Origin of the sequence: Novosphingobium sp. ST904, from assembly GCF_001298105.1 — a bacterium.
GTDB lineage: Bacteria > Pseudomonadota > Alphaproteobacteria > Sphingomonadales > Sphingomonadaceae > Novosphingobium.
This window is the reverse complement of the sequence record NZ_LGJH01000135.1, coordinates 1-57,671: the sequence shown is the minus strand read 5'-3', so window position 1 is coordinate 57,671 and position 57,671 is coordinate 1. Positions and strand designations below refer to the sequence as shown.

Annotated in this window: 41 protein-coding genes and 7 pseudogenes (1 of these 48 running past the window's edge); 12 read left to right on the top strand and 36 right to left on the bottom strand. The window is 65.2% G+C overall.

Features of this window, described 5'->3' with window-relative positions; translation table 11 throughout:
• The 11 genes and pseudogenes from ADT71_RS09665 to cpaB all read right to left on the bottom strand — a co-directional run.
• On the bottom strand, positions 1-4 hold the 5' portion of the coding sequence (locus ADT71_RS09665; RefSeq protein WP_231635774.1) for a hypothetical protein. 419 nt of this gene lie to the left of the window's left edge; the window shows 4 of its 423 coding nt (coding positions 1-4); the start codon lies at positions 2-4; the stop codon falls past the left edge of the window.
• A 39-nt stretch (positions 5-43) separates the two neighbouring features.
• The gene (locus ADT71_RS09660; RefSeq protein ID WP_054436441.1) at positions 44-481 is read right to left on the bottom strand and encodes a TadE/TadG family type IV pilus assembly protein; all 438 of its coding nucleotides are present in this window, start codon (positions 479-481) and stop codon (positions 44-46) included.
• Between the two features lie 8 nt (positions 482-489).
• A complete protein-coding gene (locus ADT71_RS09655) occupies positions 490-663 on the bottom strand; it encodes a Flp family type IVb pilin (RefSeq protein ID WP_054436420.1) in 174 nt (57 codons plus the stop codon).
• 74 nt (positions 664-737) lie between these two features.
• A complete protein-coding gene (locus ADT71_RS09650) occupies positions 738-2,555 on the bottom strand; it encodes a TadG family pilus assembly protein (RefSeq protein ID WP_054436419.1) in 1,818 nt (605 codons plus the stop codon).
• 82 nt (positions 2,556-2,637) lie between these two features.
• Positions 2,638-3,279, bottom strand: a pseudogene (locus ADT71_RS30230) (tetratricopeptide repeat protein); the annotation flags it as partial.
• Positions 3,276-4,172, bottom strand: coding sequence for a type II secretion system F family protein (locus ADT71_RS09640; protein WP_054436417.1), 897 nt, complete (start codon positions 4,170-4,172; stop codon positions 3,276-3,278). The pseudogene ADT71_RS30230 and the gene ADT71_RS09640, both read right to left, overlap by 4 nt.
• On the bottom strand, positions 4,172-5,074 hold the full coding sequence (locus tag ADT71_RS09635) for a type II secretion system F family protein (protein ID WP_054436416.1): 903 nt from the start codon (positions 5,072-5,074) through the stop codon (positions 4,172-4,174). Before ADT71_RS09635 ends, ADT71_RS09640 begins: the two co-directional genes overlap by 1 nt.
• Complete coding sequence (locus tag ADT71_RS09630; RefSeq protein WP_054436415.1) at positions 5,068-6,435, bottom strand: CpaF family protein; 1,368 nt, start codon at positions 6,433-6,435, stop codon at positions 5,068-5,070. Before ADT71_RS09630 ends, ADT71_RS09635 begins: the two co-directional genes overlap by 7 nt.
• Complete coding sequence (locus ADT71_RS09625; RefSeq protein ID WP_054436414.1) at positions 6,432-7,598, bottom strand: histidine kinase; 1,167 nt, start codon at positions 7,596-7,598, stop codon at positions 6,432-6,434. The genes ADT71_RS09630 and ADT71_RS09625 overlap by 4 nt, the downstream gene beginning before the upstream one ends.
• Before the next feature lies 1 nt (position 7,599).
• A complete protein-coding gene (locus tag ADT71_RS09620) occupies positions 7,600-8,778 on the bottom strand; it encodes a type II and III secretion system protein family protein (protein ID WP_082370258.1) in 1,179 nt (392 codons plus the stop codon).
• Between the two features lie 5 nt (positions 8,779-8,783).
• On the bottom strand, positions 8,784-9,728 hold the full coding sequence (gene cpaB, locus ADT71_RS09615) for a Flp pilus assembly protein CpaB (RefSeq protein WP_054436413.1): 945 nt from the start codon (positions 9,726-9,728) through the stop codon (positions 8,784-8,786).
• A 652-nt stretch (positions 9,729-10,380) separates the two neighbouring features.
• Between cpaB and ADT71_RS09610 the strand changes: the two genes are divergently transcribed.
• The gene (locus ADT71_RS09610; protein WP_231635773.1) at positions 10,381-11,685 is read left to right on the top strand and encodes a hypothetical protein; all 1,305 of its coding nucleotides are present in this window, start codon (positions 10,381-10,383) and stop codon (positions 11,683-11,685) included.
• Here the strand turns inward: ADT71_RS09610 and ADT71_RS09605 are convergent.
• The 14 genes and pseudogenes from ADT71_RS09605 to ADT71_RS09545 form a co-directional block, all read right to left on the bottom strand.
• Positions 11,665-12,810 (bottom strand): sensor histidine kinase, encoded by a 1,146-nt coding sequence (locus ADT71_RS09605; RefSeq protein WP_054436412.1) that lies wholly within the window; start codon positions 12,808-12,810, stop codon positions 11,665-11,667. The two genes, ADT71_RS09610 and ADT71_RS09605, sit on opposite strands and share 21 nt — an antisense overlap.
• Positions 12,807-13,199, bottom strand: a complete 393-nt coding sequence (locus tag ADT71_RS09600; protein WP_054436411.1) for a response regulator — start codon at positions 13,197-13,199, stop codon at positions 12,807-12,809. The genes ADT71_RS09605 and ADT71_RS09600 overlap by 4 nt, the downstream gene beginning before the upstream one ends.
• 162 nt (positions 13,200-13,361) lie before the next feature.
• Positions 13,362-13,652: a helix-turn-helix domain-containing protein gene (locus tag ADT71_RS33435; RefSeq protein WP_231635772.1), complete on the bottom strand. Its 291-nt coding sequence runs from the start codon at positions 13,650-13,652 to the stop codon at positions 13,362-13,364.
• A 125-nt stretch (positions 13,653-13,777) separates the two neighbouring features.
• A pseudogene (locus ADT71_RS35585) lies at positions 13,778-14,056 on the bottom strand (PilZ domain-containing protein); the annotation flags it as partial.
• The gene (locus tag ADT71_RS09590; RefSeq protein ID WP_132469603.1) at positions 14,053-14,265 is read right to left on the bottom strand and encodes a hypothetical protein; all 213 of its coding nucleotides are present in this window, start codon (positions 14,263-14,265) and stop codon (positions 14,053-14,055) included. The pseudogene ADT71_RS35585 and the gene ADT71_RS09590, both read right to left, overlap by 4 nt.
• Positions 14,266-14,284: 19 nt before the next feature.
• Complete coding sequence (locus tag ADT71_RS09585; RefSeq protein ID WP_156336541.1) at positions 14,285-15,679, bottom strand: EAL domain-containing protein; 1,395 nt, start codon at positions 15,677-15,679, stop codon at positions 14,285-14,287.
• A gap of 68 nt (positions 15,680-15,747) precedes the next feature.
• On the bottom strand, positions 15,748-17,136 hold the full coding sequence (locus tag ADT71_RS09580) for a hypothetical protein (protein WP_054436407.1): 1,389 nt from the start codon (positions 17,134-17,136) through the stop codon (positions 15,748-15,750).
• Positions 17,137-17,834: 698 nt separating this feature from the next.
• Positions 17,835-18,863 carry a ParB/RepB/Spo0J family partition protein gene (locus ADT71_RS09575; RefSeq protein ID WP_054436438.1) on the bottom strand — a complete coding sequence of 343 codons (1,029 nt, stop codon included), beginning with the start codon at positions 18,861-18,863 and terminating at the stop codon, positions 17,835-17,837.
• Positions 18,864-19,001: 138 nt separating this feature from the next.
• Positions 19,002-21,077 (bottom strand): autotransporter domain-containing protein, encoded by a 2,076-nt coding sequence (locus tag ADT71_RS33430; protein WP_231635771.1) that lies wholly within the window; start codon positions 21,075-21,077, stop codon positions 19,002-19,004.
• Positions 21,078-21,101: 24 nt separating this feature from the next.
• Entirely contained in the window at positions 21,102-21,719 is a 618-nt protein-coding gene (locus tag ADT71_RS09565) for a 2OG-Fe(II) oxygenase (protein WP_231635770.1), read from the bottom strand.
• A gap of 36 nt (positions 21,720-21,755) precedes the next feature.
• Entirely contained in the window at positions 21,756-23,489 is a 1,734-nt protein-coding gene (locus ADT71_RS09560) for a ShlB/FhaC/HecB family hemolysin secretion/activation protein (RefSeq protein WP_082370257.1), read from the bottom strand.
• 496 nt (positions 23,490-23,985) lie between these two features.
• Positions 23,986-24,987 carry a dipeptide epimerase gene (locus ADT71_RS09555; protein WP_347812942.1) on the bottom strand — a complete coding sequence of 334 codons (1,002 nt, stop codon included), beginning with the start codon at positions 24,985-24,987 and terminating at the stop codon, positions 23,986-23,988.
• Positions 24,987-25,997, bottom strand: coding sequence for a DUF1611 domain-containing protein (locus ADT71_RS09550; protein ID WP_054436434.1), 1,011 nt, complete (start codon positions 25,995-25,997; stop codon positions 24,987-24,989). Before ADT71_RS09550 ends, ADT71_RS09555 begins: the two co-directional genes overlap by 1 nt.
• Before the next feature lie 122 nt (positions 25,998-26,119).
• On the bottom strand, positions 26,120-27,007 hold the full coding sequence (locus ADT71_RS09545) for a LysR family transcriptional regulator (RefSeq protein WP_054436405.1): 888 nt from the start codon (positions 27,005-27,007) through the stop codon (positions 26,120-26,122).
• A gap of 134 nt (positions 27,008-27,141) precedes the next feature.
• Between ADT71_RS09545 and ADT71_RS09540 the strand changes: the two genes are divergently transcribed.
• The 5 genes from ADT71_RS09540 (at position 27,142) to ADT71_RS09520 (ending at position 33,638) form a co-directional block, all read left to right on the top strand.
• A complete protein-coding gene (locus ADT71_RS09540) occupies positions 27,142-28,287 on the top strand; it encodes a diguanylate cyclase (RefSeq protein ID WP_082370256.1) in 1,146 nt (381 codons plus the stop codon).
• Between the two features lie 62 nt (positions 28,288-28,349).
• The gene (locus tag ADT71_RS09535; protein ID WP_054436404.1) at positions 28,350-29,351 is read left to right on the top strand and encodes a GSU2403 family nucleotidyltransferase fold protein; all 1,002 of its coding nucleotides are present in this window, start codon (positions 28,350-28,352) and stop codon (positions 29,349-29,351) included.
• A gap of 196 nt (positions 29,352-29,547) precedes the next feature.
• Positions 29,548-30,741, top strand: coding sequence for an AAA family ATPase (locus tag ADT71_RS09530; protein WP_054436403.1), 1,194 nt, complete (start codon positions 29,548-29,550; stop codon positions 30,739-30,741).
• 94 nt (positions 30,742-30,835) lie between these two features.
• Positions 30,836-31,930 (top strand): ParB/RepB/Spo0J family partition protein, encoded by a 1,095-nt coding sequence (locus ADT71_RS09525; protein ID WP_054436402.1) that lies wholly within the window; start codon positions 30,836-30,838, stop codon positions 31,928-31,930.
• Positions 31,931-32,402: 472 nt separating this feature from the next.
• Positions 32,403-33,638 carry a replication initiator protein A gene (locus tag ADT71_RS09520; protein WP_054436432.1) on the top strand — a complete coding sequence of 412 codons (1,236 nt, stop codon included), beginning with the start codon at positions 32,403-32,405 and terminating at the stop codon, positions 33,636-33,638.
• A 1,428-nt stretch (positions 33,639-35,066) separates the two neighbouring features.
• Here ADT71_RS09520 and ADT71_RS09515 read toward each other — a convergent pair.
• The 6 genes and pseudogenes from ADT71_RS09515 to ADT71_RS09495 all read right to left on the bottom strand — a co-directional run bounded on the left by ADT71_RS09515 (position 35,067) and on the right by ADT71_RS09495 (position 45,364).
• Positions 35,067-36,203, bottom strand: a complete 1,137-nt coding sequence (locus ADT71_RS09515; RefSeq protein WP_054436401.1) for a helix-turn-helix domain-containing protein — start codon at positions 36,201-36,203, stop codon at positions 35,067-35,069.
• Positions 36,204-36,533: 330 nt separating this feature from the next.
• Positions 36,534-39,008: a glycoside hydrolase family 3 protein gene (locus ADT71_RS09510; protein WP_054436400.1), complete on the bottom strand. Its 2,475-nt coding sequence runs from the start codon at positions 39,006-39,008 to the stop codon at positions 36,534-36,536.
• A 41-nt stretch (positions 39,009-39,049) separates the two neighbouring features.
• A complete protein-coding gene (locus tag ADT71_RS09505; protein ID WP_054436399.1) occupies positions 39,050-41,335 on the bottom strand; it encodes a beta-glucosidase in 2,286 nt (761 codons plus the stop codon).
• Positions 41,332-42,642, bottom strand: a complete 1,311-nt coding sequence (locus ADT71_RS09500; protein WP_369818215.1) for a tryptophan halogenase family protein — start codon at positions 42,640-42,642, stop codon at positions 41,332-41,334. Before ADT71_RS09500 ends, ADT71_RS09505 begins: the two co-directional genes overlap by 4 nt.
• Positions 42,643-42,767: 125 nt before the next feature.
• Positions 42,768-42,887, bottom strand: a pseudogene (locus ADT71_RS35580) (tryptophan 7-halogenase); the annotation flags it as partial.
• A 23-nt stretch (positions 42,888-42,910) separates the two neighbouring features.
• Positions 42,911-45,364, bottom strand: a complete 2,454-nt coding sequence (locus ADT71_RS09495) for a TonB-dependent receptor (protein ID WP_054436398.1) — start codon at positions 45,362-45,364, stop codon at positions 42,911-42,913.
• A gap of 172 nt (positions 45,365-45,536) precedes the next feature.
• Here ADT71_RS09495 and ADT71_RS35575 point away from each other — a divergent pair.
• The 3 genes and pseudogenes from ADT71_RS35575 to ADT71_RS09480 all read left to right on the top strand — a co-directional run bounded on the left by ADT71_RS35575 (position 45,537) and on the right by ADT71_RS09480 (position 49,232).
• A pseudogene (locus ADT71_RS35575) lies at positions 45,537-46,791 on the top strand (MFS transporter).
• Positions 46,788-47,804 (top strand): LacI family DNA-binding transcriptional regulator, encoded by a 1,017-nt coding sequence (locus tag ADT71_RS09485; RefSeq protein ID WP_054436431.1) that lies wholly within the window; start codon positions 46,788-46,790, stop codon positions 47,802-47,804. The pseudogene ADT71_RS35575 and the gene ADT71_RS09485 overlap by 4 nt, the downstream one beginning before the upstream one ends.
• 102 nt (positions 47,805-47,906) lie before the next feature.
• Positions 47,907-49,232: an amidohydrolase family protein gene (locus ADT71_RS09480; RefSeq protein ID WP_054436397.1), complete on the top strand. Its 1,326-nt coding sequence runs from the start codon at positions 47,907-47,909 to the stop codon at positions 49,230-49,232.
• On the opposite strand, the gene ADT71_RS09475 is transcribed toward ADT71_RS09480, so the two are convergent.
• Positions 49,204-50,541 (bottom strand): sugar MFS transporter, encoded by a 1,338-nt coding sequence (locus ADT71_RS09475; RefSeq protein ID WP_054436396.1) that lies wholly within the window; start codon positions 50,539-50,541, stop codon positions 49,204-49,206. The two genes, ADT71_RS09480 and ADT71_RS09475, sit on opposite strands and share 29 nt — an antisense overlap.
• 401 nt (positions 50,542-50,942) lie before the next feature.
• Between ADT71_RS09475 and ADT71_RS09470 the strand changes: the two are divergent.
• A pseudogene (locus ADT71_RS09470) lies at positions 50,943-51,936 on the top strand (LacI family DNA-binding transcriptional regulator).
• Between the two features lie 4 nt (positions 51,937-51,940).
• On the opposite strand, the gene ADT71_RS09465 reads toward ADT71_RS09470, so the two are convergent.
• Together ADT71_RS09465 and ADT71_RS09460 are read right to left on the bottom strand one after the other, a co-directional pair.
• Complete coding sequence (locus ADT71_RS09465; RefSeq protein ID WP_054436395.1) at positions 51,941-53,257, bottom strand: NAD(P)/FAD-dependent oxidoreductase; 1,317 nt, start codon at positions 53,255-53,257, stop codon at positions 51,941-51,943.
• An 84-nt stretch (positions 53,258-53,341) separates the two neighbouring features.
• Positions 53,342-54,028 carry a glutathione S-transferase family protein gene (locus tag ADT71_RS09460; protein WP_054436430.1) on the bottom strand — a complete coding sequence of 229 codons (687 nt, stop codon included), beginning with the start codon at positions 54,026-54,028 and terminating at the stop codon, positions 53,342-53,344.
• Between the two features lie 231 nt (positions 54,029-54,259).
• Here ADT71_RS09460 and ADT71_RS09455 point away from each other — a divergent pair, with 231 nt between their 5' ends.
• Together ADT71_RS09455 and ADT71_RS09450 are read left to right on the top strand one after the other, a co-directional pair.
• Complete coding sequence (locus tag ADT71_RS09455; protein ID WP_054436394.1) at positions 54,260-55,039, top strand: IclR family transcriptional regulator; 780 nt, start codon at positions 54,260-54,262, stop codon at positions 55,037-55,039.
• Between the two features lie 112 nt (positions 55,040-55,151).
• Positions 55,152-55,556 carry a hypothetical protein gene (locus ADT71_RS09450; protein ID WP_054436393.1) on the top strand — a complete coding sequence of 135 codons (405 nt, stop codon included), beginning with the start codon at positions 55,152-55,154 and terminating at the stop codon, positions 55,554-55,556.
• A 12-nt stretch (positions 55,557-55,568) separates the two neighbouring features.
• Here the strand turns inward: ADT71_RS09450 and ADT71_RS09445 are convergent.
• Positions 55,569-57,121 (bottom strand): annotated as a pseudogene (locus tag ADT71_RS09445) (MFS transporter).
• A gap of 69 nt (positions 57,122-57,190) precedes the next feature.
• Positions 57,191-57,671, bottom strand: a pseudogene (locus ADT71_RS32055) (hypothetical protein); the annotation flags it as partial.

Genomic DNA, 57,671 nt, shown 5'->3' with positions numbered 1-57,671 from the left:
GCAATATCAATACTGCTATATTGAAGTATCCCATCCCGCCCATTCAGTATCCCCCGTTCGTCACGATCACGCTTGCCTCCAGATTGGATGATGGCAATGGGATGAAATTCCCATACTTCATGATGGGACTGGCAGCCATGTCATAGCTGACCTTTACCTTGAACACGCCGGTACCATCCGATGCCGCCGTGATCACCGGCGACGAACCTCCGCCAAGAATTTTCCCGTAGCCGTCGATCACTTCTTTGGCCCGTGTCTCTGCAATCGATACACGTTCCTGAGTCGACAATCCCGCAACCGCGGCGCGGGCGCCTTCGGCTGCGGCATGACGCACCCCGATGAGAGCACTGAAGTAGATCGAATAGACGAATATCCCGAAAACCAGGGCGAGCAGCGCCGGAGCGAGGAAAACGAACTCCAGCGCTGCCATGCCCCTGTCGCATTTCAGCAGTCGACGGATCGGATCAGCTGACATGCGCATCATCCTTGTCAGGAGAAATTGTCGATCATCGTCTGGAAGGCGCCGGTAAGGCCGCTTCCGAATGCAGTTCCGATAGAACTGATGGCCCCCACCACAATTGCTCCCAACACTGCATATTCAACAGCCGTAAGGCCGCGTTCATCAGCGATCAGACGCGCAAAAAGCTTACGAATGGTTTTCATGGCTCAATACTCCCCATTTCCTCCGATTAAAATTCCGTAACCGGTGGAGGTATCCGGCTCCGGTCTTAAGAAATCTAGATCAATACGGGCACGCCGCAGCGCGCACCTGTTACCCATACTGTTGCGTGACCGAGCTGGATCCCCAGCGCCGCCAACAGATTGTCGAGCAGCGGATCGACCGTCCCGCCGACCAGTGCGCTGACCGGGGTCACGATGGCGCTGAGAAGCGCGGACCGCACCGCCGCGGTGTTCGCCTCGCAAACAAGCGGAATGCAAAGGCCCAGAAGGTTGACCTGCAGGCCGTCCGGTGCCGAAATGCTGCTGACGAGCGAAGTCAGGAGCGGGCCGACCTGCGATCCGTTGCCGATCGACGCGGAGCGCCCCGGTGCTGCCGGCGTGCCGATAGTGCCTTGCCCGCCGGGTCCGAACACCAGCGCGGCGCTGTTGCCGAGCACCGGCTGCGCGATCGCGCGCGCCTTTACATCGATGATCGGGATGCCCAGCAACGATGAGCTGATGATACTGGCCTGCTTGATGTCGGCCGCGGTCAGCGACGGGATAGGCTTCGTCATCGCATTGGTCGGCGCAGTGCCGATATAGGCATTGACCAGACCGCTCGTCGCATTGACCGTCACCCGGGTGTCGACCTTCTGCTCCGTACTGCCCGCGCAGTTGATCGACGCGACTTCGGCCCGCGCCGCCGCCACATCCAGAATGACGGGAATCTCCGCCGAGAGCAGGTCCTTGACCACGGGCAGCTTCAGGTTGACCAGTTCGATCAGCACCTGCAGCCGCAGCATCGAGGTTCCGGCAACGGTCTCTCCGGCAGGTCCGAAGGAAAAACGGGGGCGGTCCATCGGTCCGGACGCCACCGCCCCGACCCTGACCGTGCTGCCCGGCACCAGCAGGCTCACGGTATCGGAAAGATCGATGGCCCCGGGGCCTGCCTGCGCGGCGAACGAGATGAGCTGGTAGGCATTCATCCCGGCACGCAGCGCCGGCTTCACGTCGGCCTCGCCCACCGGCATGTTCTTCCACACGCCGAGACCGAACAACCCTGCCATCGGAACCTGGTAGCCATTGGTCACTTGCGAGGCGAAGGCTGTCAGCCCGGCCTTGGTCGCGGGATTGGTCGTAGCGCTGGCGGCGGCATTGGCCACGTCCTTCAGTCCGTAGCTGCCTTGCACGAGCTGACCGTAAGTGCCGGTGAAATTGGCGTTCCGGGCGAGGGCATCGAAGAACAGCCCGGCATCGACATCGCCGTTCATCATGCCTTCGATATCGGCGGTCGAAAGGCGAAGCTTGATGCCGAGCAACGCGCCGAGCAGGTCGTTGACGAGATTGACCAGGGAATTGGTGACGGTGAGAAGACCTGAGGTGATCCCGACGCCCGCCTCGTCCACCCGTGCCGCCGAAGCGGTAGCTCCCAGGTCGGGTATGGGGCTGGCATCGCCCAGAACCCCGGTGAGATAGCGGCGGGCGGATTTTCCGGTGGTCACACGAACGGCATTGGCAAGACCGTTTCCGGGGCAGCGGGCCATCGTGGCATCGAAACGCTGCTCGCTCGACAGGCCGGAATCCGCGCAATAACGGCCCAGTTGCACGGACTTGAGAACCGACGCATCGTAACCGTTGCGAACGAGATAGTCCCGCGCACGGCTTTCGGCCTGAAGCGGGTTCATCGCAGCCGCCAGCGCTGCCGCCTCGGTAGCGGCGCGTAGGTCCCGGTTGCCGAGATAATAGAGCCCCACATCCAGCGCGAGCCCCGCCGCGCCAACCAGCGACACGCCCAGAACCGCCACCATAGGCCCGATCACGCCGCCTTGATCGCCGCGCAGTTCCCGCAAAGGGCGCAGGCGGCGCGATCGCAGCGATGCAGCAAGGCGGCCCATCGTCACGGCTCCCGCGAAGCGTGGCAGGAGGCGCCAGCATCAGCGCCGCCTGTTCGGCAATCTGCTGACGCAGCCTGGCCTTTTCCGTGGCATCGCGAACCTTCGACAACAGCGCGTCGGCTTCGCCCCGCCGACCGGCGACCGTCAGCGCGAGAGCAAGGTTGTTACGGACCACCTCGTTCCGGGGCGCCAGGTCATAAGCGCCCTTGAGGGCCTCAATCGCTTCGCCGGGCTGCCCCTGCCGCAACAGCGCATAGCCCAGCGCATTGCTGGTGAGCGGATTAGCGGGGCTCGCCCTCAACGCCGCGCGATACTCGGCGATGGCTTCCGGCCAGCGTTCCTGCGCAGCCAGGACATGCCCCCGGATCTCGATCGCCTCGGCGCTGCGATCCGTCGCAGGGATCAGCGCGAGGGCAGTTTGCGCTTGCCCCATCTGGCCAAGGTCAAGGAGGCAGTTGACCCGCAGGATGCGCGCTTCGCGGTCTCCGGGATACTGGCGATCGAAATCGTCGAGGAATGCGAGGGCGGCGCGCTGCCGGCCATCCTTGCGGGCCTGCTGGATAAGCACGAGGTAAAGCGACCGGGTTGATCCGCCCTGATCGAGATCGAGCGCCTCCGCCGCCTTCGCAGGCGCGATCGGCGAATGCGCGGGCAAGCCTCCCACGGCGAGCACCGTCAGGCCGCCTGTCGCGGCGAGATACCTGTAAATGTGTCGGATCGTCATGAGGAAGCCCCCCCAAGAGTATCGAGAATGGCGGCAACCGGCGGTCCCGCCAGCACGATGAACAGCGCCGGCATGAAGAACACGAGCATCAGGATTACCATGCGCACCGTGATCGAGCCGATGGCTTCGCGGGCGCGAGCGACCCGGCGCTGCGAGAATTCGCGGATGAATTCGCGCAGCGAAGGCACCAGCTCCATGCCGTGGAACAGCGATTGGCGGAACACCGTGGCCAGTTCGCGTGCGCCGTTTACCGCCACGCGCGAGGCCCAGCGATCGAACGCCAGCTGGTAATCCTGACCGCGATCGAGATCCTCGACCAGCATGGCCACCAGCCGGGCGTGATTGGGAACCGCAACCCGTTCCTCGCGGGCTATGCCGCGGAAGCACTGGTCCAGCGAGACGCCGCTTTCCAGCATCATCAACATCAGGTCGAGCAGGAAGGGGAATTCAGCCGTCAGTATCCGCTCACGCGTAGCCGCGCGCATCTGCAGCACGTACTTGGCGCCGATGTAGGTCAGTCCCGCGAGGGCCAGCGTCGGAAACAGCGGACGGAGCGGGTTGCCGTTGATGACGAAGCAAGTTGCCATGCTGGCAAGGGCAACGCCGCCCGCCGCGGAAAGCCGCAGCCAGGCAAAGGTCTCCAGCGCATTGGCTTCGAAGTAGCCGGCCTTGCGCAGCTTCTGTTCGATTTCGCTGCGGTCGCGCCCGCGCACGGTGAACATGCGCGGCAAGGGAAACGGCAACTTGCCCGTCATGCCCGTGGCAGCGCCCGAGGCACCGTCGATGCGGGCGCGCAGGCGGTTGTCTGCGTTCAGCAGGCGCACTCCGGCCAGCACCATCAGCAGACTGCCAAGGGCCAGGCCGAAAAGCAGGAAGGAGGCCAGCGACTGCATCAGAATTCGAGCCTCAGCATGCGGCGGATAATCAGCACGCCCACCGCTTCCAGCCCCAGCGCGACGAGCGAAAGCGATTGCCCGCGCGGGTCCTTGATGAAGAACTCGAGATAGGAGGGGTTCATCAGCACCAACCCCACCGTTGCCAGAAGCGGCATGGCGATCAGCACGCGCGAGCTGACTTTCGCCTCCGAGGTTGCCGCGACGAGCTCGCGCCGGATGCGCAGCCTTTCGCGCAGGATATGCGAAAGGTTGCCGAACACCGCGCCGATCGAACCGCCGTAGCGCAGGTTCGTGCGGATGGCGGCCGCAATCATCGAGACTTCCGGCACCTGGATGCGGTCGGCAAGCTGCTGCATCGTCTCGGCTACCGGCGCGCCCATTTCCAGCCGCCGCGCAGCCGTGTCGAAATAGGAGCGGACGACCGGAGATGCATCCGCCAGGGCGCGTGCCAGTGCCTGTGACAGCGAATTGCCCACCGCCTGAAGCTGACGCACACCGTCGAGATAGAGCGGCAGGGCTTCGGTAAGCGCCTCCACGCGCTTGCGGGCGCGCTCGCGAAGCCATGACAGGCCCGCCATCGGCAGTCCAAGCAGCAGGGCCAGTGCAGCGACCGGTCCGGCCAGCACCAGCACGAGGAAGACCAGCGCGAGGCCGATGACGGCGAGCAGTCGTACCGTCTGCACCGTGATTTCGAGCTGGGCCTGCGCCATGAGCGGAGCGATCCGCTCTGGCACCGATATGGCGGTGACAGAACGCACCGGCGCGGCTTCGGGACCGGCCATCGCGGCAAGACGGCGATCGATGGCGGACAGGCCCTTGGCGCGTTCGCCGGTAAGGTAGAACGCGATCAGGCCCACGATCAGGAAGGCAAGGATAAGATAGGCCCCGCCGCTCACCATGCCGCGGCCACTCCATTGGCGACGCGGGCCTTGGTCAGGCTCGGCATCGGATAGTCCTTGAGCCGCGCGGCATGATAGGGCCGGGGCGACAGCGTCTGGAACGTCCCTTCCCCGGACATCGGCGGCTGCTCATCGAAACGGAAGAGTTCGTTGAGCGTGAAGGCATCACCTTCCACGCCGGTCACCTCGGTCACCGAAGTCACACGGCGGACGCCGCTGCTCAGGCGCTGGATATTGACGATCACATGGACGCTGTTGGCCACGAAACGGCGCACTGCCCGGATGTCGCTTTGCTGCCCCGCGAAGCCCAGCAGCATTTCAAGTCGCGAAAGCGCGTCGCGCGGGGAATTGCCGTGCAGGGTCGCCATCGAACCGTCATGCCCGGTCGACATGGCCTGAAGCATCTCCACGGCTTCCACGCCGCGCACCTCGCCAAGGATGATCCGGTCGGGCCTCATGCGCAGCGCGTTGCGGACGAGATCGCGGGAACTGACCTCGCGGCTGCCATCGACATTGGGAGGACGGGTTTCCAGCCGGACGACGTGGTCCTGGCAGAGCTGCAGCTCGGCCGCGTCCTCGATCGTGACGAGCCGCTCATGATTGCCGATGCAACTGGAGAGCACGTTGAGCAGCGTGGACTTGCCGGCACCGGTGCCCCCGCAGATCAAGACATTGAGGCGCGAGCGCACCGCGCTGGTGAGGTAAGTCGCCATCGGCGCGCTCATCACTCCGCTGGCGACGCAATCGTCGAGGGTCAGCGCCTGAAGGCGGAACTTGCGGATCGATACCAGCGGCCCGTCGAGCGCGATGGGCGGAATGACGATGTTGACGCGAGAACCGTCAGCCAGGCGCGCGTCGCAGAACGGTGTCGCCTCGTCCACGCGCCGCCCGATCGGACCGACAATGCGCTGGATGATGTTCATTAGATGCGCGTCGTCGCGAAAACGCGTTTCCACCCGCGACAAGAGACCGCCGCGCTCGGCGTAGATGGTATTGGCGCCGTTGACTATGATGTCGTCGATCGTGTTGTCCCGCAGCAACGGTGCAAGCGGACCCAGGCCGACGACTTCGTCTTCCACGTCCTCGATCAGCAGCAGCCGCTCGGCGCTGTTGAGCGCAAGCTGCCCGCGCCGGCTGCGGCTGTTGATGACCTGTTCGATCTCGTGCCTAAGGGTGCGCTGGTCGAGCGATTCCGCGGTGACGCCCTGGGTTTCCAGCTGTTCGATCACCTGCTGGCAAGTGAGCGCCTTGACCGCCTGGTAACTGTCGCTCATCCGCTGCGCGGACGGCTGTGTCACCGCAGACTTGCGGCGGCCGGCCGAAAGCCCTTCGTGCAGTTCCTCATTGGTGAGAAGGCTCATGCGGTGCGCTCCACCGAGCGCAGGATCGCGCGGCGCATCCGGTCGATGCTGCCCTTGCCGCTCTTCACGGGCGCGGCGATGTTGCAGGCCCGGCGAACCGCCTGGATGTACGGTCCGCTTTCCCGGTCGAACATCAGGGGACGCCCGGCATTGAGCGCGTTCGCAGTCCGGATCCGGTCGGTCGGCACGCCCATGAGCGCCTCGATACCCAGCGCGTCGGCCATCCGGCGACCATCGAGCAGGATGCGCGGTTCATAGTCCCATACCATAAGCCGCGTGCGCGATCCGCTGGCAGTGTCGAGCGACACCTTGTCCATGAGGCGACGGCACGCTTCCAGTTCACGGATCGACTGGCTGCAGACGATCTCGATCGCCTGAGCCTGCGACGCCAGTTCGCGCAGCAATCCGCCATGGCGCAGGCTTCCGGCACAGACCACCACCTGAACGAAATTCGCGCGAAGCAGCTGGATCAGGCCGACGACATCATTGGGACCGATGCCCACCGGCTCGCTGCCGGTGCCACCATCGAAGGTGATGAGCGAAAGCCCGCTCGCCTCATGGCGCGCCAGTGCGTCGGCCAGCAGGCTGGTGTCCATCCGGTCGAGATCGGCGACGGCGGAGGCAAGGCCATAATCGACCTTGAGATCGAGATAGGCTTCGGCCGTACTGGAAGGCAGGGTAAAATCGACAAGCAGGGTCGGGGTTTGGTTGAGGCTGAACGCCAGGGCCATGTCGGTGGCCAGCATCGCGGTTGCCTCGCGATCGTTACCCAGAACCATGGTCAGGCGGCCCAGCCGGCCCTGCGTGGCCAGCGCACTGTTGAGCACGCGCGTCAGGATTTCGGAGATTTCGGTGCCGCTCGCGCTGCGCGGAAGCACGTCTGCCGCGCCGGCCCGGATCGCCTGCAGCACTTGCCCGGCGTACATATCCTCCGTGGCCACAACCACGGCGCGTCCGGGCGCGGCCTGTGCCACTTCCCCGATCGACGAGGCCAGCGAACGCTCCGCCGGCACCGAGGCGTGATCGATCACGACGATGCCCGGCCCATCGACATCGCCCTGGTCGAGCGACTGCACGATCTCGACCGAGACATGCTCGCCCATCGCTTCGGCAATGCGCTGCGCCAGAGTGCGGTCTACCGAGAGAAGGTGGATTTTCGGCATGTCAGGGCCTCACAACGCCAAAGGCGGCAACGGCTTTCTCCACCCCGTCATTACCGACGATCATGTCGCCGATGCCGGGATCGAGTTTACGGGTGGCATTCGTCAGCAGCGGTGGAACCGCATCGGGCTCGACCAGGCGCGGCGTGGCCACGATGATCAGCTCCTGCCGTTCCTTCTGGTTCTGCTGGCGCTTGAAGAAGGCGCCGAGCACCGGAATATCGCCGAGGAAAGGCACCTTGTCCTTGGTCACCGCGCTATTGCTATAGTTGAGGCCAGCAATCACGAAGCTCTGGCCGCTGCCCAGTTCCACGGTCGTCTCTGCCGAGCGGCGACGAATTCCGGGAACCACGTAGCCCTGAAGCTGGACACCGTTGTTGTAGTCCAGTTCGCTGACTTCGGGAGAAAGCTTGAGCACGATATGCTCGGGCGAGAGAACATAAGGCGTCACGGACAGGCGAACGCCGAATTCCTTGTACTGGATCGAGATCGTATTGCCGGTGCCGCCGGTGTTCTGCGGCACCGGGACGGGAAACTCGCCGCCGGCCAGGAAGCTGGCCTGCTCGCCCGAACGCACCAGCAGCGTCGGCTGCGCGAGCAACTGCGACAGCCCGTTGGAAGACAGCGCGCTGAGGATCGCCCCGATCCCGTGATTGCGGGCAGAGAGGAACAGGTTGAAGGCGCTCTGGATCGGCGCCGAACTGTCGATAGACAGGCCATCGTTACCGAAGCTGGCACTGTTGAGGCTGCTAGGCGAAATGACCGCGCCCTGCAGATCTCCGGCCAGCTTCGAGAAACTGAACCCCAGCGCCTTGAGCGTGGAACTGGACACGGCTGCGAACTGGACGTCCACCGCAACGACCTTCTCGCCCGGACGATAGTTCGCGTTCTGCGCCGACATTCCCGGCGCGCCGACCCGCACGTTTCGCTCGCCCAGCACGGTGCCGTCCTGCGCGAAGACGGTCAGGAGCGCATCCCCGGTCGCCAACGCCTTGATCCGCAGCGACTGCGCCGTAGGCGCCGAAATGCCGATCACGTTTTCGCGGCTGACTTCCACCCGGCCGATTGCCTTGGGGAAGGACAGGGTGCGTTGATCGTCGACTTGCAGGCTCTCCTGTTCCTGCGCATGCGCGAAGGCCGGGGCCAGCGTCGACGCGCAGGCCAGCAGGCAGGAGGCAATCATGGCTTTCAACGCGATCCACTCCCCGAATAGATGACTTGGCTATTTCCTCCGACCACCAGTTCGATGGGTTGCGACCCGGAGGGCTGGCTTGTTTTAGGGCGGGATGCGGGCCGGGCTGCCGGGCGCGGCCTTGGCGCCTGGACCTGCATCGGACGCGGCGCGGCATAGGCGGGCGCGGTCCTGGGAATGGACATCGAGGCAGCCTGCGCCACCGCGACTTCCACATTGTCCTCAGGGTTGCGCAGTGACAGGTAGAGCGCGCCCGTGCTCTTCGCGAGCGAAAGCTCGGAAACCTGCTCGGGCGAAAGTGCCAGGGTTACCGTGCGTGCCGGAGGCGGCTCGGCGCTCACCGCGCCTTCGACAGCGCCGGCCGGCTGGGCGCCGACGACAGCCTCGCCCACGGCCAGCACGGGAACCCGCTGCAGGAGCGTGCGCGCGCGGCTGACGCCATTTGCCCGCGCGCCGCTCAGGGCATCCTCGCCCGGATAGACCACCTGCACGTCCACCCGATCACCTGGCCGGACCAGTCCGGCCACGGCGATTTCCGCCGTCGTGTCGATACTGATGGCGCGCATGCCGATCGGCACCCGGATCGCGAGCTTGGTTTCCTGCGCGATGGCCGTGCGCGGGATCAGCGAATTGCCCTGGATGTCCCGTGTCGCCACTTTTCCGATGATCTCGGCAGGTGTTACAGCGGTGGGGAACTTCGCCGGATCGGACTTCGCATTGCGGATCATGTCGGCGGTGATCGTCTCACCCGTCCTGATGTCACGCGTGGTGGCGGCAAGCACTGCAAGCGCCGGTTCCGGCTTGCCCGAAGGGACCCGTGCGGCGGCATCCGCCACCGGCTTCGCAGCCCGGCCGAGCTCACGCACGCCAAGAAAAGCGAAGCTGCAAGCAGCAATCAGGCCGACGCCGATTGTGAGCTTCGCTTTCGAACCAAGGCGCATGCCAAATTCCCCCTATCCCTTGCGCTTACGCAAACCGGATCGACTGCCCCGACGATCCGATGTGGAGATTTCTACGTCGATGAACGGACGCAATCGCCGTCTTGCGTATGGATGATAGCGGTTCTCGGAATTCATCCGATATGGAGAAATAGCCGATGCGAGGGGAATCGTCGCAAGTCGATTGTCCGGCTCAACTTGAGGACAACGCGCTTCCTTGTCTTGCTCGAGCAAATTGCGCGGCAATCCAGCAGTTCAACTCGTCGCAGATGGAACTGCAACCCAAGCGAACATGTTCGGATCGGTTCTTTCCCGTGTTCCGAATTGCAGCATTGAGGGCGAAAATGGATGCAGATGCAATGGCAATTTAGGCATTCAACCAGCCTGTTGCGAATTCGCACACTTATGCACACCTGGCGATTTGAGGCGTGAAGTGCGATTTTTCAGGGGATTAACATTTTGTAATCGCCTTTTCGGCGACATGATGAAAATGACCGTTAGCCGATTTACTTACGACCTAACGTGAATTTATTTTCTCTTTCCTTCGCAGTTGCGAGATGCAAGGACATTCCGCAATCTTCAGGTCGACCGGGGGCAGCCCACATCGACCATCCTTGTTCCGGAGACCCAGCGTCCGCCGGGGGGCAGATCGAACATGGACCTTTCTAGTAACAACGTCGTCGAATTCGTGCCCGCCGCGTCTCCCGCGGAGGCGCCTCGGCCCGACCTCGCTTCAGAACAGGCCCCGGACGACGGCCGCCGCAATGCACGCGCTTCCAGCCTGGGAACGCGGCTTCGCGCCTGGGAGGATGGAACCCGCTTCTATCCCGCCGCAATCGCAGTCTGCGCCTTGTGCCTGGGTTTCACCTCGGCCTTCGCTCCGGCTGCCGGCCTGATCGGCGCGGCGGCCGCCGGCGCCCTGTTCGTTCTGCACAAGACCCTGAAGGCGCTGATAATTTCGGGCATTCTCGCAGTCACCTTGCTGTTCATGCCCGAAGCCCGGACCTCCCCCGCTTACTGGACCCTGCTGATCCTCATCGCTTCGGCTGCGTTCGTTTCGCGCGGTCTGGTTCCGGTCCTTCTGCGCGCCCCGCGCTGGAGCTGGGTGGTCGCGCTGCTTCTGGCAACCGCTAGCTTCTGCGGCCTTCTCCTGATGAGCGGCCCGATGGCGACAGCGGCGATCCTCATCGGTTCGCTGTGCGCGGCGTTCCTCGGCGCCGGGCTGGCGCGGCATCTCGCAATGGTGGACGCGCGCCTGCTGGCCTGGGGAGAAGACGGTCTGGTCCCCGTCACGCGCGACCTGCTCCTGGGCCGCATCACCAGTGGAATGCTGCATGACCTTGCCCAGCCGCTCAACGTCATCTCGATGGCGAACGGCAACATGCGCTACATCGTCGAGCAGCTCGACATCGATGCGGAAAGCCGCAAGCAGCTGCTGGACCGCGTAAGCCGGGTTTCCTCTCACACGGAAGTGGCGGCCTTCATCCTGGGTCTTTTCCGCTGGTTCGGCCGCAACGGTGACAAGGACGTGACCGGGCTCAACGTGCGCAGCGCGCTCGACAGGGCGATCGCGGCCACCAAGTCGAACGTGCGCCACCACGGCGTTACCGTCGAACTGCATGGAAACGCGCTGGACCATCTCGTTCCGGAACATCACGGCGCTCTGGAAATGATGGCGGTGGCGGCACTGCTCAGCGCTTTCGGCGGCTTCATCGGCCCGAAAAACGAGAAGCAGAAGGGCAAGGTCCTGCTGCGCGCAACGATCACGCCCGCCCATGTCGTGATTACCGTCCAGTGCATCGACGGGGACGACAAGCCGGCTCCGGGCCGCAAGATAGACCACGCCACGCTCTGGCTGGTAGAGCAGGTCGCGATCGAGGCAGGAGGCGATTTCCGCTCGCTCCTGCGCCGGAATCAGCCAACCCGCTTCGTCATCAGGCTAGGCCGCGACGACATCTGACGATGCCATTCCCTTCGACAGCGGCAGGCTGATTTCCACTCGCGCACCCTCTGCCCCCGCGCTTTCGGCACTTGTGCCTTCACCATTGCCCGAAACCAGCCGGATCGCGCCATGCGCGCGTTCGAGAATCTGCCTGCAGATATGAAGACCCAGTCCGGTGCCTTCGTGCGCCTTGGTGGTGAAGAACGGTTCGAACGCCACTTGCGCAAGATCGGGCGGAAGGCCCGCTCCATTATCCGCGATCATGCAGCGGATCTGTCCGGCCTCGACTTCCAGAGCGATCGTGATGGTGCCCTGCCCATCCCAACCCTGCTCCCGGCGCGACTGTATGCTGTCCGCCGCATTGCGCAGGACATTGACAAAGACCTGTTCCAGCTCCACCCGGTCGAGATCGACGCAGGCGACAAGGCCGCGGCTGTCCAGCTCGACCCGGATGCCGATGCGATCGAACAGCGCCTCGAGAAACTCGACGGAATGGCGCGCGGCATCCATGACATCCGCGCTGCCGGGCAGGACATCCTCGTCCCGCGTGTCGGAAAGGGTGCGCTTGATGATGGTCTGGGCACGCTGCACCTGCGCCGCGATACGCGCCGCCGCCATGTGCAGGCGCGAGCGCGTGGTATCAGCGCGGTCCAGCATAAGGCGCAGGCTTTCGTTCGCCATGGAGATGGTGAACAGCGGCTGCCGCAATTCATGCGCTAGCGTGAGAGCCCGCTCGCCCAGGTCTGCAAGCCGCGCCTTTTCGGCAATCGCATGATGCAGGTGGCGCGGTTCGCGCATGTTCAGCAGTACCGCGCTGGACCAATGGGTTCCGCCCAGATTCTCGCGCAGGAGGAGCGTGAGGCTGCCGCTTCCGCCCGGGCCGACGCGCAAGTCGGTGACAACGTCGGAATGCCCGGCGAGCGCAGCAAGACGGCGGATATCCTCGGGATGCACGAGAAGACCTTCCGGCTGCTCTCCCGCGCGCGCGCGTTCGCTTCGGAAGAAAATCGTGGTCGCGGCGGAATCGAGACGCAGATCGCTGACCACGGTCAGCCCGACATGCGTCTTCAGTTCATGGACAATCCCCCGCAAGGCGTCGCGCTCGGCGCGCAGCGCCGCCAGATCCGGGTCGTGAAGGTTCACGCCGGCGCCTCGCTTGCCAGCAGCTTGCGGATCATCCGGATCAGTTCCTGCGGCTGGACCGGCTTCGTCAAGATCATGTAGCACGAGGTGCCGGACACCATCTCGGGCCGCATCTGGTCCCCGGTAATGAAAAGATATTCGAAATGCCGGGTGCGAAGCTCGGGGTGTTCGCGAACCCGCGAAACGATGTCGAGGCCGGATTCCCGGTCGAGCCGCAAATCGCAAGCGATCACGCTGATTTCAGGGCTCCGCTCCAGAACCGTAACCGCTTCGCCGAGATTGGACGCACCCATGCCGGGAATGCCGTGAAGCGACATCAGCGTAAGCAATTCCTCGACGATCGCCGAGAAATCATCGAGGACAAGTACCCTGGCCTGCGCGTCGTGCATCCGATCTCGATCCTCCCCGTGACGACGTGGCGTGTAGCACCAGCCGCCACTGGTCCCCTACCCATCCTATAACTACGCTCCATTATCAATAAATGAACGAGCCAAAGACCAGCTTTTCATGAGGATAACCTGTGGAGCATTGCTCCGCGCTCACCAATGGTCTTAAAACTCGATCACGATGCGTACCTTTGACGGTGCGACGTTGAAATGCGCCGCAATCTGGTCGCGATACTGCGTCATGACGAACGCCAGGTCGTCTTTGCGGGGCAGGCCTTCGAGTTCGTCGATGGACGTGCCCAGCGCACTGGCAATCACTTTCATGCGGCCATCCTGCGGCCTCGCCCGACCATGCTCCCATGCCCAGACCGTCGGCTTGCTGACGCCGATCCGCTCGGCCAGAGCGCCCTGGCTGAAGCCGTTCTGCTTGCGCAGACGCCGCAGGCGGCGTGCCAACGATTCCTGGCCGCCAGCACCATCGGCGTCGCCTTCCTCCTCCTGGGCTGGCGCAGGAGCCGGCTCACTTGCCGACACGACGGCGCGGCGCGAAGCCGGGCCGCACCGAGGACAGCCGCGGATATCGGCGTTTCGAACCGGCAGCCGAAGAAATTGTCGCTGCGCCATACGACCCTTGCCGGGACCCCCGGGGCCATCGGCAAGTCGATCTCGATCGGATCGTCCACCTCCAGTTCGACATCCCCCTCCACGAGAAGGCCGCCTTGCGAGAGATTGTGCACATATACTTCGGCCGAATGCCCATCAGCGATCACCTGCGTGTCCAGCAGGAGGCTGAACCGGGGCGGGCTGGAGCAATCCGCCCGATCGAGCCGGGCCGGCAGCGTGTGATGACCCAGGTTCATGCGCAGCTTCGCATCGTCGGCGCGACAAGACGGGGACGGCGCTCCAAACTGGGGCGTTCCACCACGGGCCCGGAAGGACCGCGCTCTCCATCGAGGGAATCGATTGCGCCGGACACCAGTGCTCCGGTCACGAATGTTTCGCACTCGTCGAGCATCTCGAGTGCGATGCACAGGAGATCGCGTGCACGCTGGACCTTGTCGTTCGTCATCGCAGCTTCCTTTCGTTTGTCATGGTCCGTCCGGAGCACCGGCACGGAAAGTCGTGTGGGCCGGTTCAGAACACCGGGCTCTGTCTCGCCGGCCGGTCGAAAAGGGCGCCGGGGAAAACGGGGTCGGCGTGGGAAGCACAGGCGCGAAGACGGCGGCCCGGGAACCCGGCCCTGCCGCGAGCCCTTCGCGCCGCTGGGAAGGCCGGTTGCGCGGGATTCCGGCCCGCCCCTGACGGGCGCCGGCAAGCCATTCGGCGCCCTCCTCCACCGCGAGCCTGATCTGGGCTGGCGTTTCCGCGCCACTGAGGATGACAGTGCTGCAGAGCGTTTTCGCCTCGCCGATCAGGTGCCCGATCCGCGCGCGATTCCGGTCCGAGAGCGTGGCGGTGCGCAGGAAGGCGCTATCCAGCTTGACCGCATCCGGCCGCAGGACGGCCAGTTGCCGGGTCGCAGCATGACCACCGCCGAAGCCTGAGATCGCAAAGCGCACGCCCAGCTCTCGAAGTGTATTCAGGAACGTGAGCGTATCGGGCCAGAACCGGCAACCGGCCGATTCATGGAACTCGAGCGTGAGCCGGGCGGCGTCGGCAGGCCTGTGCTCAATCCGATCGAGAAACTCGGTCCACGCGGCATCGGGGCCGCCAAGCGCGAAGGACAGGCTCTGCGGAGAGATGGCTATCGACAGCGCAGCACGCGGATCGGATTCCAGTTCCTCGAGAACCCTGAGAGCCAGAGCGCGATCGAGAAGATGGACGAACCCCAGCCGCTCGAGAGCGGCATAGGCGGCGGAACAATCCACCTGCTCGCCCTGCGGGCCGGAGACGCGCAGCAAAGCTTCGTGCTGCAGGACCAGATCGGGATCGCGGGAGTGGAAAACCGGCCGCCATGCGAAGAACGTTTCCCCGCCGGAAAACTGGTCTATGAACCGTACCGCGCGCGTCATGTCGTCTCGGTAGCGCGCCTGTCCCTGCACCGTGGAAGGCATCGGCCCGGCACCGGGCGAACAGGCGGCCTCGAGGCGTTTCCGGGCAGCCAGGCAGGCTTCCGAACGATCTTCCGGAAGCATTCCCGGCACCGGATCGCTGTATCCGACAGATACCGACAGCAATATCCGGTTGCCGCCATGCTGCACAGGCGACAGGCACAATGCCCTGCATAATGCATCGACCTGCGTGCTGACGAAATCCGCATCCAGCAAGGCCGCATGGGCGAGCACGGTGATCTCGTCGCCATCGATCCCGCATATCCGCGCGGGGTTGAGGCTCGCCGCGATCCCCTCCTCAAGATGCGCGACAGCGGCCGTCACGGCATCCCCGCCATAGACAGAGGCGATGGCCCGCGCGTTGTCGAGGCGGACGATCAGAAGGTAATTGCTGCAACGATTGGGCGGGCTGATCTTGTCGAGGTCGATCATCTTGGCGCGATCCGAAGGGGTTGTGGCGGGGAGGCCCGCGCAGGCCGCAGCCTGCACGGGCCGGCCAATCAGTTGCCGGAACCGCCGAGCAGTCCGCCCAGCAGCGAACCGGAGCCGGACGTGCTTCCGGTAAGACCGCCCACCAGCGAGGTGACGACACCCGTAACCGGCGCGAGGACAGCCCCTGAACCACTTCCGCCTCCCGTGAGCCCTCCTGTGAGGCCGCCGGTCAGGCCATCGACCAGCCCTGTCACCGGCGCCAGCACCGCGCCGGTCCCGGTCGAACCATTCCCGAGGCCTCCGACGAGCCCGCCGACGAGCCCTGTCACCGGCTCAAGTAGCGATCCCGCACCTGCTCCGGTCCCCAGGTTGCCGGTGATAGACCCAAGCGATCCATTGACAGTGGCGAGCAACGGCGACGTCACGGCATCGACAGTGGCCGTTACCGGCGCGATCACGGGTGCCACACCTGTCGTCACCTGATCCACGATCCCGCCGGCCTGCTCGCCGAGCAGGGCGCCAGCCAGATTGCCGACCGGCGCCAGCCCGGCGGCCACGCCTTCGCTGGTGGTCGGCAGCGTGACTGCGAGGACGTTGCCGTCAGCAAGCACATCGGCCGTGACCAGTTGCCCCGAAGTAAGGCCTGGATTGTCGGAAAGGACATTGAGGCCGACAAGCGTATCGTTCGTGCTCGGCCCGGACACCACGTTGTTGCCGAGGTCCAGCCCCAGCAGCGGCCCATCGTAAGTGCGCGCGGGATCGTTGCTGCCCCCGCCCAGGCCGCCCGTCAGCCCATCGACGAGGCCGCCGAGCTGGCCGGTGACCGGAGCCAGTATCCCGGTCTCGCCGGTGAGCGGCGACAGGGCGCCATTGACGGTATCCAGCAGGGGCGAGGTGATGCCGTTCACGGTGGACGTCACCGTCGCAACGGTGGGCGCCAGGCCATTCGTCACCTGCGTCACCGTACCGCCAACCTGATCGCCCAGAAGAGCGCCCGTCAACGAACCCAGCGGCGCGAGAGCCTGCTGCGTCTGCGCGGTCGTGGTGGGCAGAGTGACCTGCACAACCTTTCCGTCTCCCGTCAGCACGTCGACCACGAGGCCGCTGCCATTCGAGGTAGCCGTGCCCGGCGCCACGTTCACATCGATCAGCGTTCCCGCACCGCTTGGCCCGAGCAGATCGGTGCCACCGACGCCGACCCCGGCAAGCGGACCGGTGAAGGTTGTGGGACCGGTTGGTTCGGTAGGGCCGGTAGGGCCGGTCGGACCTGTGGGGCCGGTGGGGCCGGTGGGGCCAGTCGGGCTGGTAGGTCCAGTCGGACCGGACGGTGATCCTCCACCGCCGGCGCCAACCCTGAAGCCGACTCCATCGGCACAGGCACCCAACAGCAGAAGCGGAATTGCAGTCGCACAAAGCAGGACATGCCTTGTGGAACGGCGCGGTTGTTGACGCGGCATCTCGATTAACCTCCATGGAAATTGCCCACTGCGCCGAAGCCTAAGCGCATCATGGAGGGCTCCTCTCGCCGAGAAGGAACCGCGCAGAACCTGCTGTCCCTGGCCCGGAACCAGTCCCGCTTCGGGAATGCGCGATATGCCTTTCGCCCCACGCAAATTACTGACTTTGGGATATAATCCCGCGAAAATGCCAGCCTTTCGCTGGATTGAAGCTCGCAAATGGCCGCGCAGCGCACGCAATCCGCGCTTATGCCTGGATTTGGCAATCAAGCCGGAGTGAGTGTTGTTAGGGCGGCACAGCCGGTGCTTTACGCCTGAACCGGGGCATCAGACCGCAGCACACGAGGCCCCGGCTTCAGAGTCGGAATACCACCTCTGCTGCCGGGAGATATGCGACCGTCATCACCCGCCCGTAGCCGCCTCGCTCCGCCAAACCCCGCTCCCGAAACCGGGCGAAAAATCGGTTGGTCCGGTAATCCTGGGGATGGCGACGACAACAAGCCCGCCGCTCGCACGCAGCGCATGGCGGCAAAACCGGCGGAGAACCGGTCGCTCTCCGAAAATACGGTAGAACAGTGCATCACGCGCAAGGCGAGCGCGCGATAGCTGACAGACGCGCAATTCCCGCGTCTTCAGGCGCCAAGCCCGAAAAGCGCCGCGAAAGCGGCAGACACTTCTCAGCTAGGTCGTAAACTAGATCATGAGAATCCGTCGTCGCCGATATCGGCATCGGCCGGCAACTGTCTGCGACTATCGATCAGCGCGACCCGCAGGGCCCGTAGCAAGGCATCGATATCGGTATCCTCGCTGACAATCAGATCGACGGAAACACCCTCGCGTGCGGGTTTGATCCTGCCTACCCGTGCGTCTCCCACGATCAGGGGGGTGTCGTTCCCCTTTCGCGCATCGCCTTCCTTGCCTGCCTCCTTGAGGCGGCTCAACACCGTCGCGGCCGGAATCATACGCTCCCCGGAGGCCGCGAGACGCTGTTGTTCCTCACCGATCTGCCGCGCGGTTACGAGAACGCGCTGGCATTGCTCCGGGCGGCGCAGAAGCGGCGTCAGAACTTCGGAATGGCGAACGCGCAATTCATCGCGTGTGGCGAAAGCATTTACGACATCGTCCGGCATCTGCGCCAACGCAAGCAACCTGCTGAGCTGGCTGTTCGACAGGTTGAGCGCTTCGGCCATCCGCGACTGCACACCGCCATAAAAGCGATCGACCGCATTCTGGTAGCTGCGAGCGCGATCCAGTTCGGTGATATCCTCGCGTTCGCGATTTTCGATATCCGCGAGGCGGAACGCCTCCTCGTCGGTGAGATCCACGATGAGCGCGGTCAACCGGATTTCCGGTCGCCCATTGTGATTGAGCCAGTCAACCGAGAAGCGCCTCCGGCTACCCACCAGCAACTGATAGGGATGATCAGAACCGGGAGGATTGTGCCTTACCAGCACGGGAATCCGGTTCCCATCCTCCTGCGCGATGGATTCGATAAGCGAACGGCAGCTTTCAGCCGACAGTCCTGGCACGTCGCGCGGATTTCCATCCCAGACGCTGCAATCGGCAGGGCGGATCGAGATCGCCGTCCGCGCCCGTCCGCCGCCCTGCACGAACCCGGCCAGTCTCTGGTCGAGCCGCGATAACGCTTCGCCGTCAACGCCAGGCCCTTCGGAAGGATGGGGTTCGTAAGAGAGCGTCGTAAGAATGTCTCGTACAAAACCGGCCATCAAGCCCTCCATCATTTCCCGACCCGAACCGCCTTCATATCGGGCTCCTGCGCCCGAGCCGCGTTAAACTATGTTCGTATCGGCGGCTTTCCCGCAGCGTTACAGTCAGTTCGAACGATGTTTTGCGGCACGTTTCGCCTAGAAGCGGCGACTGGCGGTAATCGCAAAGGCATGGACGCGGCGGTCCTTCGCAAGTTCTCCGTTGTAGGAAAGACGAAGCGCGGTCCGGTCGCCGTGAACTGCGGTCAGCCCTGCGCCGACAATGGCGGCATTGCGCGCATAGCGACCGGCGGGCAGCGTGAAGATCGGGGTGCCTCCGTCAAGGAAGATCGCCTCGATCCGGCTGTCGGGATGCGAACGCAGTTCACGCTGCCATTGCGCCTCGACCATCGGCCGGATCGCCCATGAACCTTTCTTGACCGTCGCCGTCGTGCGCAAGCCGAGAGATCCGCGCAGCGATTCCGTCTTGTATCTTGCGACACCCAGCGCGGCGGTGCCGCCGTGCTCCGCAAACCCGCTGACGTCGGCGTATCGATACTGCAATCCGGCGAACGGTTGCGCCCGAAGGGCGCCGACTTGCAGAATTCCGCCTGCTTCGACCGTACCTGCGGCGTTATCGCCATCTGCACGGGCCTGAAGCTGATCCGTGAACCCGGTCCAGGACACCTGCCGCCGCAGCTTGTAGTAGCTCCGGTTGTATCCGGCAGTGGCATCGACGTAGAACTTGCCGTTCGTATAGCTGGCATAGGGCCCGATGTTCACGTTGAACTGGGTGATACGCGGTTGCTGGCTGCGGTCGAGATTGGCATCGAGACCGTCGATACCCAGCGTCGCGCCCAGGATCATGCCCTCGACCGGCGCGATATCGACGCCGGCGCGGATCGACCGGCTGTCCGAATTTGCAGAAGGACGATCGGTGCGGGCCTCATACTTGCCCTGCTTGAGGCCGTAGCTGAGCATGAAGGTGATCGTCTTGTCGCCGCTGCTCGGCACATCGGGCCCGGCATCAAGCGCCATTTCACGGCGCTGGACCAGATAGCCCCGGATCTCCCGGTCCGTCGCGTCCATCGACTGGATGGCGAGACGCGGCAGCAGCCGATAATTACGCGGGCTCAGCTGGTTCAGCGCGGCCGCGCGCTGCGAGGCATCCGGCAGATCGTCGATCGAATCCAGCATCGGCCCATAAGTGCTGGTCGCGGGATTGGCGATCGCATCCAGTGCCCCCGCCACCGCCGCTTCGCCCGGCGTCGTCGCGTCGGGACCATAAGGAGCGGCAAGGGCTGGAGACGCGAGGCCGATCGCTGCCACCGACACCGCGCAAGCCGCTGCGGCGAAACGCGCCGATAGCTGAATTCCCATGACGGACGATGTGCGCTGCAAGTTGAACTCCCTGGTATCTTGTGAATTGTGTTCGGCCCTTAGGGGACCACGCCGGCGGCCCGTTCGCCAGCCGAATTGAGTTCGGATCGAGGGCTTTGGGCAGCGGCGCCCCGCGATGACGGCGAAGCTGAATTTGCGGATGAAACCCGGATTTTCGAGGCGTTTATCCGCCAGCCCGTGATGCGCGATGCCTGCTGAGCATGGACTTGCGTAATTTACAGCCCCTTTGCCGACAGCCCCGCGCAGCTTCCGGCAGCGGCGGGGTTTCGAGGGCGTTTCGGCTGCAATTCCCCCGCCCGAGGCCCCCCTATGCCGCCGCGAGGCACGCATTGCCAGCAGCCGGCCGAGGTCGCCGGCCATGGCAACGAAAGTACCCGCGACGATCGCCAAGCCATAAGGCAGGTTGTCGGTTCGGATGCGCCAGAACACCAGGTTCAGGAGCTTCAGGGAAATGCCCAACATCCCCCCGATCACGGCGACGGCGAGCGCCATCGTCCCGACTTTCGCCATTCCAACCCAAAGCACCATGGCCAGGATAAGCTTCACGTCACCGCCGCCGATCAGTCGCAATGCAAATGCGAGCGCCAAGGGCAACGTCAGGGCCAGTGAAATCGCCAGTTGCCCGCCAAGGCTCAACATTCCAGACCAGCCCGAAATGCCGAACCAGTACGGAACCGCGCATAGAGCAACGGCGACGCAAACGAGATTGGGAATTCGGCGATATGCCAGATCCATGCAGATCGCAGCGCCGCTCAGCAGGAGCAGTGCGGCCACTGCCGCCAGGCAGACAAGAGGATGCGCCGGAGCCGAAGCGGCGAGAGCGGGAATGTTCATCGCAAAGCGCCAGCCAAAGCCCGTTCAGCGCCAGTTCGGCCCTTCGATCCATGTCACAAGGCTGCGCCGCTTTCCTTCGACCACCGGCAGGACCCGGTGCTGGAGAAACGAAGGAAAGATCAGCAGGCTGCCCCGCGGGGCGAACTGGCCCCCCGGATTGGGGATGCCGAAGAATTCGAATTGCCCGCCTTTGTACTCCTCCGGCGACGACATTTGGACAACTACGGAAAGCTTCCTGGCGTAAGGGCGGGGCGATTCAAGCCATACGTCCTGATGCCAATCGTAATGCCCTTTGTTTGTCGCCCGGTATTCAGTGAACTGAAGTTCGTACGGCGCTTCGATCTCGACGCCGAAGTTGGTGCGGTTCGAAGGGCGAACGAAATCCATGATGCGCGAAACGATGTCCTTCTCGCGCGAAACATCGAGCCAGCGGACACTCGACGTCCGATATCCAAGATCGCTGCGAAGCGAGTTCGTGAACCCTATGGTAGCGTCCTGCTCTCCGTAATTTTCGGCGCGCTTGGCGATCGCGTCGCATTCCGCTGTAGTGAGTGCGCTTGGCCAGACTTCCCAGACGTTTTTCATCGTCTTCTCTATCCCTTTGATTGAATCGATACCGCGGATAGAAAAGCCGGCGCCCATGGGACGCCGGCTTTTGCGTACACGCAAAAGCGCAATTCAGACTGTTCGACTGACGCTGAAGAAGAAGCGCGCTTTTTTGCTGTAATACTCATATGGAGACTTGACAGGAACCGCAACTTGTGCGCTCGCCGTCCACCCCTTGATCGGCGTGATTCTCACCCCTCCGCCCGCCGTCGCGAGCGTGACGTTCTCGGAGGCGAGGGCGTAAGCCGGCCTCGCATAGCTGTGCGCCAAGGCGGCATCCGTATAGGCGAAGACGGTGAGCCCCCGTGCGCTGGCAGCCGGCTTCCCAGCCACCCGCCAGTTCACTTCAAGCCCGCCTGCTGCGGCCTTGTCCGCTGTGATGATGCCGACACGGTAGGCCATACCCGCCCCGTCACCGCCGAGAGAGAAACGTTCCGTGGTCGGCAATTTGTCTCGCGTATACTGCCCGCGCACGGTCGCCCTGACGGAGATCGTCTTGCTCAGTTCCTTCACCGCGGTGATCTGAACGTTCGCCTTGCGGAATCCGGCTTCGGAATAGCCTTCGATCGGCCGCGCGCCGAGCCCGTCGAGCCCCTGGCTGAGGCTCGTCGAAATTGCATAGCCGCCGGTCTTGTCGATCGACGACCATACCGTACCGAGACGAACCGCGCGCGTCTTGAAACCGCCGAACGTCGTGTCGAGGAAATAGTTGTTGCTGTTGGTGCCGTCCAACGAAAGGCTCAACGAGAGATTGCGGCGATAGGAGCGGATCAGGGGGTGCGAAATCGCGATCCCCGCCTGCTTCGCTTCGCCCACAATATCGAGGTCCTTGGTCTTGGTGCGGACATAGGCACCGCTCACCCCCAGCGTCGTTCCGTTCGAGCCGATCGGCGTGGCATGGCTGACCGAGTAGAACTGATAGCGCTCCGGGTTGAAGGGTACGTTGCCGGAAAGCCGGGTGGTGTCCCCTTCGCGAAGCACCCCGTTGACGCTGACGCCGACCTGCGACTGGACGCCGGTGGTGACGTTGACGACACCCGCATTGTTGACGTTCAGCGTCACGTCGATCTGCTTGCGTTCAACCTTGAGGTCGAGCGCGAGCTCGCCGGGTCGGGCCGTGGGCTTGAGGCTCGCCTGGACCGTCTGCCCGGGAATGTCGCGCAGCAGCGAGATGGTGCGTTCGATGCTCGACTTGTGGGTCGGCGTTTCACGCATCAGGCGCTTTACTTGTGCGTCGATCAGCCGGGTCGGCGTGCTCTTGGTCTTGCCGTCCAGCGCGTACTCGGTGATCCGTCCTTCAAGCACGCGAATGGTGATGACGCCGCCCGTGGGCACCTGGGGCGGAACGGTCACGGCGTAGAAGGCAATGTCGCTCTGCGCGTAAGTCGCGCTGATGACATTGGCGATCTTCTGAAGATTGTCCTGATTGAGCGGCGCGCCGATGAAGACGGCAACGGCCTTGTCGAGCGTGGCCCTCGGCAGTGTCGAACCTTCATAGCGCAGTGCGTTGAGCATCACGCCGGGGCCTCTGGAAGGGGTGTTCGACGTGCCGGCCACGACGGGTGGCTGTGCCTGCGGAACCTGGGTCGGCGCCGGCACGCGGGGCACGTTCGGATCCTGCCGGTCGATGCGGTCGCGGTCGATCGTGGGTGACTGGGGAACGGGAACCAGGATTTGCGCCTGGGCCGACTGGCAGGGTGCCGACTGCAAAAGCAGCCCTGCCAGCAGGAGGCCCAGGCGCCGGGACAAACGCTTGTCCTGCGGCACGATGCGCGAGCGGTGGGGTAGGAATGCCAGAACCGTCATTTTCGCGTCATTGCCTAAGGTTCGTGTTTCCAGATGCGGAAAGTGGTGCGTGGGGGGGCTTTTGCTGAAAGATGAAGGACATGGACTCGCCCGGCATCCCGAACTGGAGCCGGGGCGGCTCCATCGGGCGGCAATTGCCTGCACCAGCCTGCTTGCAGGGCGAGGCAGCCGCATGAAGGAATGCGCAAGAGAGGTGTCAGGCGCCGGGAAAGCCTTTCGGGGATAAGAAACCGGTAACCATGGCGGGATGCGGCCTACAGGCGGCGGACGCGATGAGCCGTCGCGGTCACTACCGACTAATAATATGATTTATAATGATTTTTATCCGGAACATCGGTCTGGTCTGGCGCGTGCGCAAGGGGCGGAACGCGAGAGCTTCCGGCACGCAAAAGGCATGACACGTCCCGAATGGGGATCACCGCGAGCCAAGACGCGCGCAAGGCTCCCAAAGCGAAATACAGGTCGGAACGACTTCAATCGAAGCGACGACAGGCGCTTACCAACCCCATCCCAGACCGCTTGGGGCACGGAGCAGCCCCTCCTCCAGTACGCTCCCGCCCGGATGGTCGGCTGCCAGCCAGAGCGGTCCATCGAGATCGACGAAACGGCTGCGCGCGGCGAGATGCCATGCCGGGGCGACCGACAGAGAGGAGCACAGCATGCACCCCGTCATCAGCCCCATTCCCGCTGCCTGCGCCGCCTCGGCCAGAGCCAGCGCACCGGTCAGTCCACCCGATTTGTCGAGCTTGATGGTCACATAATCGTAGCGGGAGGCAAGCCACTCCACCTCGGCCGCGACATGCGCGGATTCGTCTGCGGAAAGGGGAACGGGAGAGGCGAAGCCTTCCAGCGGTTCATCCGCGCCAGCCGGCAAGGGCTGTTCCAGCAGTTCGACACGTGCGGCGGCCAGCGCCGGCAGAACGCGTTCGAGCAAGGCCATGTCCCAGCTTTCATTGGCATCGGCAATGAGCTGGGCCAGCGGTGCGGCCTCACGCACAGCCTGAACGCGGTCGATGATATCATCGGCGTCCAGCTTGATCTTCAGCAGCGGCGCAGGACCATCCGCCTCTTTCGCGCCGGCAAGGAAGCGGGCCCGCGCCGCCATGCCTTCGGGCCTGTCGATACCCACGGTGATGGCCGTCACGATCCCGCCGGGCAGAGGGCCAAGACGGTCGGCAACGGCGACCCCAGACAGTTTCGCCTCAAGATCCCAGAGCGCACAGTCCACGGCGTTTAGCGCGGCGCCGGGCGCCATGACGGAGAGCAGTCCCTGCCGGTCCAGCCCCGCTTCGATGGCGGGCCTGATGGCCTGCACTTGCGCCAGCACGGATTGCGCCTCCTCGCCGTAGCGGGCGGAGGGGGCGCCCTCCCCTCGCCCGATCTTTCCGTCCTGCCCGATCGACACGGTCACAAGGTCGATGGCCTCCCGCGTGCCCCGTGCGATGGCGAAAGGCTGCGCAAGACGGTGCCGATCGGCGCGGGCGGAAAGGCGGCGCATCACGCCCAGCTACCGGCCGCGATCCGATCGACCAGCGCGTCCATCCCGGTCACCAGCGGATCGACGCAGGGCAAGCCGAGATCGTCCTCGATCCGGGCGCGAAAATCGGCGGCATCCTCCGGCGCAAGACCGGACCCGTTGATCGATACGCCAACCGCCTCCACCGAGGGACTGGTAAGGCGGGCACAGCGCAGGTTCTCTTCGAGGCAGGCCTTGAGATCAGGTACCGGCATATGCGGCAACCCGCGAATGTGCGGACGCGCGGCTTCGTGGCACAGGACCAGCGCCTGCGGCTGCGCGCCGTGAAGCAGCCCGAGCGACACGCCCGCGAAGGAGGGATTGAACAGAGACCCCTGCCCTTCGATCACATCCCACACGGTATCCTCGCGGGCAGGCGAAAGCGCCTCGGCCGCACCGGAAATGAAGTCGGCGATAACGCAGTCGATCGCCACGCCTTCGCCCGCGATCAGGATTCCGGTCTGGCCGGTCGCACGGAAGCGGGCGGGAAGGCCGCGCGCGTTCATCGCCGCCACGAGGTGGAGCGAGGTGTACATCTTGCCCACCGCACAATCGGTTCCCACGGTAAGCAGGCGCCGTCCGGACCGCCGTGCACCGTTGCCGACCTTGAGCCCGGCCGGGGCGGCGCGGACATCGATAAGCCTGCGGCCGAGCGCTGCCGCGCGCTCGCGCACCCGGGCGTCTTCTCCAAGGTGCTGATGCAGGCCCGATACCACGTCGAGCCCGGCATCGAGCGCAGCGAGAATATGCGGGATCATCGCCTCCTCAAGCCGGCCGCCGCTCGTGGCGATCCCCAGAACCAGCGCCCGCGCACCTGACGCCGCCGCTTGCTCCACCGTCATGCACGGCAGCCCCAGCGAAAGCGGGCCATCCGGCTCACGCAGTTCCCCGATGCAGTCCTGCGGACGGAACGCGGCCAACCCGCGCGAGGTCTTCACATCGAGAGGGTTACGCTTGTCGCCTATATAGAGAAGAAAGGGGCCGTAGATCATGTTAACGCCATCCATCGTTGCTGCTGTGGGATTGGCGCATGATTAGCAGCCCCGTCCGCCCGGCGCGCATACCGACATCCGGCCAACCCATAGCCTGCGATTATAGGCCAAGCCCTGCCGGATCAGCCGGCCGCCGCCATGACGGCGACAAGATGATCGAGGAAATCCAGCGCCAGTCGCGAAGGCGGGCGAGCCTCTAGGTAAACCGCGTGAATTTCATAGGACTGCGGCGGATCGAGCGGCCGCATCGCCATCTCCGGCCCCTTCATGGCCAGGGCAGTATGAAGGTCCACGATGGTCACGCCGAGCCCCGCACGGGCCATCGCCGCGGCAACGAAATAGGTCCGCGATGCCCCTGCCACGTCCAGTTCCACGCCCTGCCGTTCCAGTTCTGCGGCAATGGCCAATGCCTGCGGCCCGCTGTCGAACGTCGAGATGAAGGGCCGGCCGGCCAGTTCCCCGAGCGGCAGCCGTGCCGGAGCATTCGGCATGTCCTGTTCGCGGTAGCAGGCGACCATTTCGCCCATGCCGAGCCGCACGCTGGCCACCGGAGATTCGCGCGGCGGCGTGTAGCAGATCACCACATCGGTCTCCCGCTCATAGAGCCGGGCCGGCATGTCGCCGTGGTGCAGGGTGTGGAGTTCGATGGAAACGCCGGAATGGCCGGCCAGATATCCGGCCAGCGCAGCGGGCAGCAGTTCCATGCCCAGCGAAGGGAGCACCGAAAGCCGCAGCGTGCGCCCCCTGCCCCGCCGCATGTTCCGCGCCGTTTCGCGAAGCCGGTATACCTGTCCCTGGATCTCGTCCGCCTGCTCGTAAAGGTCGTGCGCGTCGGCGGTCGGCACCAGTCTCCCGCGGGATCGTTCGAACAGGGCAAACCCCAGGAGGCTCTCGGCATGGCGCAGGAGATTGGTGACCGCAGGCTGCGAGACGTTGAGCAGCCGCGCGGCGCCGCTCACCGACCCGGTCGAGTAGACCGCATGGAACACCTCGATGTGACGCAGGTTCATGTGGCAGGGATACCCAGCCGAACCGGGAAGTTAAAGCACCTCGGCAAAACTGGCAGACGGTGCCGCGATGCCGTAGATCGTGGACAACAATAAAGTCGGCGTCGCGCCAGCGTGAGCGCAGGCCACTGGGAGAGATGATCGTGATTTCGTCAACCGCGGGAAATCCGGCCGAGCCCCTTTCGGACAGGGTCTACGTCGAACTCGTGCGCAGCCTCTACGAGACAATCGCACAGGCCATGTACATGCTCGTGGTCTTCGCGATGTTCTTCGTGCTGATCTACCGCGCGGAGGGCGATGGGACGATCCTCGTCATCGGAACGGCCGCGCTCCTGACATGGGCCGCGCGCATAGAAGTGGCCCGGCGCTTGCGCGCGCGCGTGCTGACCGCCGTCATTCACAGCCGAGAGGCCCGGCGGCTCGAAGTCGCCTTCGCAATCCCTTATGTGGGCTTCGCGATTCTTCTCGGCGCGCTTGCCGCCTATGTCTTTTCGCTCGAAAATCCCGAAGCACACATGCTGGCCATATGCGTCGTCATGGGATTCTGCGCAGGGGTCGTCACAGGTGTCGGGCGGCGTCCGCAGATTGCCGGGCTCTCCCTGCTTGCGGCCGCCGGTCCCTGCATCGCGGTGGCCTTTGCGCGTGCAACGCCGATCTACGTAGGACTGGCGCTCGTTACCACCGCCTACCTCGTGGGTGGAATACAGGCGCTGACGATGCGTTTCGAGATCGTGCAGACGGAAACCGTGAAGCGATTGCTCTCCGTCACGCTCGCCCGCAGCGACAGCCTTACGGCGCTGCCGAACCGGCTGGCCCTGCGCGAATACTTCGACGAGAACGCGCGGCTGATCTCGGCCTCCGGGCTGGTTGCGGTTCACTATCTCGACCTTAACGGGTTCAAGCCGGTAAACGACGAACACGGCCATGCCGTAGGGGATACCCTGCTCGCGTTCGTGGCCGACCGGCTGCGCGGCGCGATCCGCAGCGGCGACATCGTCGCCCGCCTCGGCGGAGACGAATTCGCGGTTTTACAATATGGCCTGCACCGGGGCGAGGAAGCCGAACTTCTCGCCCAGCGCCTGGTCTCGGCCATCGCGCAGCCCTTCACCATCGGCACCCTGACCATCGCCATCTCCGCCGCGATCGGAACGGTTGTGACCAATGACCGGAACGACGATCTCACCATCCTCCTCGACGAAGCAGATGCACGGCTCTACCTGGCCAAGCGCGACAGGGACGAAGCCCGCGCAGCCCGAAATGCCGCTAATGGAGGCCTTCATTAGCTTGGAATTTGGCCGTTTATCCCACAACTTTACCGTATCCGATATTTGTGGGATAAACGTTCATGCCCCGCATCCGCCCCTTCAGTGACGAACAATCGCGCCTGCTGGTAAACTTGCGCCAGCGCTACGAGGTATGGATCGACGCCGAGCGCGACCTGGCCGCCCTTCCCTACGATCTGCGGCGCAAGACGGTCAGCGGCCGCGAATATCTCTACCGCATCTTCGATCGCGGCGGCAACGGCAAGAGCCTCGGCCCGCTGACGCCGGAACGCGAAGCCGAATTCCATGACTATCATTCGCGCAAGGATGCCCTGAAGGAGCGCATCCGCGGCCTCCGCCCCGCCCTTGCCGAAAGCGCCGCACTCTACCGCGCGCTTCGTCTGCCGCTGCTGTCATCTGACGCCGGACCGATCCTGCGCGAGTGCGACCGGCGTGCCCTGCTCGGTTCGCACCTGCTGGTCGTGGGCACCAATGCGATCGCCGCCTACATGGTCGAGGCCAACGGCAGGATCGATCTGCCCGACGAGACGGAAGATTTCGACCTCGCCTGGGTTTCCCGCTCGGCGCAGGAGAACGAGCGGCGGGTATGGGACATGCTCAAGGCGGTGGATTCGACTTTCACGATCAATGCCGAGCGCGATTTCCAGGCGCGCAACGCCCGCGCCTATGAAGTGGAACTGCTGGTGGCGCCCTCGCGTGCCGCCACCCTCGGCGGAAGGGACCAGCCCCGGCCGGTTCCCCTGCCCGAACAGGAATGGCTGCTGCTTGGCCGTCCGGTGGATCAGGTGGTGGGTTGCCGCGATGGTTCCCCGGCACGGATCGTTGCGCCGGACCCGCGCTGGTTCGCGCTTCACAAGCTGTGGATGGCCGCGCAGGCGAAGCGCAACCCGCTCAAGCGCCCTAAGGACCGCGTTCAGGGCCTCGCATTGCTGGACGCGGTGGCCGAAGCCATGCCTCACTATCCGATGGACGCAGCCTTTCGGGCCGAGATTCCCGAGGAGATCCTGCCGCATTTCACGCAGTGGCAGGAAGAGTCAGGCCCCGCGGAGGATTCGCAATGGTGAGGCGCTGGCGCGCGATTTGAACACCTGCGCAGCCCGTCAGACGAGGCGGTGAACTTTCGGCACCGCGAATGCCGTTGCAGACTCAATATCCACAGACCGTTCAAATCGGCATTCTGTTTCCTGTATTTGTGCTCGACTGAACATCGGTTCATGCATATACCTGCAAAATCGTTCAAAAGTATATTGCGGGCAGAACATGCATTCACAAGTCGAGCGTATTGCCGAGATGGCTCAGGCCGGCGAAAAGATGATCGAGCGGCTGCGGCGCAAGGCTTTCCTGCCTGAAAGCCGCAAGGGTCTCAATGTCCGTTTCGGAATCGCCGAAGCGGCGACCCTGCTGGGCTGCTCCACGAATCGCATTCGCATGGCCGAAGACGACGGACGCCTGCCGCCACCTCCGGCTGCCGGAAACGGACGCCGGCTCGGCTATACGGTCGAGGAAATGCTGCACATGCGCGAAGTGCTGGGCGCCTCGCCCGCCCGTGCCCCGCTCGACGTTCCCGCCATGATCGCGGTCCAGAACTTCAAGGGCGGCGTCGGCAAGTCCACGGTCACGACGCACCTCGCGCACTATTTCGCGGTGCAAGGCTACCGCGTGCTGGTGGTGGATTGCGATAGCCAGGCGACCACGACGACGCTGTTCGGCTTCAACCCGCATTTCAACATCACCCGCGAAGAGACGCTCTACCCCTATCTCTCGATCGACCCGACGCAGGCCGACCTGCTCTATGCCGTCAAGCGCACGCCGTGGCCGAACGTGGACCTGATCCCGTCGAACCTCGAACTGTTCGATGTGGAATACGAACTGGCGGCTGCGGGTTCGGACGGACAGTCCGTTCTGGCCGCCCGCTTCCGCAAGCTCAAGGCGGGCCTCATGGATCTCGCGCGGGATTACGACGTGGTGATCCTCGATCCGCCGCCGGCACTGGGCACGATCTCGCTTGCGGTGATGCAGGCAGCCAATGCCCTGCTCGTTCCGCTCGCAGCCACGACGCCGGACTTCTGCTCGACCGTACAGTTCCTGTCGATGATGGATCAGGTGCTCGAACAGCTCGTGGGCGCGGGCATCTCGGTGGACTATTCCTTCGTGCGCCTGATCTGCTCGAAGTTCGACGGCAACGATCCCAGCCACGACATGGTCCGCACCATCATGGAGCAGACTTTCGGACCGGCTCTGCTTCCCGTGCCCATCCTGGAGAGCGCCGAGATCAGCCATGCGGCCTTGCGCATGATGACCGTCTACGAACTGGAAAAGCCGATCGGCACGCCCCGTACGCATAAGCGCTGCAAGGCCAATCTCGATGAAGCCATGGGCCAGATCGAGCAGCTCGTCCGCACCAGCTGGGGCCGCTCGCAGCGGGTTGACGAGGAACTTCTCGTCAATGGCTAAGCCACTGCCCTGCATCGGAAAAAACCTCTCAGACGGCGACTTTGTTCGCCTTATGTTCAAACCTCTCCATCTCGCGCGTCCTTCGAGGTAAGCCATGGCCCGCAAGCAATCCGACTATCTGGCAGCGCTGCTTTCCGACGACGATCTGGGGGGCGAAGACCAGGTCGCGTCCACCGCCGAAACGCCGCTGGATGATGCCACTACCGCCGCCGACCCGGCTCCCGAACCGCGCCTGCGCACCGAACGGACCCGCGGCACGACCCTGCTCGGCCGCGAAAGCGCACTGGCCCGCGTCGCTTCCGGCGAAGTGCGGCAAGTGACCCAGCTTCTCCTCGATCCGGCCCGTGTCCGCATCTGGCCGGGCAACGCCCGCAGCTATGCGCACCTTTCGGAGGAGTCCTGCCAGGAACTGATCGACTCCATCGTCGCCGAAGGGGGCCAGAAGGTTCCCGCCGTGGTGCGCCGGGTCGAGGGAGATGCCGATCACGATTATGAAGTGATCGCCGGCACGCGCCGCCACTGGTCGATCTCCTGGCTGCGCGCGCATTCCTACCCCGACATGCAGTTCGTGGCGCAAGTCGCCCAGCTTGATGACGAAGCCGCCTTCCGGCTTGCCGATCTCGAGAACCGTGCCCGCAAGGACGTGTCGGATCTCGAACGCGCCCGCAACTATGCCCAGGCCCTGCGCGATCACTACGGTAACCACATGACCCGCATGGCCGAACGCCTCAAGCTCTCCAAGGGCTGGCTTTCCAAGATGCTCAAGGTCGCGGGCATCCCGGACGCCGTCCTGTCCGCTTTCGCCTCCCCTGCCGATGTGCAGCTGAAGCCGGCCTACCCCCTCGCCCAGTTGCTGGACGATCGGGACAAGGCGGCCGCCGTGCGCAAGGAAGCAACCCGACTGGCGCGGGAACAGGCCGGCCGCCGCGCAGACGGTCGCCCTGCCCTGCCCGCTGCCGATGTACTCAAGGCCCTGCTCGCCGCTCCCGAAATGGACAGGGCAAAGCCCGAGCCGGTGGTGATCCCCTCAAGGCACGGCCGCCCCATGGCATCGGTCCAGTCAAGCAACCGCCAGGGCGTGACCTTGCGTCTTCATTCGGGCTCCGGTGCGAGCCGCGAAGAAGTGCTCACCGCCGTCCGGGCCCTGCTCGTCCAGCTCGACGAGGAAGGCCGGGGCCTGCAAACGTGACATGGGGGCAGGAAGGGCGACGGCGCCCCGTCCTGTTTCTGCCGCCGGAAATCCCGGCGGCCCTCGCGGGCATTTCCTTTTGCCCGGTCTGGCTTTTTCGAAAGCCGACTTCAGATCCGAAACATGAGAATGCAGGGGCCGGTGTCCCTGCATTTTCTTTATCGGCCTCCTGTTTCCCCCCGGTTGTTTCCCCGGGGAAACATCATCTCGCCAGACTTGCGGCGATCGGCGCCGTTCCAGGCAGCTTCCGCAGCGGCTTCTACAGTCTGGCGCGGTGAAACCGCGCCAAAAACCACGCACAAGTTCTGCACAACCAAGCTTCGCGGCGATTTGCCCCGCCCTGCCCTCCTCGCCATTATGGCAAGAATCACCCGAATCCGCCTCGTCCTGTTTCCCCGGGGAAACATCGCCGGGTCGTGTCCGGAATACCCTGTCACCTGCCCTCGCATGGGCCCTCGGTCGGAATGAAATGATGAGTCGCCCGAACAAAGAGACGACATCCGAACAGTTCGACCTGTTCCTCCCCTACATCGCCAACCTGCCGATGCGCGACCAGCGCGAGATGATGGAGCGTCCGTTCTTCAGCCTCGCCAAGTCCAAGCGCGTGAAGCCGATCGACTATACGAGCCCGGACGGCAAGCTGTGGGTCCACGTCTCCGCCAATCCGGACTATGGCATGGCCACGATCTGGGATGCGGATATCCTGATCTACTGTGCCAGCATGCTGGCCGACATGGCCCGGCGCGGCGTGAACGACGTGCCCCGCAAGCTGCACCTCATGCCATACGACCTGCTCCGCGCGATCGGCCGCCCGACTACGGGCCGTGCCTATGAACTGCTCGGCCAGGCGCTGGACCGCCTCGTGGCCACCACCATCAAGACCAATATCCGTGCCGAGAACCGCCGGGAAGCCACGTTCTCCTGGCTTGATGGCTGGACCCAGCTGGTCGACGAACGAACGGAGCGTTCGCGCGGCATGACCATCGAACTGTCGAACTGGTTCTGGGAAGGCGTGATGATGAAGGGCGGCGTGCTCTCCATCGATCGCGCCTATTTCAACATCACAGGCGGGCGGGAACGCTGGCTTTACAAGGTCGCCCGCAAGCATGCCGGCGGCGCAGGCGAGGGCGGTTTTGCCATCACCATGCCGGTTCTTTTCGAAAAGTCGGGTGCCGAAGGGCAGTATCGCCGCTTCAAGTTCGAAATGCTGAAGCTCGTCGAGAAGGACGAACTTCCGGGATATACCCTGTCCGTCGAAACGGCGAAGGACGGCGAACCCATGATCCGCATGCGGCGGGTGGACGGGAAGGGCGGGGCCGAGCCCGCGCTGCCGGGCGGAACGGCCGAAGCCGACGAACCTGCGGCGCAAGTCGAGATTTCGGTAAAGACCAGGGCCTCCAAGGCAACTACACCGGATGCCGGCAACGCACCTGTTTCCCCGGGGAAACCGGCCGCCGTCGATGCGCGGCAGCTCATCCGCCGCACGGTCTCCGGTCTTTCCGATGCCGCCACGCGCGGCTTCATGACGGACGAGACCATCGCCTATCTTCGCCAGAACTGCCCGGGCTGGGACCTCCATGCCCTTCACGCCGAGTTCGAACGTTGGGTCGCCGCCTCGCCGGGACGAACCCCCGCCGACTGGCAGCGTGCGTTCGTGGGCTGGGTCAAGCGCCATCACGAAAAGAATGGCCAGATGCTTCGCGGCTAGCCGCCCGTTCGGCCAGACGGCGGAACCTCCATCCATGACAGCCCCGGTGATCGGCGACGGTCTCCGGGGTTTTTCTTTGCCCGCGTGACACCCAAGACCGGCTCCCGGCCGGGTCTGCCCCGCCGATGCCACTCCCCGCCCGGGTCTGAAGCCCTGCGGCGCTCCCTTGCGAAATCCCCATCCAATTTCCCATCGGCAGGCAAAACCCATCTGCAAATCCCGATTCCGAGAGGGCAGGGTGGGAGGCCGAGTCGGCGGTCTCTCTACCGAACCCGCCCTCAAGGGAATGCCCGGGCCCGCTGACCCTTCCCGCACCGCGGCGACATTCCTGCTTCACGTGCGCACTTGCTTGCCGCGCCCCTATCCAGCGGCCCCAACCAAACGCTGAGGGGCGAACAGTGCAGGCCAGATCATCTCGCTCGCAGGAACGCCTCCCGTTCCGGGAAACAGGGGTTCGCAGGGGAGGCGTTCCCGAAGTGTCGCGTTCTGCGATGAACCGCTCGGCGTGAACCTGCCGAATGCAGCGCACGAGCAGTGCTTTGAACCTTTATCAGGTGACCCCCGGAAAAACTGATTCAATTGAGCCACGGTTTTCCGGGGTTTCGACACACCGGGAACGCCCTGTCGCCATGCTTCGACCTATCGGGAACACCAGCTCGACCTTTCGGGAACAGGTACCCGATCCTTCGGGAACGCGTCAAACGTCACTTCAGGAACGGAGAGACGACATATCGGGAATGCCCCAATTCGCCGACTCGCAACGCTTGCGCGAGTCACGCGCAGTTCGGCCGCGCGTAACCTTCTAAATGATTCCTTCTAAAAAGGATTCTAACGCAGAACGAAGTTCAATTTCGGACTGAATGAGGGAAGGGCGCAGCGCGAGGACTGCCGGCCGCGCAGGCCAGCAACACTGGCGGCCGCGGCAATCGCAAGAAAAAAGCGCGATCCTTACCGCGTGGCGACGATGAGGCCCTCACCGCACTCGCCGCACAGAGTGGAAGCCCGCGTCCTCATTTTAGGTTGTCGCTCAATTGGCTCAGGGATCAGATCCGCCCCGGCCGCCCGAATTGCAGCAAAATCGACGCCGAACCGCCAGACGAGGTTCAAATTCGAATCAACCGCGCCCAGCCCGCAAACAGATACCCCGAAATTTGCCCTCAGAAGCCCGTACAGCGCGATGATAGCCTCGCCGCACCCCAACCCTCTCCAGGTGTCGTTTCTGCGTTCTCACGGCGAGCCCTGCAAATCCGCAGATTTCTGCGGCTTTCCGGTCCATCGGGCCCGAAATCACCGGTTAACTGGGCATCGAGGCAGGATTTGTGCGTCAGACCGCCTTTGCGGCACACCGTCCGTTATCAAAGCCGTTTCGGACAACCACCTCTGTAGGATCGAACTGCCAGGGCATCGTGCGGTCTTTGCCCGGTCGGACTATTCGCCGAAGGAGGAGCGGCTCAGCAGTTCGTCGATTCGGCGCATCGATGCCTCGTATTCCTCGATGTCTGGCGAGGAGGAATCGAGCCCCGAAACTTCGGCGGGATCGGAAACCCTATCTCCCGGCGCATAGCTATGAAGGCGCGCCGCGTTGCGTGAAGCATGGGTGGCGATCAGCCCCGCAGCTTCGAGGCTGTTCACGATCACGCCGACACCCGGCCGCGAAGCGCCGAGCAGTTCCTCGATCTGGCGACCTCTCAATGCTCCGAACCCTGACAGCTTTCGGGCCAGCTGAAGCGCACGGCCGCTGCTGCGCCGATCCTGAAGGCGAGCGCGCAGCAGGGCGGCATCCCTTTCCGCGTCCCCCAGCCAGCGGTCGAGCCGGAAGAGCGCATCGTGCAGCGCCGAAATTGCCGCCTCATCCGCATTTGCAGCGCCGGGCATGTCCGGATCAGGAAGGGCGAGAGGCAAGACGACGAGCCCGGGGATCGGCATCGCGACGGGGAGCCCGTGGCGAGGGGCCAGATAGCCCCCGGCCAGAATATCCAGCGCCCACCGCGAATTTGCCAAATCCTCGCGTTCCACCGCGATACCGCCGATCAGATCGAGGGTTCTTTCCTGACGGGCGAAGCGCGCGGTCCGCGCAGCCGCCGCGAAAAGCATGCGCACCGGATCGAAGGGCAGGGCATCGTCAGCGGCGTCAAGCCCGCCAATAAGGCTGCGGGCTTCCGAAATGACGGAATGCGTATCTTCGTGTTCCCCGCCGCGCAGAAAGTCGGTGGGGGCCAGAAATGCCTTCAGGAGGCTCTCCGAGGCATCGGCCAGTTCCTGCCAAGGGCTATGCCGGAATTCGGTGAGTATGGCTTGGCAGAGGGCCTTGGGCGGGCGTAAACTAGGCCGTGAACCATCCGAAAGCGTTTCAAGGCCTGCGTACCAGGTGAAAAAGCGTTCGTCAGTGAATTCGTGCCCTTCCTGTCGGAGCGCGGCCATGAGGCTTTCGCGGATCAGACGTGCCGCCAGGATCTGCAAGGTGCCGTCGCCGGCTCGTGAAATGCCGACCTGGATGCGGCCGAGAAGCAGGGCGCAAAGGACCGCCGGTGTCGTCTCGAAGGCTTTCGGCGCGTTCTTGGGCATGAAATACCCTTGAAAATCATCAGGATAGCGGGCTTGAAACCTAAGTAAGGTTAAGTATACACCCTCTGATGTCAAGGTTTTAGTCGCTATCGATAGTCGACAGCCCGATAGCGCCTGCGGTGTCGAGGCAGAACCGGCCGAAAACGACAAGGGCATCAGCCCATCAAAGCGAACCGCAAGCGTCGGTTCCCGGCAGGCGGGCCGATTACGCCAACCGGGCGTGTCCCGCAACAACGGCAAGTTCCCGCTGACGGCAGGGAGATGCCGTGGCAATGCCCGCGTCCGGCGGCGGTGCCGGACGCGGGGGAAGGGCGGGCAGGGGGCCTTTGTTCAGTCCCCGCAGGCGTTCATCGGCATGGAAATGTAGTCCAGTTTCACGTCGGAGACGGCGATGGACAGCGGCCCGGTGGCCGAGAGCACCAGCGGCGCGGTCAGGGCGTGCATGTCGGCACCGCGACTGGCGAAGCATTGCAGCGGAATGGCGAAAGAGCCCCATTCGCCCGGCGCCGTTTTGGCCAGGGTTGCGCCGACCGGCACGCTGATGGTCTTGCCGCCGCTCTCTACGCCGATGCTTACCGGCGTGGCCGGACGGTCACCGAGGCGGTACTGGACGACGAGGCTGATTTCACCGTTGCTCTCTCGCGAGAGGTCCAGAGGGCGCGGTGCGACGATGGCGACCCGGCCGGGCGAGCCGGCGGCCCAGGTGAACAGGCGGGCATCCTCCTGCGCGCGGCGATCCATTCCGGATTGCTTTACCAGTTCGGTATCGATGGACCAGCCCGGCGGCACCTTTCCGGCCCCGTAGAACACGCCCGGCGTGGCCTGCGCCATGTCGGCAGGGCGGGTTTCGTCGAGCCGTGCAACCTTGCCGGGAGCAGCATAGGACAGGCCGTATCCGAAGGGGAAAAGCGGATCATAGCCGGGATCGCGGCGGTTGAGCACGTATTGGTCGGGGCGTTTGGGCCAGGAGAAGCTGAGCTTGCCCTTGAAGTCGTGATTGATGGCACCGTCCGCCCTGGTGAACAGGACATCGGACACACCGCCGCCCTCGCTGCCCGGCAGGAAAGCTGCGACGAAGGCATCCGATGCGTTGAGCTCGGCATTCACCCAGAGCGGACGCCCTGAAAGGAACACGGCGACGACCGGGATGCCTGCCGCCTTGAGCCGCTTGAGCATGGCAAGGTCGGGCTTGTCTCCGGGGCTGTATTCGAGGTTGGGAATGTCGCCCTTGAATTCTGCATAGGGCGTTTCGCCGAAGACGACGATGGCGGCGTCCGGCTTCTTCGTGAAAGTGCCATCGGGCGCGTAAGTCGCAGTGCCGCCTGCCGCGCTCACGGTTTCCTCGATGCCCTTCCAGATGGAAGTGGCGTTGGGGAAGGCGCTGTTGGGCAGATCCGCGCCCTGCCAGGTGATGGACCAGCCACCCGCCTGCTGGCTGACGCTGTCCGCCGCCGTGCCCACCACGAGGATGCTGGCGTTCGGCTTGAGCGGCAAGACGCCTTCGTTCTTGAGCAGAACCAGCGATTCCCGCACCGCCTGCCGGGCGATGGCCTTGTGGGCGGGGCTGGAGATCACATCGAACTTGCCCGCGACGGCGCGGCTCGACGGGCGACCACGGTCGAAGGTTCCAGCGCGAACTTTCACGCGCAGGATACGGCGCACCGCATCGTCCAGACGGGCGGCAGGAATGGTGCCGTCCTTCGCTTCGCGCAGGGTATTCTCATAGAGCTGCTTCCAGCCCGGGCCGGAATACATGAACATGTCCAGCCCGGCATTGATCGCCTGCGGGCAGTCCTCGTTGGTGCAGCCCTTCACCTGCCCATGGCTGTTCCAGTCACCCACCACGAAGCCGTCGAAGCCCATGCGTTCCTTGAGCACGCCGGTCAGGAGCGATGCATTGCCGCTCATCTTCTCGCCGTTCCAGCTTGAGAAACTGGCCATGACCGACTGGGTGCCTGCCTCGATCGCGGCGGGATAGCCGCCGAGATGGACGTCGCGCAGCACCTCTTCCGAAACCCGCGTGTCGCCCTGGTCGCGCCCGCCGGTGCCGCCGTCTCCGAGGAAGTGCTTGGTCGTGGCGATCAGGTGGTTCGGGGCGAGGAAGTCCTTTGTGCCGACTTTGCCCTGAACGCCTTCGATCATCGCGCCGGCATAGTCGGCCGCGATTTCCGGTTCCTCGCCATAGCTTTCGTATGTGCGGCCCCAGCGATCGTCCTGCACCACGGCCAGCGTGGGCGCAAAGGTCCAGTCGAGCCCGGCGGCGGCGGTTTCCAGCGCGGTCACTTCGCCGATCTTGCGGATCAGGTCCCGGTCCCGCGCGGCGCCGAGGCCGATGTTGTGCGGGAAGAGCGTGGCGCCGACGATGTTGTTGTTGCCGTGGACGGAATCGGTGCCCCAGATGATCGGGATCTTCGGGCGACCGTCGCTGCGGGTCATCGAGGCATCGTAGAACTCGTCCGCCAGTTGCAGCCACTTGGCGGGAGAGGCGTATTCGTCGTCATAGGGGCCGCTGTTGCCGCCGTTCAGCACGGAACCGATCTTGTAGGTCACCACGTCGGCGGGCTTGATCGAGCCGATGTCGACCTGGATGAGCTGGCCCACCTTGTCTTCCACGGACATGGCGCGGATCAGCGTATCGACGCGCTTCTCCACTTTCGGATCGCGCTTGGGCTGGGCGTTTACCCTGGGCCAGATCGCGGGATTGGCCACGGAAGATGCGGACAGGGAGGGCGATTGCGCGCCCGCCGCACCGGCCAGCGCCAGGGCAAGGATCGACAGGGAAGCGGCGGGGGAAAGGCGGGTCATGAAGTCTCCTGCAAAGGGTGGCTATCAGGCAGCGTCGGCGATCACGGCCTTGCCGTCATCCGGTCGAGGCGGGCAGAACCTGCCAGGGCGGCGTCGCCTGCGAAATGGCCGATGCGCAGCGAATATGTGCCTGCATCGAGAACCCAGCCCGGCGCCGCATTGTCGAAGCGGGCGATAACGCGCGGATCGACGGTCAGCGAGACGTGGCGGGTCTCGCCGGGCTTGAGCCAGACCTTCTCGAACCCGGCGAGGCGATAGGCCCGGGTGCCCGCAGCGCTCTTCGCCTCGACATAGAGCTGCGGCACGTCGGCGCCTTCGCGCTTGCCGCTGTTGGTCACGTCGAACTCGACGGTCAGCCTCGCGCCATCGGTGACCTTGAGGCCGGCGTAGCGGAAGCTGGTGTAGGTGAGGCCATGGCCGAAGGGGAACAGCGGCTTCTCGTTCCTTGCCGCATACCAGCGATAGCCGACATCGGCGCCTTCGGGGTAGTCCACCGGGAAGGGAGCGACGCCGCCGCTCATGCCGTAGACGGTCTTGTCCCCGGCACTGCGGCGGGCATCGGCGGCGTGGAGTTCGGCAAGGCCGAGCGGCTGCGGGCGCGGCGCCTGCGCGATGCTGGCCGGGAAGGTGATGGGCAGGCGGCCCGAGGGATCGACATCGCCGAACAGGATATTGGCGATGGCCTCGCCGCCGCGCTGGCCGGGATACCAGGCGTGCAGGATCGCGGGCACGCGGTTGACCCAGGGCATCAGCACCGGCCCGCCCGCTTCGACGACCACCAGCGTCTTCCTGTTGGCGCCTGCGACCGCGTCGATCAGGGCGTCCTGGTTGTCCGGCAGGGCCATGCTTTCGGGGTCCTGCGCTTCGGTGCGCCAGGCCCAGGCGAAGACCACCGCCATGTCGGCGCCCTTGGCAGCGGCAGCGGCGGCCTTGGGATCGCTGCCATCCACGTAAGTGACGCTGGCCCCCGGCGCCAGCGCCTGGATCGCCTTCAGCGGCGAGGAGGCATGCCAGGTGATCCGCGCGAAGGAGGCGGCCGCGCCTTCGGTCAAAGGAATCTCGACCGGCGCGCCGCCCACCGAGCGGACCTGCGAGGAACCGCCGCCGGAAAGCACGCCCACATCGGCATGGGCGCCGATCAGCACGATCTTCTTCGCCGTCTTGGCCAGCGGCAGCAGGTTGCCCTGGTTCTTGAGCAGGACGATCCCTTCCTCCGCTGCGCGCTGGGCGACGAGGGCATGGGCGGCATAGTCGATGGGCTGGGCGCTCTCGGGAACGGGATTGTCCATCAGCCCGCTGTCGATCACGCCGAACAGGATGCGGCGGACCATGTCGTCGAGGCGGGCCATCGGGATGCGCCCGGCCTTCACCGCTTCGGCAAACCTGGTGTCGAAGAACATCTGGTCGTCCAGTTCCTGCCCGGAATCCTGGTCGAGACCGTTGATGGCGGCCTTTTCGGTGGAGTGGACGGCCCCCCAGTCGGACATGACCCAGCCCTTGTAGGCCCAGTCCTGCTTGAGGACCTTGTTCAGCAGCCAGTCGTTCTCGCAGGCATAGTCGCCGTTGACCTTGTTGTAGGCGCACATGACAGAGGCGGGGCGGCCGCTTTCGATGCCGAGCTGGAAGGCCAGCAGGTCACTTTCGCGCAGTTCGGCGGTGCCGATCCGCGCGTCGAGCACGGTGCGGCCGGTCTCCTGCGAATTGAGCGCGAAGTGCTTGATGGTGGAGACGATGTGATTGCTCTGCACGCCCTTGATGTGCTCGCCCACCATGACGCCGGCGAGCAGGGGGTCTTCGCCGAGATATTCGAAATTGCGGCCGTTCCAGGGATCGCGGGTAAGGTTGACGCCGCCCGCCAGCAGCACGTTGAAGGTCTTGGCGCGCGCTTCGGCGCCGATCATCGCGCCGCCTTCGTAGGCGAGCCGGGGGTTGAACGTGGCGGCGGTGGCGATGCTGGCGGGAAGCGCGGTGGCCACGTCGCCCTTGCGCTGCTCGATCTGGTTGGCAACGCCGAGGCTGGCGTCGCTTTCACGCAGGGTCGGGATGCCGAGGCGCGGGATGCCGGGTATGTGCCCTGCCGAGGGGATCATCGCGATCGGCACAGCGGGCTTGGCCAGCGGCGGGAAGTAGCCGTGGACGAGCTGCAGCTTCTCTTCCAGCGTCATCGCCTTGACCAGCGCATCGGCGCGCGCCTCTGCCGACTGGCCGGTGCCGGCGGTTGGGGCGGTTGCGGCGGCGGGCGCTATGGTCTGCTGCGCCAGGGCGGGCGAAGTCAGGCTGCTGCCGATGGTCAGCGCGGCAAGCAGGGCGGCAATCTTCATCGTCATCGGGAAACCTTGGAAAAGCGGGGGACGGAACGGGCGTGATAGCGCTCGAGCAGGGTGCGGTGATCGGGCAGGGCGGCCCGCGCTCCGGCATGGGCGGCGCGGACGCGGGCAAAGACGTCCCGCGCTTCCTGCGCGCCGGGGTAGCGGCGGATACCGGCGGAAAGCCGTGTTTCGAAGCCCATGCCGTAAAGGATGTAGTGGTAGCTCGGCGGCAGGAACGTCTCCAGATCGACCACGAAGTCGAACCGCGAGGGCGGGCGGTGGCGCCACTGGGCCAGCATGTCCTGCAAGGCTTCGGGGATCGAGGCCGGATCGGCGTTGTCCCGCCAGTAGGCGGTGTCGGTACGGCGGGTGATGCAATAGTGGAGCTTCAGGAAATGGACGATGCGCTCGAAGCGCGCGGCCATCAGCCGGTTGAAGCTGCGCGCGGCGGCCGCGCGGGCACCACGGTCGCCGGGAACCAGGAATTCGCCGATCATCTTCAGCGCGGCTTCGATCAGCATGATGCCGGTCGATTCCAGCGGCTCGAAGAACCCGGCGGAAAGGCCCACCGCCACGCAGTTGCCGATCCACTGGGTCTCCCGGTAGCCGGTCTCGAAGCGAAGCTGGCGCGGGGTGAGGGCGGCGCCCTCGCTGCCGAGATAGCGGCGCAGGGTCGTTTCCGCCTCGTCGTCCGAACAGTGGTTGCTGGAATAGACATAGCCCACGCCCCGGCGTTCGCTGAGGCCGATATCCCAGGTCCAGCCTGCCTCGTGCGCGGTGGCCAGCGTGTAGGGCCGCACCGGCGCGCCGGGCTCGGCGTAGGGAACCTGCATCGCCAGCGCCCGGTCGTTGAACAGGCTGCCGGCGCAGGACGTGAAGGGGGAGCCCAGCGTCCGCCCGATCAGGAGCGCGCTGAAGCCCGAGCAGTCGAGGAAGAAATCGCCTTCGATCCGGCGGCCATCGGCCAGCATCAGGGCGGTGATGTCGCCGCTGCCGTCCTTGCGCTCGACCGCGGCTACCGTGCCTTCGATGCGGGTAACGCCGGCGGCCACCGAAATGTCGCGCAGATAGGCGGCGAAACGGGCGGCGTCGAAGTGATAGGCATAGTTCATCGGGCCGGAGAAATCGGGGTCTTCCGCCCGTTTCGGCGCGCGACCGGCGCGGATGACCTGTTCCTGCACGGTGACCGCATCGGCCCATGACGGGCGCGCGGCGCTGTCATCGCCGATCCAGTGCGGCAGCAGCGCCTCGTCCTCCCCGCCGACGGGCAGGTTGAACGGGTGGAAGTAGCTGTCGCTGCCGGTGGCCCAGCCATCGAACAGCACGCCCTGCTTGAAGGTGGCGTCGGCACGGGCGAGGAATTCCGCCTCGCCGATGCCGAGGCGGCCAGTGTCGTGCGGATGGTGGGAAAAGTGCCTTCCCCCACGCCGATGATGCCGATCTCGCCGGATTCCACCAGCGTGACGTCGGCCATCTTCAGCGTGCGGGAAAGATAGGCGGCGGACAGCCATCCGGCCGTGCCGCCGCCCAGGATGACGACGCGACCGGAAGAGGGATAGTCGGTCGTCATTGTCCTGTCCTTTCAGCTTTCGATCAGAAGCTCGCGCGGGCGCGGACGCCCCAGGTACGCGGCGGCTGGAGGTTCGAGAGGAACACCGGATCGTAGCGCGGCGCGCCGAAGGCGCCGGCACCGGTGCGGATGTGTCCGTTCTCGATGTTCTGGACGAAGGCTTCGACCGAGTACTTGCCGTCAGCCGGCTCGAAACGGATCGAGGCGTCCGAGCGGAAGTAGGCCTTCTGCTTGTCCCACGAGGTGCCGTTGGTGCCGCGGTCGGGCATGTTGTCCGCCGGATCGTTGGCATTCACGAAGGGATTGGCATCGCCGTTGAAGTAGCTCAGCCAGCTCTTGGTCTCGTAGTGCGTGGTGAAGCGCGGGGTGATCCGCGCGCCGCTCGCCAGTTCGAAGTCGTGCTCGTAGCTCAGCGTCGCCGAGAAGCGCGGCGCGTGGGCCAGTTCGTTGCCCTTGAGCTGCACGATCGAGGAGGCCTTGCCGCCGTCGTAGAGACGACCGTCGACGCTTTCCAGATCGTCCAGCTTGGTCTTCTGCAGCGTGGCCGAGAAGTTCAGGCGGTCCGCGGCGGTGAAGGCCGCATTCATTTCCGCTTCCAGGCCGTAAGCCTTCGCGCCCTTGGCGTTCTGGGTCACGATCTGGCTGCGCACGACATTGCCTTCATCGTCGCGGAAGGTGACGGCCTGGTTGACCTGGTATCCCTTGAAGTCGGAATAGTAGGCGGCCAGGTTCAGCGTCACGGCCCGGTCGAGCAGGCGGGTCTTGAGGCCGACTTCGTAGTTGGTCAGGGTTTCCGGATCGGTCAGCCCGGCATTGTCCTGGATGTTGCCCGACTTGAAGCCGGTGGAGATGCTGGCATAGCCCAGGGTGTCGGCCGCGATGTCGGCATCGACGCGGGCGAGGTAGGTCAGCTTGTCCCACTTGCCCTTCACGTCGTTGTTCGAGATCGAGAAGCCGGGCAGCAGGTCCACCAGCTGCGCGGCGGTGGCGCCGGGATAGGCGCCGAAGATGCCGCCGGTGCAGGCGCCGCCGGGGGCCTTGTCGGCATCGGTGCAGCCTTCGCCAGAGAAGGTCACGTTACGGCCGCCGATGTCCTGCTTCTTGTCGGAGGTGTAGCGCAGGCCGCCGGTGAAGCGCAGCCAGTCAGACGCATGCCACACGGCCTGGCCGAACACGGCGCGGCTATCGATCTGGCGATTGGCCTGGATGAAGCTGCCCGCCCAGCTGAAGGTGCCGTCGCGGTAGCCGTTGCGCTGGTCGATATCGAAGCGGATCTTGTTCTTCTCGTGGCTATAATAGGCGCCGAGGATCCAGTCGATGTCGTTCTCGCCGGTGGACTTGAGCTGGAGTTCGTGGCTCTGGAAGTCATAGCGCGAGGAGAGCGTGGCGTTCTCGTTGAAGGCGCCGAGCGGCAGGTCGTTGCCGTCCGCGTCCACCTGGCCGGTCGGGGGCAGGGCGCCCGCGTCGGCGTCGGTGCGGGTGCTGCCGCCGATGCGCGACCAGCCACCGATGTAGCTGAGCTGGATGCCGTCCGTGATGTCGTAGTTCATCGTGCTGCGCACGGCGACCGAGTAACGATCGGTTTCAGGCGCGGTATCGCTGAGCGTGGACCAGCGCTTGGTGCCCGCGCGCGGGGTCTGGAGCAGGCCGATGACCGGCGCGCCGTTGTCGAGGAAACCTTCGGCCGAAAGGTTCCAGCTGAAGCGGTCGCTCGGCTGCCAGAGCATCGAGACGCGGCCCGACTGCTGGTCCGCCGCGTAGTACTTCTTGCCCGAAGTGACGAAGGCGGACTTGTTGATGCCGACGATGTCGGGCGCGGCCTGGTAATCGGCATAGCCGTCATGACGGTCGCTGACGAAGGCGACGCGGAAGGCCAGCGTATCGGTGACGGGGATGTTGATCGCGCCGCGCATGCCGAAGCGGTCGTAATTGCCCGCGGTCAGTTCGAGGTTGCCGCTGAATTCGCCGAGCTTGGGCTTGGCCGAGATCAGGCTGAGCGCGCCGACGGTGGCGTTGCGGCCGAACAGCGTGCCCTGCGGGCCGCGCAGCACTTCGACGCGTTCCATGTCGTACATCAGCACCGATGCGCCCTGCGAGCGCGGCGAGTATACGCCGTCGATGTAGATGGCGACTTCGGGGTCGGCCACTTCGGTATAGGCGCTGTCGTTGCCGATGCCGCGCAAGGTCAGCAGCACGGCCGACTGGTCGCCCTGTTGGTTGAACTGCAACGAGGGGACGAAACGGGCAAGGTCGGTCACGTCCTTGACGCCGTTCTTGGTCAGCGTTTCCTGGCTGAAGGCCGAGATCGCGATCGGGGTCGATTGCAGGGTGGTTTCGCGGCGGGTCGCGGTAACGATGATATCGTTGTCGGAAACGGTCTGCTGCGCCGATGCCGCGGCATCCTGGGCGTGAGCGGCAGATACGGAAAATAGGCAAGCCGCGAGCGCTGTGCCCGCGACGAGATCGTGCCTCGTCATGTCATCCTCCCGAATGTTTGTTACTTGTGAGGGTGCAATGCCCAAGCCCTGACATCGTTGTCAAGCCTGATTTGACATCGATGTCAGGGCTTGGGTCAGGATAAGGCCGGCGCTGTGTCTTCGGGGAAACAGTCCTTTTGCCATCCCGGGCGCAGTGCCATAGATGCCTCACATGTCGCGCACCGCCCCACCCGTTCTGCCGTCCGATGCGCAGGAATCCCTCGTCAGGCGGCTGTTCTGGCTTTCGATCGGCGTGTTCTTCATCGGCGGCTTCCTGAGCGCATCCGTCAGCCTGCTGGTGCCGCAGCTCAAGGCGGTGCTGGGGCTGGACTACAAGGGCGCGCTGCTCGTCCAGCTTGCTTTCCATTCGAGCTATCTCCTGTTCGCCCTACCGGCGGCGCTGGCGGTGGTGCGAATCGGGTACATGCGGGCGATCGCCATCGGCCTGTCGGTCATGACGGCGGGATGCCTGTCGCTGGCGCTGGCGCAGGGGATGCGGCAGTTCCTGCTGGTACTGGGCGCGCTGCTGCTGCTTTCGGCGGGCAGACGGTCCTGCAGATCGCGTCCAACACCGTGGTCACGGTGATCGGGCCGTCTCGCGGGGCGGCGGTGCGGCTCAACCTGCTGCAGGGCTTCAATTCCCTGGGCACGGTGCTGGGCCCCGTGCTGAGCGCGCCGTTCCTGCTGGCGAACATCACGCCGGGGGATCGGGGCGGCGGAACGGCATCCGTCCCGTTCGTGGCGATCGGCGCGGTGCTGGCGGTGCTGTCGGCCCTCTATGTCGGCCACCGCGCCCTGCTGTCGGCGGCGCCTGCCGGCGCGGGCAGGATGCTCCCGCCGGACTGGTCGCGGCAGATATTCTCCGTCCTGCGCGTCGCCGGCTGCGATGGGGGACGGCGGCGATCTTCGTCTATGTGGGCGCGGAAGTGACGATCGGAACCCTGATGACGAACGTGCTGATGCTGCCCGAACGCCTGGCGCTGGAACCGGTCAGCGCGGGGAGGCTGGTCGGCCTCTACTGGGCCGGCGCCATGGTCGGGCGCTTCGCGGGCGCGTGGATGCTGACGCGCATGGCCGAGGCGCGCCTGCTGCTTTACGCCGCGCTGGCGGCGATCGCGCTGACTGTGGCTGCCACCGTGCTGCCCGGAGCGGCAGGCGCCGCCGCGCTGATCGCGGTGGGGCTCTGCAACGCGATCATGTATCCCACCATCTATGCCCTGGCGATGCCGCAGGACAGCCGGCAGGCGCCGCTCGCCTCGATGTGGCTGTGCATGGCCGTGGTCGGCGGAGCGGTGGTTCCGATCCTGACCGGGGCCGCCGCCGATGCCGCGGGCCTGCTTCCGGCCTTGCTGCTTCCGGCGCTGTGCTATGCGGGGATCGCGGGGTTCGCGGGCATGTGCCGGCGGCCGAGGGAGGTGGCGGCATGAGTATCGTGACGATCAAGGATGTCGCCGCAAGGGCAGGCGTTTCGCCGAAAACCGTGTCGCGCGTCATCAATGGCGAAGCGCATGTCCGCCCGGAACTGCGTGATCTGGTGCAGCGGATCGTGGCGGAGCTGGACTACCGGCCCAATGCCTTCGCCCGCAGCCTTTCAAGCTCGCGATCCTATCTGCTGGGCCTGTTCATCGACGATCCGGTGTCCGGCTATGCCGCCGATGTCCAGCACGGCGCCCTGATGGGCTGCCGCGCGCGCAGCTATCACCTGGTGGTGGAGCCGGTCGACCTTGCCGCGCCGGACTGGGCGCTCGAAGTGCGCGCCAGCATTGCGGCGCTGCGGCTGGACGGGGCCATAGTCGCTCCGCCGATCTGCGACGATGCGGCGCTGATGGCGATCTTCGCGGAGGCAGGGCTGCCCACCGTGCTGGTCGCCCCCAGCAAGGCCCCCGCCGGTTCCGGCACGGTGCGCATGGACGATCGCGGCGCGGCGCGGGAAGTGACCGAATACCTGCTGGGCCTCGGCCATCGCCGCATCGGCTTCGTGCAGGGGCCGCTCAGCCACAGCGCATCGGCCCGGCGTGAGGAAGGCTTCCGCGCGGCCATGGCGGCCGCCGGCGTCGATATCGACGAGGCCAGCGTGGTGCGGGGAGACTTCACCTCGCGGTCCGGGTTGGAACTGGGCGAACGGCTGCTGGCGCTGAAGGACCGGCCGACGGCGATCTTCGCCTCCAACGACGATATGGCGCTGGGCGTGCTCATCACCGCCATGAAGCACGGCATCGCCGTTCCCGAAACGCTGTCCCTGTGCGGGTTCGACGATGCGCCCTCGTCGCGCGCGGCGTGGCCGCAATTGACCACGGTGCGCCAGCCCAAGGCGGAAATGGCGGCGGCGGCGGTGGATATCCTCGTCGATCCGCAATTCCGCCGCACCGCCGGGGGAGAAGGTTCGCACCTGATGCTGCCGCACGAACTTATCGTCCGGGGCAGCACCGGACCGGCCTGAGAGCAGCGCGGCGGCGCGAAAGCCATTGACGGTCCGCCCGCGCCGCGCAACGTTGATTTATCGGCAGATCTGGCTTCGATTCAGGGGGATATGATGGGGGCAATGGGTTCGGTGAAACGTGCGGCGGCGATCGCATGCAGTGTGCTGGCGCTTGCCGCCGGCGCGTGTGGCAGCGCGGGCGCGAAGGATATCGTCATCCATGCCGGCCGCTTCATCGACGGCACCGGTGCGGCCGCGCGCCAGAACGTGTCGATCCTGATTACCGATGAGCGCATCACCGCGATCCAGCCCGGCTTCGTCACGCCGCAAGGCGCCGAAGTGGTGGACCTTTCCGGCAAGACGGTCCTGCCCGGCCTCATCGATACGCATGATCACATCACGGCGGGGTGGCATTCCGGCGATCCGATCCGCAACAGCGTGACCCGCAGCGCTTTCGAGGATGCGATCGAGGCCACGGTCTTTACCCGCGACACCCTGCTGGCCGGGTTCACCTCGGTGCGCGATTGCGGGGCCGATACCCAGGTGGTCGTCGCGCTCAGGAAGTCGATCGAGGGCGGCGTGGTTCCCGGTCCGCGCATGTGGGTTGCAGGCACCCCGCTCGGCCCGACCGGCGGCCACGGCGATGCGGTGAACGGCCTGCGGGTGGAATTCGCCGATATTCCCCATGTCAGCGACAATGTGGTCGATAGCCCCGAATCCGCCCGGCTGGCGGTGCGGCGGCTGAAGCGCGAAGGCGTGGACCTTATCAAGATCATGCCGTCTGGCGGGGTCATGTCCATCGGCGACGATCCCCGGCACCAGCTGATGACGGACGAGGAGATCAAGGCGGTGATCGACACCGCCCACGCGCTGGGGATGAAGGTGGCTGCCCACGCCCATGGCAAGGAGGCGATCGACCATACCATCGAGCTGGGCGTGGATTCGATCGAGCATGGCTCCTACGCCGATGCGGCAAGCTACAAGCTGTTCAAGCAGCACGGGACCTATCTCGTGCCGACGATGCTGGTCGGCGAGCGGGTCTACCAGCGCGCGAAGGAGCATCCCGAGCAGCTCAACCCCTCCACCGCGGAAAAAGCGCTCGCCATTGCGCCGCTGCTGCGCCGCAACCTGCACGATGCCTATGCCGCGGGCGTGAAGATCGCCTTCGGCACGGATACCTTCGGCCTTTCCCGGCACGGCGAGAATGCGCAGGAATTCGCGCTGCTGGTAAACGCGGGGATGACCCCGATGGACGCGATCAAGACGGCGACCGGGAATGCCGCCGACCTTCTGGGCAGCACCGATGTCGGCACGCTGCAGGCTGGCCGCTATGCCGACGTCATCGCCGTGGACGGCGATCCGCTGGCCGACGTCAAGGTACTGGAAAACGTCGGCTTCGTGATGAAGGGCGGCGCGATCGTCAAATCGGCGGGAAAGCCCCTGATCTGAGGGCTTCCGTTTCGGGAACCGGGGCAGGTCGCCGGGCGGACACGCCGAACCCGGCGATCACCGCGTAGCACAGCGCGGGGAGAACCAGCGCCATGCCCAGGTTGCCGCCGGTCAGGTCTGCCAGCGCCCCGGTGGCGAGCGGCACCAGCGCGCCGCCGCAGATCGCCACGTTGATGATGCCCGAACCGTCCGCCGCGCGGGCGCCCAGCTTCTCGCAGGCGAGGCTGAAGATCGTGGGGAACATGATCGAGTTCATCAGGCCCACGGCCAGCAGCGCATAGCCCGAGACGGTGCCGGTGCTCGCCACCGAAAGCGCGAGCAGGGCGATGGCCGTGAAGGCATTGACGGCAAGCACCCGTCCGGGATCGAGGACGCGCAGGACGGCAGAGCCGATGAAGCGCCCCAGCATCGCACCGCCCCAGTAAAGCCCGATCAGCTTGCCGGCGGACCTTTCCGGCAGGGCCATGACGTGGTCCTGCATGAGGTAGCTGACGATCAGCGACCCGATGGAGACTTCGGCGCCGACGTAAAGGAAGATGCACAGTGTGCCGAAGCGGAAACGCGGGCGCTTCAGCAGGTCGAACCCGGCGAATCCTGCATGGTCGCCGTGCTGCTGCGGCGGCAGGCGGTTGCGGAAGGCCCAGACGGCGGCGATGACGAGCGCGAGCGCGCCGGCAATGGCAAGATAGCCGTGGACGATCGCCTGGCTTTCGGCGCGGCGATAGGCATCGAGCGCGGCGCCGGAAAGGTCGTGCGCCGAAACGGCGGCAAGGCTGCCCAGGATCAGCACGGCGCCGGCGATCGGGAAGATGGTTGTGCCCAGCGAATTGAAGGCCTGCGCGAAGGTCAGGCGCGAACTGGTCGTTTCCGGCTTGCCCAGCAGGCTGATGAGCGGGTTGGCCACCACCTGGACAATCACCACGCCCGCCGCGAGCACGAAGTAGGCGGCGAGGAACAGCCAGTAGGTGGCGGTCTGCGATGCCGGAATGAAGGCCAGGCAGCCCACGATCATGATCGCCAGCCCGGCCGCTGCCCCGCGCATGTAGCCGATCCGGCGTACCAGCATCGCGCCGGGAATGCCGATCACCGCATAGGCCGTGAAGAAGCAGAACTGCACCAGCATCGCTTCGGTGTAGCTGAGCGTGAACAGCTCCTTCAGCTTGGGAATGATGACGTCGTTCAGGCTGGTTATGCCGCCGAAGATGAAGAACAGCGCCATGACGAAATAGCGCAGCTCCGGCGCGTCGACATGACCGCCGGGGGTTTCCTCGCTCGGGTCGGAACTTGTGATCGCTGACGTGAAGGCCATGATTTTTGCTCGACTCGCGCTGCCGGGCGCGTTCCACGCGCCAATTCAGGGATGAAGGGTGGGGGTGAGGACGCGCGGGCGTCCGGGGCGATGGTTCAGCCCGAGCCGGTGTCGGCTGCCGTGGTGAGCACCGCGATATCTCCCATGTCGTTCTTATTGGTTTGTCATCCCGGGTGCGATCGATTCGCCTTTCGGCGAAAGGGCCGCACCCGGGATTCCAGCGCTGTCGGCTTTGGAGGAGATGACAACGTTGTACCGGATGATTAGCGTGCAATGCGCGATCGATCAAGGCAATCCTGCAGGGAGGAATTCACGGTGCGATTGTGCGGCGATCCCGGAGACCGGCCGGGAATTTCCGTAAAACCATTCTCAACCGCAATCTTGTGTGGCAAGGCCTGCAAATGACCAGCATTCGTGACGTTGCTGCCGCGGCAGGCGTATCCATCAAGACCGTGTCCCGCGTTGTCAACAAAGCGCCGAATGTGAGCGAGGATCTGCGCACGCGGGTGACCGAAGCGATCGACCGGCTCGGCTACAGGCCGAATCAGTCGGCGCGCCGCCTGGCCGGGGGGCGCTCGTTCATGCTGGCCTTCCTCTACAACAACCCCACCCCCGGCTACACTTCCGCAATCCAGGTGGGGCGCGGCAAACCGCTGCCGCGAACTGGGCTACCATCTCGTCGTCGAACCGATGCCGCTGTCCGGTGACGAGCGCTTCGAGATCCTCAACCGGCTGGTGGCGGCGCTTCGGCCCGACGGCGTATTCGTGGCCCCGCCGCTGTCGGACGACAGGGCGCTGCTGCAAAGGCTTTCGGAACTCGACTTGCCCTGTGCGCGGCTGGCGGGATCGCTGGTGACGGAAAGCTTCAACATTCCCACGCCGGAGCGGGCGGCGGGGCGGATGATCGCCGATCACCTGATCGAACTGGGGCACCGCCGGATCGGCGTGATCGCGCCGCCAGCGGACCACCGCGCGGCGCTCGCCCGTGTCGAGGGTTTCCGGGACGGGCTGGAAGCAGCGGGCATCCCGGCCGGGGACGTCCGGTTCGTGCCGGGCAGCTTCGATTTCGATTCCGGCCTTCGCGCCGGGGAGCAATTGCTCGCCGGCGAAGCGCCGCCCACCGCGATCTTCGCCACGAACGACGCCATGGCGCTGGGCGTGCTCACATATGCGCATCGCACCGGGCTGAGCGTGCCGGATGACGTGTCGATCGTCGGCTTCGACGATACGTCCGCCAGCGCCACCACCTGGCCGCCGCTCACCACGGTCCGTCAGCCGCTGGAGGAGATGGGGCGCGCCGTCGTGGATGCGCTGGTGGGCGCGCCGGACGAAGCGCCCGTGTTCCGGTTCGAGCTGGTCCGGCGCGAAAGCAGCGGGCCGGCCCCCACTGGCTGACGATCTAGTGTAGCTTCAGGCGGGGGCGGACGATGCGGTTGACGTGGCTGACCGCGATCAGCGCCGAACCCTTGATCCAGCCATGGATCGCCAGCAGGTGCATCCGGTACAGCGATAGGTAGATGAACCGGGCGAGCCGCCCTTCCACCGCCATGCGGCCGCCCACCAGATTGCCCATGAGCGTGCCCACGGTCGAGAACCGGCTCAGCGACACCAGCGAACCATGGTCCTTGTAGACGAAATCGACGAGCGGCTTGCCTTCCATCGCGCGTTTGAGGTTCGCGAAGGCGGCGTCCGCCATCTGGTGCGCCGCCTGCGCGCGCGGCGGGATCGGCCGGTCGCGGCCCGGCAGGATGCAGGAGGCGCAGTCGCCGATGGCGAAAATCCTGTCGTCAGTGGCGCTTTGCAGGGTGGGGCGGACCACGATCTGGCCCGATCTGGCAAGTTCCAGCCCGCCAAGGCCCTCGGCGATGGGCTGGGCCTTCACGCCCGCCGCCCAGACCTGAAGGTCGGCGTCGATCCGCTCTCCCGAGCGCGTGACCATTCCTTCGGCGGTGGATTCGACGATGGGCGTATCGACAAGGACGCGCACCCCCAGCGTTTCCAGTTCCTGATGCGCGGCTCCGGCCAGCCGGTCCGGCAATTGCGGCAGGATGCGGGGGCCGGCTTCGACGAGAGTCACGTCAAGGCGGCCCCGGTCGAACACTTCGAGCCCGTAATATCCCAGTGCATCGGCGGCGTTGAACAGTTCGGCGGCCAGTTCCACCCCGGTTGCTCCGCCGCCGACGATCGCCACCTTGACCCGCGCATCGCTGGCCGGATCGGCGGTCATCGCGCGCGAGACGCGCAGGCACTGGTCCAGCAGCTTGTCGCGGAAACGGTCGGCCTGCGCGCGGCTGTCGAGGAAAGTGCAGTTCTCGGCAACACCGGGCGTGCCGAAGTCGTTGGTGACGGAGCCGAAGGCCAGCACCAGGTAATCGTAGCGGATCGAATGCGGGGCAAGCACTTCGCGCCCCTTTTCGTCCTGCACCGCGGCGAGGTGGACGCGGCGGTTCGTGCGGTCGATCCCCGAGAGCGTGCCGTAGAAATAGCGATAGCCCCAGCGGTGGCAGTGGCTGCGATAGCCCACCTCGTCGAGATTGGCGTCAAGCGAGCCGGTCGCCACCTCATGGAGCAGCGGTTTCCAGATATGCGTCCGGTTGCGGTCCACCAGGATGATGTCGTGGCGCTTGCGGCCGTAACGGGCGCCGAGCTTGGCGGCGAGTTCCAGTCCGGCGGCACCGCCGCCGACGATCACGATCTGGGTCTTGCTCGGGAGCAGGGGGCATTCCTTCCGCGCAGGTGTTGCCCCGCTCCTATGGCACAGCGGCGCACGCCCTAGAAGTCCTTCCGCAGGCCCGCGAACTCAGGCGTAGCGATAGGGGCCGCCCGCCGCCAGCGCGGCCTGATAGGCGGGGCGCGCATGGATCTTTGCCAGCCAGGCCGTCGTTGCCGGGCGCGAGGCGTCCAGCCCGGCCCGGTCGCGCGCGGCCTCCAGCGGGAAGCTCATCATCACGTCGGCGGCGGTGAAGGCATCGCCGGCGAACCAGGGGCGGGAGGCGAGTTCGCTTTCCACGAAATCGAGGTGGACGTCGATCATCGGCTGGACCTTCTTCTGCGCGAAGCCGCCGACCACCGGGATCATGCCGAGCACCAGCTTGATGAGCAGCGGCGGCATGAGCGAGCCTTCGGCATAGTGCAGGTAATAGCGATAGCGCAGCGCGGCCTCCCGTGCCTCCGGCGCGCTTGCGCCTTGTGCCTCCGGCACAGCCCCGATTTGTGCCTCCGGCACACCCAGCCTCCCGTCCGCCTTCCCGACGAGGTATTCGATGATCGCACCGGTTTCGGCGATGGTGAGAGGCCCGCCCCCGGCATCCTCGTCGACGATGACCGGCGATTTGCCGAGCGGGTGCACCGCGCGCAGTTCCGGCGGGGCGAGCATCGTCGCCTTGTCGCGCGCGTAATGCACCACGCGGTAGGGTAGGCCGAGTTCCTCCAGCAACCAGAGGATGCGCTGCGAGCGTGAATTCTCCAGATGGTGGACTGCGATCATCGGTCTTTCCTCCAGCGGGCGCCGGGTCATGAGGCGCCGCGATCATAACGCGGGCGGCGCAACAAGGTGCCGCGCCGCCCGGTGGCCGGCATTTACCGCCATGGCGGGCCAACCTGCCGGGCGCCCCATTGACGGTGGCGCCGGACGGTATAGAGCTTGGTGGAACAATTGGAGTCACGTCCCGCAAAGTGGGCATCCCAGGGGATGAGTCTCTCCGGAAAGACGGGAACTATGACACCTCGCGACGATAAACCCGAAGTCGAGGTCAAGGGCACGCAGACGCTGATGCGCGCGCTCGACATCATGGACGAAGTGATCGGCGGACCGATCCGCGCCGCCGACCTCGCCCGCAAGCTGGGCATGAGCAAGACCACCGCACACCGGCTGGTGCAGGCGCTGAAATCGCGCGGCTATCTCTCCGTCACGAACGACGGGTTCGGCCTTGGCCCCAAGCTGCTCGAACTGGGCGTGATGGCCACCGAGCAGATCGACTATGTGCGCGTGGCCCGCCCCTTCATGGAAAAGCTTTCGGAAGAGACCGGCTTCTGCGTCTTCGTGGGCAAGCGCGAGGGAGACTGGTCCCGGCACCTTGACCGTGTGACCGGCCGCCAGCGCCTGCGCGTGGCCACCGCGCCGGGCGATCGCCGCCCCATCGCCGAAACCGGCCTGGGCAAGGCGTTGCTGCTGGATGAGGATGAAAAGATCTGGGAAGACCTCTACCGCGACGCCAATGGCGGCAAGGTCCCGGCGAAGGCGGTGAAGGAATACGTCGCCCTGATGCGCGAGCACAAGGCGCGCGGCTATGTGCTCCATGACAGCGAACTGGGTGACGGCGTGCGCTCGATCGCGGTGCCGATCCGCGACGCGCGGCGCCAGATCTGCATCGCGATCTCGATCGCCAGCGCGGCCCACTACCTCACGGACGACATCGTCGACGATCTCGTCGCCGCCATCGTCGCCACTGCGGGACAGATCGGCGCAGCGGTGGGCTATCGCGCGCCGCGCGGATAGGGGCGGGCAAGCAGCGGCGTTCGCACAGTTCGATCGGGGCTGCGCCGAATTTATCCATGCCGCCAAGGGGAAGCACATGCGCTTTATTGGGTTGCTATGCGCCGGGCTCGTCATGAGCCTGGGCCTGACCGGAGCCGCTCCGCAGGATCGCGCCTATACCGAGGGTCAGGTGTGGGAATATCGTACCCGCCCGCAAGACGCCGGCTCGCTCCTGAAAATCCAGAAGATCGAACGCGAGCCGGAATCGGCAGGATTGCCCATCGTCTATCACGTCAGCATTATCGGCCTGCATTTCGAAGGGTTGCCGGTCGGCGGTGAACTGCAGCACGCACCGTTCTCGAAGTCCGCGCTGGATATGAGCGTGACGAAGCTGGCCTCCGCCAACCCGGCCTTTCCCGACGCCGGGCCGGGCATGGCGCAATGGAAAGAGGCCCGTGGCGGCGTCTTCACCATCAGCGTTGCCGACGCGGTCAGTTTTGTCGAACAGGCGATGCGGAGCCAGTCCGCGAACGACTAGGTCGTAAGCTTTTCAAGCCCCGGCGGGTTTGCCGACTTCGCTGCCGCATTCATCGTGCCGGACCAGCGAATTGCGGCCCCAGAGCTGGTCGTAGCGCCAGCCCGACAGGTCCTCCACCACGGCCTGCGCCTCGGGGCTGGTCGGCGTGCGGGCGCCCGAGCGCAAGTGTTCGATCTCGTGCATCAGCAGGCGTGAGTTGCGGGCGAAAGCCGGAAGCGCAGCGAGACGATCACCCCGAAGACCAGCATTCCCACGGTCCCCAGCCCGAGCAGCACCGCGATGGTGCGGATCGCGCCGTCGGACTGCTGCGCCGCGCCGGAAACGAAGCCGCCGGCCTGCATCACGAAGCCCACGCCCGCCACCGCGGCCGCCTGCGTGGCCTTGCGCACGAAAGTCATGACGCCTGCGAAGCTGCCTTCGCGGCGGGTGCCGGTGACGATCTCGTCCACGTCGGCCATGTAGTTGTAGGTTGCCCAGGGGATGTAGTTGAGCGCGCCGCGCCCCAGCCCTGCCAGTCCGATCGACAGCCAGATCGTATGGCTCGTTGCCGTGATGCCCATGGCCCACAGCCCGATCAGGGTGAGCGCGCCCGCGCCGAAGCTGGCGGCGGCGATCTGGTAGGCCCGGCTGGGAGAGGCGCGCAGGGCCATGTTGATGGCGATGATGACGGCCACGAACTGCACGATGTACATGGTGCCGAGCAGACCGGAGGCGATCGCGGTGGTGCCTGCCAGCGCGAAGATCACGAAGAAGGTGAAGGCCGCGTTGAACACGTCCTGGCTGATGTAGCCACCCAGGTACATGCCCAGATGCAGGCGGAAGGCGCGGATGCGCATGGTGGAGAACAGGTTGCGGTAAAGCGCCTTCAGCGCGTCCAGCGGGCTGGCCGAATGGCGCTGTTCGGCGGGGAGGGGGACACCGCCCGGCATGTGACGTTCCCAGCTGAACAGATAGAGCATCGCCGCCGTCACCATGAACAGTGCGGCGAAGATCAGGCCCATGTAGAAGAACGTGTCCGCACTGTCCCGGCCCAGCGCCTCGATCAGCCAGAGCGGCAGGAAACCGGCGAGGATCGCCGCGGCCTGTCCGAACAGGATGCGCCAGCCCGCGAACTTCGCCTTGGTGCGGTAGTCGCTCGACATCTCCGCGGCGAGGGTCTCGAACGGGATGATCTCCATCGCGTAGACCAGTTCGAACAGCACGTAACTGACGAGGTAGTACCAGAAGCTCTGGCCCGGCAGCCACATCAGGCCGAAACTGGGCAGGAGCGGGATCGCGGCGAGGATGAAGAAACGCCGCCGCCCGAAACGGCGGCCCAGCGCGGTCGTGCCGAAGTGGTCGGAGATATAGCCGATCATCGGCGATGCAAAGGCATCGAGCACGCGCGCCACGGCGAAGATGGTGGCAGCCTGCCCCGCCGAAAGCCCGCAGAATTGCGTGTAGAAAATGAGCACCCAGCCCGAGATGACCGCCATCGACCCGGCCCCGAGCACGTCGTTGGAGCCATAGGCGAGGTAGTTTCGGAGGCGCACGGGACGCACGGCCGTATCAGGGCTCTGGGGCACTACAGGATCCTTCACCGTCTTGTTCTTCGCGCGGTTCGCCTTCGTGGGCGGACCGATTGGTTTCGACTATTAAGTCGGAGTAATTGTCTTGTCAGCAGGTATGAAACGAATGGCCTCGATCTTCACGGCGGGATCGCCGGCTTCGAGCGAAACCTCATGGCGACCCGCGCCGAGCGTTGGGGCGAGCGGCATGGCGATGCGGTTGTCGAGCACGGCCATGGCCCAGTCCCGGTCGCCGGTGCGGCGCGGAATTTCGAGGGTCTGCGCCGCGCCGTCGATGCGGACGGTGAGACGCAGCACGTCTCCGTTGTCGGACGGATAGGCGGGCAGCAGGTCGATCACGGCGCGCCAGTTTCCGGCAGGCAGGGTGACGGATGCGCGCGCCGGGGCGGAAGGCGAACCGGCGGCGAGAAGCGCGCCGTTACGCCCGAGGCCGTCAATCAGCCGCCAGCCTTTTGCGCGGGTGAATGCGTCCGGCCGCAAGAGCGGGAGAGGCGCGGCGGGGGAGGGGGCGGCGCCGGCATCATCCCATCCGGTAGTCGAGGCCGCG

Bases quoted from the DNA above. Each gene is read 5' to 3' on its own strand.
- ADT71_RS09660 (WP_054436441.1), bottom strand. From the start codon at position 481: ATGCGCATGTCAGCTGATCCGATCCGTCGACTGCTGAAATGCGACAGG.
- ADT71_RS09655 (WP_054436420.1), bottom strand. From the start codon at position 663: ATGAAAACCATTCGTAAGCTTTTTGCGCGTCTGATCGCTGATGAACGC.
- ADT71_RS09650 (WP_054436419.1), bottom strand. From the start codon at position 2,555: ATGGGCCGCCTTGCTGCATCGCTGCGATCGCGCCGCCTGCGCCCTTTG.
- ADT71_RS09640 (WP_054436417.1), bottom strand. From the start codon at position 4,172: ATGCAGTCGCTGGCCTCCTTCCTGCTTTTCGGCCTGGCCCTTGGCAGT.
- ADT71_RS09635 (WP_054436416.1), bottom strand. From the start codon at position 5,074: ATGGTGAGCGGCGGGGCCTATCTTATCCTTGCCTTCCTGATCGTGGGC.
- ADT71_RS09630 (WP_054436415.1), bottom strand. From the start codon at position 6,435: ATGAGCCTTCTCACCAATGAGGAACTGCACGAAGGGCTTTCGGCCGGC.
- ADT71_RS09625 (WP_054436414.1), bottom strand. From the start codon at position 7,598: ATGCCGAAAATCCACCTTCTCTCGGTAGACCGCACTCTGGCGCAGCGC.
- ADT71_RS09620 (WP_082370258.1), bottom strand. From the start codon at position 8,778: ATGATTGCCTCCTGCCTGCTGGCCTGCGCGTCGACGCTGGCCCCGGCC.
- cpaB (WP_054436413.1), bottom strand. From the start codon at position 9,728: ATGCGCCTTGGTTCGAAAGCGAAGCTCACAATCGGCGTCGGCCTGATT.
- ADT71_RS09610 (WP_231635773.1), top strand. From the start codon at position 10,381: ATGGACCTTTCTAGTAACAACGTCGTCGAATTCGTGCCCGCCGCGTCT.
- ADT71_RS09600 (WP_054436411.1), bottom strand. From the start codon at position 13,199: ATGCACGACGCGCAGGCCAGGGTACTTGTCCTCGATGATTTCTCGGCG.
- ADT71_RS09590 (WP_132469603.1), bottom strand. From the start codon at position 14,265: ATGACGAACGACAAGGTCCAGCGTGCACGCGATCTCCTGTGCATCGCA.
- ADT71_RS09585 (WP_156336541.1), bottom strand. From the start codon at position 15,679: ATGATCGACCTCGACAAGATCAGCCCGCCCAATCGTTGCAGCAATTAC.
- ADT71_RS09580 (WP_054436407.1), bottom strand. From the start codon at position 17,136: ATGCCGCGTCAACAACCGCGCCGTTCCACAAGGCATGTCCTGCTTTGT.
- ADT71_RS09575 (WP_054436438.1), bottom strand. From the start codon at position 18,863: ATGGCCGGTTTTGTACGAGACATTCTTACGACGCTCTCTTACGAACCC.
- ADT71_RS33430 (WP_231635771.1), bottom strand. From the start codon at position 21,077: ATGAACATTCCCGCTCTCGCCGCTTCGGCTCCGGCGCATCCTCTTGTC.
- ADT71_RS09565 (WP_231635770.1), bottom strand. From the start codon at position 21,719: ATGGGCGCCGGCTTTTCTATCCGCGGTATCGATTCAATCAAAGGGATA.
- ADT71_RS09560 (WP_082370257.1), bottom strand. From the start codon at position 23,489: ATGACGGTTCTGGCATTCCTACCCCACCGCTCGCGCATCGTGCCGCAG.
- ADT71_RS09555 (WP_347812942.1), bottom strand. From the start codon at position 24,987: ATGCGCCGCCTTTCCGCCCGCGCCGATCGGCACCGTCTTGCGCAGCCT.
- ADT71_RS09550 (WP_054436434.1), bottom strand. From the start codon at position 25,997: ATGATCTACGGCCCCTTTCTTCTCTATATAGGCGACAAGCGTAACCCT.
- ADT71_RS09545 (WP_054436405.1), bottom strand. From the start codon at position 27,007: ATGAACCTGCGTCACATCGAGGTGTTCCATGCGGTCTACTCGACCGGG.
- ADT71_RS09540 (WP_082370256.1), top strand. From the start codon at position 27,142: ATGATCGTGATTTCGTCAACCGCGGGAAATCCGGCCGAGCCCCTTTCG.
- ADT71_RS09535 (WP_054436404.1), top strand. From the start codon at position 28,350: ATGCCCCGCATCCGCCCCTTCAGTGACGAACAATCGCGCCTGCTGGTA.
- ADT71_RS09530 (WP_054436403.1), top strand. From the start codon at position 29,548: ATGCATTCACAAGTCGAGCGTATTGCCGAGATGGCTCAGGCCGGCGAA.
- ADT71_RS09525 (WP_054436402.1), top strand. From the start codon at position 30,836: ATGGCCCGCAAGCAATCCGACTATCTGGCAGCGCTGCTTTCCGACGAC.
- ADT71_RS09520 (WP_054436432.1), top strand. From the start codon at position 32,403: ATGAGTCGCCCGAACAAAGAGACGACATCCGAACAGTTCGACCTGTTC.
- ADT71_RS09515 (WP_054436401.1), bottom strand. From the start codon at position 36,203: ATGCCCAAGAACGCGCCGAAAGCCTTCGAGACGACACCGGCGGTCCTT.
- ADT71_RS09510 (WP_054436400.1), bottom strand. From the start codon at position 39,008: ATGACCCGCCTTTCCCCCGCCGCTTCCCTGTCGATCCTTGCCCTGGCG.
- ADT71_RS09505 (WP_054436399.1), bottom strand. From the start codon at position 41,335: ATGACGATGAAGATTGCCGCCCTGCTTGCCGCGCTGACCATCGGCAGC.
- ADT71_RS09495 (WP_054436398.1), bottom strand. From the start codon at position 45,364: ATGACGAGGCACGATCTCGTCGCGGGCACAGCGCTCGCGGCTTGCCTA.
- ADT71_RS09485 (WP_054436431.1), top strand. From the start codon at position 46,788: ATGAGTATCGTGACGATCAAGGATGTCGCCGCAAGGGCAGGCGTTTCG.
- ADT71_RS09480 (WP_054436397.1), top strand. From the start codon at position 47,907: ATGGGTTCGGTGAAACGTGCGGCGGCGATCGCATGCAGTGTGCTGGCG.
- ADT71_RS09475 (WP_054436396.1), bottom strand. From the start codon at position 50,541: ATGGCCTTCACGTCAGCGATCACAAGTTCCGACCCGAGCGAGGAAACC.
- ADT71_RS09460 (WP_054436430.1), bottom strand. From the start codon at position 54,028: ATGATCGCAGTCCACCATCTGGAGAATTCACGCTCGCAGCGCATCCTC.
- ADT71_RS09455 (WP_054436394.1), top strand. From the start codon at position 54,260: ATGACACCTCGCGACGATAAACCCGAAGTCGAGGTCAAGGGCACGCAG.
- ADT71_RS09450 (WP_054436393.1), top strand. From the start codon at position 55,152: ATGAGCCTGGGCCTGACCGGAGCCGCTCCGCAGGATCGCGCCTATACC.